The sequence below is a fragment of the Methanoregula sp. genome, assembly GCF_049518935.1.
Lineage (GTDB): Archaea > Halobacteriota > Methanomicrobia > Methanomicrobiales > Methanospirillaceae > Methanoregula.
The window spans coordinates 1-57,671 of record NZ_JBEKRH010000005.1 but is presented as its reverse complement, the minus strand read 5'-3'; the positions used below and the strand labels follow the sequence as shown (position 1 = coordinate 57,671).

Here is a 57,671-nt window from a genome sequence, read left to right as displayed (position 1 = left end):
GGACATCACCCCGGGGAGGCAGGTGGGCAGATCGCTTCCGAAGAGTTCCCGGATCAGCCCCGGGTCTCCCGCCCCGGCAAGATCGCTTGCATTCTCCAGTACATTGGTGAAGAGGGCGAGCGCAAGATCAGCATTGGCAGCGGTCCGCATCTTCTCCAGCTCGTCACGGATTGGCCCGGCCCGTTCCCGGTTCCAGCCAAAGGCCGGGACCATCACTTGTGCAATCAGCACCCTGTTGCCAAAGAGCGCGAACTCTTTTGTATCGCGGGCGAGAAGGGTCGCAAGGGATACCCCGGAGAGGTCCATACCCTGTTCGAGCAGGGCGATGCCGAGTTCCTCAGGATCTTCGCCGGATACCCGGGCCAGGAACTTCACTGCCTGCCGGTCCTGGTGCGTTGTTGTCGACATCCGCAGCGCAAGCGTGTCGGAGAGGATGCCGCAGAGCAGTACCCCGGCAACGGGCGGTGACGGGGTGAGCCCGGACTCCATGAACTTCATCGCAATGATGGTCGAGGTCGCACCAACGGGATCATTGAAGAACCGGATCGGTTTCAATGTCGTGATAGCCCCGAGCCGGTGATGGTCGATGATCTCGACGATCTCTGCCTCCTCAATCCCGGGCACTGCCTGAGAGGCCTCGTTGTGATCAAGGAGAATCACCGATCTGCGTACATCGTCGAGCAGGGTAGTCCGTGTCAGGACGCCGGCAAGTGTCCCATCCCCCGCGACAACACAGGCCGCCCGGAACTGCGAGCCGGAGACGACCTGCCGTGCATGGGCAATCGTATCGGAGAAGGTGAGGATCGGGACATTTGCCTCCATCACTTCCCGTGCGGGAAGGAAGAGGTTGATCATGCGGCCGACCCCGAATGCATCGAGTCCTGTCGCCAGAACGGAGACGCCCCTGCGGGAGGCGGCCGTTGTAAGGCGCTCACCGACCGGCGCTCCTTCAGCGATGATCAGGCAGGCGATACCGGCCGAGACGAGCGCAAGCTGCGCCGGCTCGTTGTCCCCGACAACAGCGATATCCCGGGTAGTCATCTTGGAGAGCGTCACGTGCAGGGCATCGATTGCGATATAGACCCGGCCTTCGAGAACCGGGTGGGCCGGGACGATGACGCTCGCCTGGAGGATCCGGGCAAGTGTCTCAATCGGGACCGAAGAGACCGCAAGCTCGGCGAGATGGATGGTCTGGATATAAGCGTTCGCGAGCGCGTGTTCACCTACTATCCCCACCGGTTTTCCGGCTGCATCCGTGATGACGACATTACGGAGTCCCTCCTTTGCCATCAGGGTTGCAACGTCAACCGTGGGGATATCCTGCGGCAGGGCAAAGACCGGCTTATAATGAATATCGCCGAGCGTTGGTTCTACTGAGGGGATGAAGGCCGGCTCCCTGAGACCGAAACGATCGAGCATGAACCGGGACTCCGGGTTCAGCTCCCCGCACCGGGCAGGGATGTACCTGCCCGGCTCGGACCGGTTCCTGAAATCCGCGTACCCTATCACGCTCGCGATGCTGTCCGTATCGGGCTGGCGGTGGCCGAAGATAGAGATCGGGTTCATGGTTATTCAGGGGCTGGTGCCTGGTAACGTATTTGTTGGCCGTTCCGGTTCATAAGCTCTGGCAGCTGGTGCCCGCAATAACGGCCTGCGATGACAAGGCGGGAATCATGGATCCCTCCTGAATTCCTGATATCACGGTGGTCGCCGGATATCATGCGCAGCCGTACCCGGACTCTCTTACGGGGAATTTATCAACCCGGAAACCGGACGTAACCGTACCGGAAACAATACTGCAGAAGAAGAGAATAAAACAAAAAAATTAGAACCGGGGTTTCCGGTGCTTGGGGAGGCAGTCACGGCAGTACACCGGGCGGCCCTCAGTCGGCTTGAACGGAACTTCACATTCCTTTCCGCAGTCTGAGCAAGTAGTTTTCGTCATTTCGCGGGGCCCGAAATCTCTGGGTCCTCTGTTTCCACCAAAATTATTTGATCCGTACATGGTTATTACTCAAACAGTCTTGTACAAAACTGTGGTCAATTATTTGTCGGCACTGTATAATAAATGCAATGTTTGTACACCCTGTTGATGGGGACTTGCTGAACAAAAAAAAGGAACGCGCCTGATTGCCGGATTATACGCTCAGGTAGTGATTCTTCCGCAGCCAGTCGGCCTGCGGGGGAAGGTACCTGTACAGGATATCGCATTTCTCATCCTGGAAACTCCACGGTACTACGATCAGGATATCGCCTTCACGGATCCATGCGCGTTTCTTGATCTTGCCCTTGATCCTGCCCATCCGCTCCACGCCGTCAAGGCAACGGACCCGGATGTGGTTTGCCCCCATCATCAGTTCGGCGCAGGCAAACTGTTCGCCGTTCCTCTTCTTTGGCAGCCTCACGCGTACGACCGGCGTCCCGTCAGCATTGAATTCAGCCGGGCCGTCCGGTTCACCTGGTTTTTTCACGCCGTCCTTAATGCAGACATCTCCAGAAGAGTATTATAAGGGCACCAATGGAGATGAAGATTTGTATTGATGGGTACTCCCTCCCTGCCCTTACCGCTGATGTTCCCGGCTCAAACGGGCGAAGCTTCTCCAGCCGTGCATTTTTTCCTGTACCAGATAAGCAGCATGGCAAGGAAGAGCGGATAAAGCATGTCCATGTACATGACCGCACCGGCATTGTTGGGGGCGGTATTGCCATGTGCGACCAGTTCCCAGACATGGCCGAGCCCTGCGCTGAAGGAAAAAAGCCCCGAGCCGACCACCATCGCGGTCCAGAACCCGTCCTTATATTTCAGGCAGAGCAGACCGACAATCCCCATAGCAGCATTCCCTTCTCATGTTGGATGCCCCACAACGGGCGCGCTTAAGAATATGGTCGTAAACGACCATGGCATGAAAATTCCGATTACCCGTCAAGCCCCTACCCGCTTCGACTGCGATTTTCACGGAGTACGGAGTGCGTGGGGGTTAAATTCTATCACGAAGGCGGTTAAGCAGGGTCGTTTGACCCAAGACGATGCGGATCTTATCCTCTCGTACGCAACAGAACGTCAGGCAAATCGTCAGATCAGTGTTGGTCGTGTGAACAAGATCATCTACCATCTGGTGGATTGGAGACGGTATATTGGTGAGTTCAGGAAAAACACCTTGGCGGATCTGCACAAGGGAGTGATCGGTCTTCAGGATGCGAAACTGAAAGGGAGACCCTACAAACGGAACACCCTTCATGATAAGATCGAATTTCTTCTCCAGTTCAACACGTGGCTGTCGGAAAATCAGGTCACAGCGATACCTCTTCAGGGTATACAAAAAATCAAGGCTCCCCCGATGGATCGCATCACCAAGACGCCAGACCAAATCTTCACACGGGATGAGGTTCGAGCGATGGTTGCTGCCTGCCAATCCTCCAGAGATCGGGCAATGGTCTCGATCTTATATGAAGCCGGACTTCGTAGCATCGAGATAGGGGAATTGAGCTGGGGTGACATCACACTCGACGAATATGGTGCACGTATTCATGTTTGTAAAAAAACGGATTTCCCCCGCACGATCCGGTTGACGGCATCAAAACCCTATATCGCGGCGTGGAAAAACGATTATCCCTACGACCCCTCGGAAAACGCTCTTGTGTTTTTCACACGTCAGAACACTCCTCTCCAGTACGAGGGGTTAGCTCAGCATCTCAAAGACATTGCAAAACGTGCGGGGATCCAAAAAAAGTTCACCCCCCATCTGATGCGGCACACACGGATAACGCACATGGTCGAGGAGGGGATCGATGAGGCAGTTATCAAGATGTTTATGTGGGGGACGCTTCGCACAACGCAACTTGCAACCTATGCGCAGGTAACCACTGATGCTACGGATCTTCGATACCTCGAACTGATGGGAGTACCGTTGAACAAACGGAAAGCCCCAAAGAAGTACATCCCAGCTCAATGCCCGAAGTGTGGGGAGAGCAACACACCAACGGCTCGGTTCTGCACTATCTGCGGGTGTGCCCTGACGGAGGAAGTTGCAGCCACCCAGAATGATCTTATAAACTATATCGACAGCCACCCAGAGATTCGGCAAATCCTGTCACGAAGATACGCGTAGGGGGGGGTCCCTAATACCCCGCTCTAAAACGCATTTGGTGGGATTTTAACTTTAGTTTGGTTCTCGTGTAATAGTTGGTCTGTAAGAGAGACAATAAACACTATTTTCATCGCATCCATAAGAATTTCCTGATTTTCTCTGGACAATTGTTCCATTATCATCTTGTATTGTCCCCAGAGAGCAAGGTAGTTTTCATTTGTGTAATACGACTTCGCGAGGTCACGGTCTGGGGATCGTTCGAGATAAATATAGAAGCAAGTGATCATTGTTAAAATGCAGACCATTTCCTTCGAGATAGAGCCCGATGAAAAACGTATTCTATACCAATCGTCGCGAATATATCCGCCAATTCGGGCAAAATTCTCTGATAGTTCTTGCGGGGACAGATCAATAAGCGAGGATAATGATCGTTTCACATCGGGTAAATTAAGGGATCTTTGAAGCGTCATGGAAAGACAGAGAAGAACCTGGTTGTTCGGCTTGAAGATGTGGGTAATCAGTAATGGGCACGATTTGACTGCCCATATACAAACCCGTTTGAACTCTGGATTCTGACGATATTGTTCATTATGCGGGAGATTGGCATAGAGATCCTTTACCTCGAATGGTTCCTCCCCCTTGATTGTTATTGAAACGGGAGATCCGATAAACGCCGGGACAATATCTTTTTCGATGAACTGTGACACCCGATGGGTTGAGATAAAGGCATCCATCTCCTTTTTATCAGCATTTTTCCAAATACGTGGGACATCCAACCATAATTCTTTGAACTTTTTTATATCGTTCGTAGGCTTGAAGACGGGGTCATCCTGCGGGGTGGGTTGAATTTGCTGTACGTACCCTTTTTCGACAAAGTATTTCAGATGCTCTTTGATCGGATCTCTCTCGATAATGCCGAATCGAGAGAATAAAACGTCACGAATGCCGTCGACCGTCACACCCTCCGTATTGTTGAAAACGAGGGTCAATATAACGATTTTTGTAATTCCAACGGGATTCTTTTCACCTTGTGCTTTCAGTCTCCGCGCCATGTTTTACCTTCTTTTCCTGAAGGTGATAAACTGGCAGTATGGAATTTTTTCATCCCCGGAATATTGAAAAAAATGATATACGGGGTCTGATTGGGAAAAGAAACACGGGGGATTGGGTTAGGCTCATTCTGGCTTTGCTAGGAGCCCCAAAGTTATATGTTGGTGTTTATCACCATGAGACAACCCAACGAGACATCCTCTGTCGGGCAATCCCGACCGAGGACACTAAGAACGACGGCATGTGAGATCGATCATTTGCCGTCAATATACAAGGACTTAGCATACGTCCTTGTTCGGAATGGAGATATTGAGATCGTTGACGACTCGGCAGTTCATCAAGGAGCTGAGTCGTCTTGACTACTACTTTTCGCGGGATGGGTGCAAGTAAAACCGCACTCTATGCTGAGCTCGCTGCTGCATACACAGCGCGGGAGTACACCTTCAAAGACGCTAAAACCCTGCCTTCTTTCGAATACCGGGCTTATATGCGTCTCTATAACGCTGGACTACTCAGGTTCTCAAAGAGGGGGGGCAAGAGGCTCTGGAGGGTGATCAACTACACCCCATGGAGCCAGGCACAACCATCCAGCGGGGGGACAGTGGCATGAAGTGTAACGAGCAAGTTCCGGTCAGCAATGATGTTAACCGTTCGAGAAAACCGGAAGGATCTGTAATGGATTCTCCCTCGCAAGTTCTGAACGTTGAAAACGGGATAAACGACATCGACTTTGATGCTCTGCGACTCCCCGCATCCGAGCAGATAATGGTGAAGAGAGATCTCAGTATTATTCCGATACGAAAGACGAAAAAGACTGAGTACTTCAGAAAACGTCCCGGCAGCGAGTGGACAATTGATTTGCCCCTTTACGAGGATGAGGATGGAGAGACTTATCTCGTCGGCCCCGTGTGTCTCGGTTTCCTGAATGATCAGGGACTCGTAAAGCGTGCGCGGATACACACCCTGATTGTGCACGGATCTGGTGTGTTATTACTTAGTCCGGTAGGCCTTCCTGACGCAGACGGCAAGCACAATTCGTTCAACCGGAGCAGGGAAGAGGCATATCTCAAAGCCGAAACCGAGTGGGTTCGGATAAGCGCTAACAAGGCTCTCGGGGGTTATGATGTCTGGAAACCAGAAGTCAACCTGCCGGAACCTGACTGGCCCATACCCCCGACCACACTGAAGGAAGCGTTGTCCGTCGCATTTAAGGGCAGGTATATCAATGAACCGGATCACCCGATAATCAATCGGCTCAAGGGGCGGCTATGACCGTCCCGGCTGACTGCCAGTCTATATGGGTGGTGGACTTCGAATACACCAGCAATCCCGGTGAGCGACCAAATCCGGTATGTCTGGTGGCACGGGAGCTGCGGAGCGGGAAGACTGAAAACATATGGCTTGAGGGAGAGAATTCCGGGGATCTAAAATCGCCCCCCTATTCCCCCGGGAAAGATGCAATCTTCATCAGTTTCTACGCGCCTGCGGAGATGTCCTGCCATCTGGCCCTTGGGTGGCAGATGCCGGCCAACTTAGTTGACCTCTTCGCAGAACACCGCGTCCAGACAAACGGGCTTCTCGGTGTTGGGAACTCACTTCTCGCGGCGTGTGAATACCGGGGAGTACCCTCCATTCCAAGCTCGGACCATAAGGAACAGATGCGAAATCTCGTTCTTGCCGGCGGACCATACTCGGAGAGCGACCGCCGAAGCATATTAGATTACTGCGCGGAAGACGTCCGTCTCACTACCGACCTATTCCTGAAGATGCAGCACGCCATTGACTGGCCCCGGGCGCTCTTCCGTGGCATATATCAGGAATCCATCGCGCGGATGGAGTATCGGGGAATCCCTATAGACACTGTAACGTTAAACAGGCTCCGGCAACATTGGCAGGGACTCCAGGCGCGGCTCGTGAAAGAGATCGATGCCGACTATGGTGTTTACGATGGGCTGACCTTCAAGACAGCGGAATTCGAACGGTATCTTTCAGAGAAAGACATACCGTGGCACCGAACAGAGACAGGTCGTCTCAGCTTGTCATACGACGTCTTCAAGGACATGACAACGACCTATCCCTTTCTGCAAGGACTCAAGGATCTCCGCCACATCCTTGGCGCGATGAAATTAAATGACCTGGCTGTGGGGGCAGATGGTAGAAACCGCACTATGTTGTCACCATTCCGGAGCAAGACTGGCAGGAACCAACCCAGCTCAGCCAAATATATATTCGGCCCCGCTGTTTGGCTTCGATCACTCATCCAGCCCGAACCCGGGAAAGCACTCATCTATGCGGATTATGCTCAGCAGGAGTTCGCCATAGCCGGGTATCTTTCAGAGGATTCTGCCATGCAGGCAGCATACGCATCCACGGATCCCTACCTTTCTTTCGCAAAGATGGCAGGAGCAGCTCCTCAAGACGCAACGAAGGAGAGCCACAAAGCCGTGAGAGACCTGTACAAGATTTGCGCGCTCGGGGTACAATTTGGTATGGGAGAACAGTCATTGGCTCGGCAGATGAACCGGCCACCGGCTTATGCCGGGGAACTTCTGCGGCAACATCGCAGGGTGTTTAAAACGTACTGGGACTGGTCTGACAGGGTATTGAACGATGCACTACTGACCCGAAGGATGACAACTTCCTTTGGATGGCAATTCCATATCGCTGGAGATGGTGGAGACGCTTCAAGATCGATCCGAAACTGGCAAATGCAGAGCACTGGCGCGGACATATTGAGGATGGCCAGTGTTCTCCTTGAGCGGAACGGAATAGATGTCGTAGGCCCGGTGCATGACGCAGTACTGTTAGAATGCCCGGTGGAAGATGCTGACAATGTAGCCGAGAAGGCAGTGGCCGTAATGGAAAAAGCATCCTCCTACGTCTTGGGCGAACAGCGAGTAGTACGGGTAGACTATGATATCATCCGGTATCCGTACAGGTACTCCGACCCTCGGGGGATAGAGACATGGAATCGAGTAACCCGGTTATTGGATGAAATTGATGCGGAGGCCGGCACCCAATGACCCGGAAAGACTCAGCGAGTAACATGGGGTACCCTGCACCAACGATGGTGCACGGTGCACCATCCCTTGTAGCGCCGTACCCCACCCGTCCTATATATTATATGATCTTCTTTTTGAAGATCAATTCTCTTAATAAGAGGTGTTGGAATGGCTCGTGAACCCGGTAGGTCTGCTGACAAGCTTGATCTTGCAAATGAGAACAAAATTGACCTGCCTGCATGCCAGAGCATCACCAAGAAAGCGCCGCCTTCGCCCCGCAAGAGACGGTATGACAAGTTCCTGTGTGGCCCGGTACCACTGGTCTGGCTTACGATGGCTGCAAAACTTTCCGGGAAAGCCCTGCATCTCGGAGTTGCCCTGTGGTATCTCGCAGGATTGACAAAATCCTTCACAATCAAGGTTACTCGATCAACCCTTGATCAATTTGGGATCTCACGATGGTCAGTATCACGGAACCTGCACCTGCTGGAACTTGCGGGATTGGTCACGGTTGAACGCAGGGGAGGTAAGGCACCGCTCATAACTATTGTGGAAGAGCCCCGCACGCCGTATCCAGAAGCCCCGCCAAAGAGGCTGTAGATTGATTCTGTTAGCGAAACTCTTCATTTGTGGGTAAATATGTGTAAGTCGCCGGATCGAATTTCCCCGAACCGTCGCACCCTTGTGCCTAACAGGTATAATACAGCAAAAACCCCGTAGTGCAGGATTTCGTCAGACACCTGATCACGCTTGGTCAGCGCGCGATTTCTGGAAAATGCACGGGATAAAACACCATCGTACTTAAGTTCAAAGGTGCAGCGTACCGCGGGGATGTCCTACAGGGAAGTGTCAGTAACAGGGAACAGGATCAAGCATGCACGGACGTGAAAGCGAATAGTGCACAGGCTGCTGCACGGTAATCACAAATCGGGTTAGATCGCTCCCTACCGGGACTCGGCAAGCATTATTCAGCATACCTTATATTCCTAGAAATTGACAGGAAATTCTATGCAAAAGACCGGGCAAAAAAATACAATCGATGAAAAATCACTCTATCCATTAGTAGAAAAATGGCTTAAAACATATCAGCATTGTTTCAAGACGGCGTCTGATACCGGATTACAATTCAGCCGGATCGATGTAGTGGGCGTCCGAGATACCGGTGGGGAACTATCCGAAGAAGTTGAAACGATTTCGGTAGAAGTAAAAAAAGGGACGGGGCAGTTTGCAACCTCTTGTGGTCAAGCTTCCGGTTACAAGGTATATGCAAATAGGGTATATCTGGCTGATATTCGCGACGATAAATTCAGTACTGACGAAATCGCTATTGCAAATCATCTGGGAATTGGTCTTATTCAGATTAAAGGAAACAAATGCACAGAGATCCTTACCAGCCCTTACTATAAACCATTGACAAGTGCACAGCTGCGTTTGCTGGAAAAACTGGATTTACGAGAATGCCGCCTTTGTGGTTGTTTCATTGATAATAGTCGCAAGAATTTCACAAAAGTGGATGCGAGAACTGCTGCGGATCAGGAGAAAGGCTTGATATTTTGGAATTATGCTCTCGGGAAACGAAAACTTGAATCTGGTCTTTACTCATCCGACCGTATTGCGACGTGGGAAAGACGTTATCTCTGTCCGGAGTGTGTTGGATATTTGAATAAATGGGTTGTTTCTATCATAAAAAAAGAACAGGAATAAGGTCTATTTTTTCTTATTCGCCGGGTTTTTCCTCATTTCTCTTTCCATCACCCTGTATTTCTCAGGGTTCGCTGCATATGCCGGGATTCTCATGAGGTGCGCCTCGATTTCTGCATCCGTCGTTTCAGGAGTACCGTCGTCAAGTCCCACGCCATCAGTGATTATAATGATCGAGTCGCACCGCTTGACCAGAGCGCGCAGATTACATATTGTCTTTGCCACATCGGTGTTCTTATTCTTCGCACCTTTCAGTTCCGCGATCACACCGTTAATATCCTCGATGCAACCATTTTCGAACAGTTCTTCGAGCGCCCCTCCCCGTCCCTGTAACGCTTCTTTAAGACCGTATAACCCTCGACTGCTTGCCAGATCACCCACATATCCGTTCACATCGTAAATGTAGTATGTCATATGTCACCCCGACGGATTTTTACTCATGGTTTATAAAGGTACATTGAGTGATAAAGCATTCATATTATCAGATCGTGATTGACAATAATTTCGAAAATCAGAAAAAGAGGAGGTGCCTCCGCAGTATGGGGGAAATGCGGAAACGAATGAGGGTGCCTATCCTCGGTACTTCTTGACACGAGCCCGCTGTGTAACCGATACCAGCTCCTCAGTATCGTCGTCCTCCCAATCCGCATCCGTTAGAGATTCTGAGTCATACGAGTCATCATCCTGATCATCATCGTCCTCATCGTCCCGATCTTCCACGCGGCGCTTCTTCCTTACGATACGACGGCCAGAATTGCCGGTCTCCTTGCGGCGGAGTTCGTTGATTTTTGCAAGGAGTTCATCTACTTGCTCGTCTGTATCGCTCTCTTCGGGATCCCGATCCTCGTCAACAGGGCTGATCGCGACGTTGGAAATTTCGTACAATGGAGCGTGCTCGTCGTCTCCCGGTGTAACCGAAAGCACTATTCTGAGCTCTACTGGCGTTTCATCATCCTCACCAGAGAATCTGATGAGTTTTTTGGTTGAAGTGTTAACAGTCTTCATTGGTATGTCACCGATGTAACTATAGTATCAGTAAGGCTACTTATACTTTGTGGTGATCTTTCAGACGTAAACCTGCAAAAGCGCGCGCCAATATGTTAAAATACAAGTTAAGTGGAAAAAAGAGATCATGCGAGAACGGGGATCCTGTTAGGTACCCCGGTTCTTTCATGGACTCTTACTGTGCTTCTTCCTATGTGCAGATTTTTTTACGGGTGCTGTTGGGGCGGCAGCGTCGCCTTTCCACCCGGATGTGCTCCCGGACTGTTTCTTCAAGGAAATCGAATCCGAAATCTTACTGCAAGAATCGTGTATTCCTTCTTCTGTAACCGCGAAGAGTTCAATGTTCTCTGGTGGAATCCCGAGCATTTGTGCAAAATGTCGTGACCCCCCATCCGAACCCAGCCAGATGAACTCCCAGTTCTCGGTGGATTTTTGTAATACGCAGTCTCTGACGGTCACGAAACCGTATATGCGAGAATGGTTCTCTTGACCGTCGGTCAAGGTGACCACCAATACATCGTCCAGTTGCTGCTGCTCCGTTTCCTTCACTGCAGTTCCAATCGCATCCAGAAGAGCAGTCTGACCATTTGGTAGGTAGTCCGCCTGGGTGATGTTAGTGACCTGTCCAATAGGAACGTTGCTCCAAAGGCGTTGAACAGTGTCCGAGAAAAGATAGAGTGAGAACAGGGTTGTCTCTGCTCCCGGTTCCTTTCGCTGCTTGTCAACGAAGGCGTTGAACGCATCGATTGTACTCTGCTGGATTTCTCCCATCGAACCCGATCTGTCAAGGACGATTACGACGTGAAGTGTTGAGTCCTGCTTTTTATCTGATGTAGTTTCTTTCATGATAGATCCTCCTCCTTCGGAGTAATCGGCGGCTTTTCTTATCCACTGGCGGAACCATTGCGTTGGTGTCATTAACAAGCACGGAAAAAATATCCAGAGCCTTCTCTTTCGTCGCGTCATTTCGACTACTCGTTAGTACACCCGTTAACTGCTGGAGCGTCGAGTACCCGAGCTGGTTGATGACATATATTTCCGACCCGCTGGTCAAGGTTCTACGGGGTTTCGCGACGGTTGTCTTGAACATTGCAAGCGCTTTTGCAGGTTCTACTTCCAACAGTGACGAGAATACGACCGATTTAACGGTCTCGTTTTCGTCCTCGTTTGCATACAGGTTCCGGAACAGTTCGACGACGTTCTCGTTTCCCGCCGCGAACCCCGCGAGAATTCGCACTCCCTGAATGCGGACTTCTTGATACGGGCTCTTAAGCATGCCCATGGCCGGATCGATGACCGGTTGCCCGCGAGCCTGGAGAACTTCGATGAGCCCGTTGGCGAAGGATTCCTGTGGATTTGAGCTCATATATCCAAGAAGTCGCATTCCTCCTGTCGGGGGTCTTGGAATTTCGAAGGAGTTACATTCAGACCCTCGACCTTCGCGATGATCTTTTATCCACTCCATAAATTCTTTGATGATGATCTCATCCGCTTCCCGTTCTAAGTGGTACAGCGCCCGGTGTATTCTGGCAACCGCCTCAGTTAACGCATCGTAGTCGTCACGACGAATCTCGTAACCATCTTCGTCTGTTATATTGAAAGCTTGCCTCTGAAAATCCCATAAGGCTATGACAAGCACCTTCGCGCATTCGGGATCCCGGAGATCCCCGAGTGCGTCGATAACCCCGAATGTCAGCAGGTTTGGGACATGACAACCGTCGTCCACGAGTTCTCTCAGTACTTTCAGGAGCATTGGCGTTGCAGAACGGTCGCCGATAAACCCCAGCGCACGCGTCGCATAGAATATCTGATCATGCTCGATATCCGAGAGATCGCAGGTTTCTGGGATCCTCTCTACCATTACCGACAGATGAGGTACTGAACTCTTCAACTCAAGCCGGCCGGCAGCGATGATCGCTTCTTGAACCACTCCCGGATCAGAATCGTTTAGTGCATTGATCACCGCACCTTCTATCGTATCACTGGAATACCGGATCACACCGAATGCCCGAATCGCATACTTCCGAACGTCCGGGGACTCGTCATCCAGAACCTGAAGCAATGCCGGGATTGCTTGACAGAATCCGAGGTACCCGATGATCTGGGCAGCAGCACTCCGGATTTTTTCATCAGTGGACGATAGTGCGTCCGTCAGTTCCATGAGGGCAAAAGTCCCCAATACGACGAAAATCTTGTAGATTTCTCGTATGAGTTCCAGTTGCTCTGATCGTGGTCTGTTGTTACGATCAATCTCTGAGAATACCCGGATCAGGCTCCGGAAATGACTCAAGTCCTTGCTCCGTGAAACTTCCCGGACACCCCGTAACTTCATGCAATCGGACAGGTCGTGCAAATCCGCCTCAATGAAATCCTCCCGTTGGGGAGGTTGTATTTTCTTCGTTGCCATGCTATCACTTCCCCGAATAAGGTCTGTTGATAATTACTTATTTTACAAACCTTATACTTATGTTCTAAATCATAAGTATAAAATGATGTGGGAAGATGGCCGGCTAGGTGAACTGAGGAAAAATATGGTCTATTTCTTGGAGCGGGAGGACGGATAATCCTCGTACGCTTTCTGGATGAGAAGGCCGAGGGTGGTTCTTCTGATAGTCTTGGATTGAGGATTCTGACGATTCTTTTCCCGGACAATGAATCCACGGTCTTCGAGGATTTTCAACTGCGCGCTCAGGTTGCTATCCACAATCCCCCCCGTTTTAAAGAGTTTATCGAGTTTCTTTTTCAAAGAGTCAGTATTGTCAGCACCCGTCCCCCCCAATGCCTTGAGTATCTCATATCGTTTCGCGGCTATTCGGCAGTACGGGGTTAGAGGTACTGAAACGGGGATATCGTTCCCCGTGGAGGTTATCACCTTACACTTAGTGACGGATCCGATAATTCCGGCAGAGATCGTGAACGCAAATACGGAAGAGTCTGTTATGTTGAGCGTCACAACGCCCCCCCGTTTCTTCTCGTTCGTGATAAGTTCATAGACCGCTAACGCACATCCTGCAACATCCGCGATGTCGACGCCCTTGACAATGACCTCCGTGCAAAACTTCGAGAACTCGTCGCGCAGGTGCTTGAATTCGGGTAACCTGTCCTCCGGGATCACCAGTACTATTTTCTTCAACGGGTCAGTGTTTTGGGAAGTGCGGAATGCTTCGTGTACCCGGGAAACCTCTCCGATGAAAATAACATGGGTGTTGCCTTTGGACGGTCCGGTGCCTTCCATAGTATTAACGATTGTAATCAGATGATAAAAACCATAACTATCTGAAATTGCTCATACCCAGAAAAATGACGGTTCGGGATGTCAACCGTCGAGATGTATCGGAATATTGCTACACCGGACTTGTGTATTCGGCGGAATGGGGCTCTTGCAGAGGTGGGAGAGGAACTTGATAAGAATTGCTCTCTTGCAAGGCGGATTTAATGAATGTTGGTCGGCCAGGTTCATCACATGGATGGATTCAACTAATATGAACCTATACAGCAACGGCAGGTTATCCCGAATGTACCAGCAGCGAGACACTATAATCTCAAAACCACGGGCTTGCCGGTTCTGATAAGGGTGGGGTTAATAACTGATTTTCACATCATAATATCCTTCAAACCGGCAACTTGTCAGAATCTCTGTAAGAGGCGAAAACTTTACACACTCTAGTATTGGAAGATAGATATACGGCCGGCAATGTTTTACGCACATACGACACCAAACCCAGATAAATCCGACTGGCAATTCCTCAGGGTTCATCTGAACAATGTTGCAAAAATCTCTTCGGAGTTTGCAGATGTTTTCAAAGCGAGTGAATTTGCGTATGCGGGCGGCCTTCTTCACGATCTTGGAAAATATTCCCCCGAATTCCAGAAACGCCTTGAAGGTGTCAACATCCCTGTCGACCACGCAACCGCTGGGGCAAGAGAAGCCATAAAAAAATATCATGCATCCTATAGCCGGATGCTGGCGTATGTGATAACCGGTCACCATGGAGGCCTCCTTAATTATGGCAGCCCCGAGAGTGGACTAGAAAAGCGAATGGCGAAATCAGTTTTACCAGATTATTCTTCTTACCGGAATGAAATCACTCTTCCCGATCAAAGTTCATTCCGTCTAGCCCTGAAACCGTTTCCTAAACAAACCGGTTTCTGCTTTTCATTTTTTACTCGGATGGTTTACTCGTGTCTTGTCGACGCAGATTCGCTGGACACCGAAGAGTTCATGAGTCCTGAAAAATCTTCTGTTCGTGGACAGTATGAGTCATTCGAGATCCTCAAGCAAAGATTCGAAGAGCACATGTGTACGAGAATTTCCGGTGCTGAAGATAACAGGATAAACAAATACCGGAGAGAAATCTACGATCAGTGTGTTGAAAAAGCCGTTCTCCCTCCGGGAATGTTTAGCCTGACGGTTCCGACGGGGGGGGGGAAAACCCTTGCATCGATGGGCTTTGCTCTTGAGCATCTGAAGAAAAACGATCTTAAACGGATCTTCTACGTCATTCCCTACACGAGCATTATTGAACAGAACGCGGATGTCTTCAGAAATATTTTCGGAAGCCGTAATGTGTTGGAACACCACAGCAACTTCGACCCGGACAAAGTCGATACCGGTGATATGGATTCCGGAGAAGAAGCTCTCCGGCTTTCAACAGAAAACTGGGAAATGCCCGTCGTCATAACCACCAACGTCCAGTTCTTCGAATCGCTTTTCTCCAATAAACGATCCCGATGCCGGAAGTTGCACAACCTTGCGAAGAGCGTGATCATTCTCGACGAGGCACAAATGCTGCCCACCGGTTACCTGAAACCCTGCCTTGCTGCGCTGTCAGAGCTCGTCCGAAACTACGGTTCTACGGTGGTTATCTGCACAGCTACGCAGCCAAACCTCGACGAGCTTTTTGATGATCTGGTGAAACCAGTCGAGATCATGAAATCACCGGCAGAATTATATGATGCATTCCGACGGGTGAACGTTACGGATCTTGGATCTGTTAGTGATGACGTTCTCTCCGAAAGGTTACGGCAGCACCATCAGGTTTTGTGCATCGTGAATACACGGAATCACGCGAAGAAACTCTTCGACGAACTTGAAAAATCCGGTCACTGTTACCACCTCAGCGCAAGGATGTGCCCGGTTCACCGGAGGGAACAGATCGCTGAAATCAAGCATCTGCTCAAGGAAGGTGGGGGCTGTCGGGTAATTTCAACACAGTTGATCGAAGCTGGCGTGGACATCGATTTTCCGGTTGTATACCGGGCGATGACGGGGATCGATTCAATCGCCCAAGCAGCAGGGAGGTGTAATCGCGAGGGGAAGGTAGCATCCGGAGAGGTTTACATCTTTAAATCAACGGAGTTGTGGGGTAAGGCTACCCACTGGCAGAGCCTTGTCGCAGAAGTCGGGGAGATGGTTCTTGCGAATTCAACTGATGCACTTGCACCGTCAACGGTATCAGATTATTTCAGACAGCTTTATCACTACAAGGGTGATGATGGACTCGATACAAAGAAAATTCTCCAGTCTCTTGAAAAGCGAAGCAGGGAACTCGCATTTCCGTTTGAGGATATCGGGTCATCATTCAGCATTATCGAAGAAGGAACAAAGGATCTGATTATTCCGTACGATGAAAAAGCAGCATCGAATATCCAGGATCTTCGGAACTCTAATTTTCCCTGGAGATTCGTCAGACAACTCCAGGGATACACGGTCAACATATATCCAAATGAATTCAGGGAGCTCGAACGTTTGCATGCCATCGACCTAGTCGGTGACCGGTTTTATATATTAAAATCCCGGGATGATTACTCAGATAAGACAGGATTATTAAATCGAAAAAATAATGGTGCGAACGGATCACTATTGATTGTATAAGGGGGTGGAAACGATAGGATTTGGAATCAGGTTAAAAGTCTGGGGGGATTACGCCTGTTTTACGCGACCGGAGATGAAGGTCGAGCGGGTGAGCTACGATGTCATGACGCCTTCGGCGGCACGAGGGATTCTTGAAGCCATCTACTGGAAACCCGCGATCACATGGGAGATTGATCAGATTCATGTCATGAACCCAATCAAATTTGATAACATCCGCAGGAACGAAGTGAAGGGAAAAATTCCGCTCGCCCAAGTGAAAAACGCGTTTCTAGGGAAGGAAGCAGTTCTATTCACAGATTCCAATGATGAACGGGTCCAACGTGCGTCACTCGTTCTGCGCGACGTCTGTTACTACATCGAAGCGCATTTCAACCTGACAGACAAGGCCGGTACGGAGGACACGGTCGAGAAACATTACAACATCGCGCTCCGGCGGATGCGAAAGGGGCAGTGTTTCCATCACCCGTACTTCGGGTGCCGGGAGTTCCCGGTCCAGTTCGAATTTGTCGATAGTGAAATCCCTAGATCCAATCTGAACGGAAATAAAGATCTCGGGCTTATGCTCTGGGATATCGATTTCCCGAATGATATGAAAGCTGTTTTCTTCAGGGCTTCCATGAATGACGGTGTGATCGATGTGCAGAAGTGCCTCAAAGAAGGTGTCTTCTCGTGATCATCCAGTCCCTCGCCCGGTATTATGATATTCTCGCTGGAGACGATTCAGTACCAATACCCAAATTGGGGTACAGCCCGGCAAAAGTTTCTTTCGCACTGATAATTTCGAGCAAGGGAGAGCTCACTAATATTCTCGATCTCAGGACTGATGGAAAAAAACCGATTCCGAAGATGATGGAAGTTCCCTACCAAAAGTCCCGGGTAGTTGCAGTCACGCCTTACTTCCTGTGCGATAATGAAAAATACGTTTTTGGTATTGAGAAAGTCGACAACAATGAGAAGAAAAAATCGAAAGGTAAGAAGGACTACATCGCGGTTCTTGATACGGAAAAAGACGAGTCCATAGTTGTATCAAAACGCTCGCTTGAATGCTACAGGCAGTTCCGAATCCTTCATCATTCGCTTCTTGATGGGAGCGAAGATCCTGAAATCAAATCATTTCTGAAATTTCTTGACGGGTGGAAACCGGAACTAACTCTTAATCACCTTAAAATCGCCGAGTATAAAGAGCAGATCCTCGCTGGCGGAATGTTTGTATTCGATGTGAACGGGATTTCTCTCCACAAACTTCCCTCAGTTCGACTGGTGTGGGAGAGACATTCCTCGTCAGATGGTTTAGGGCAAAAGAACACTGTTGCACAGTGTCTCGTGAGTGGAAAAACTGAACGGATAAGTCGATTGCATCAAAAAATAATAGGAGTACACGGACCAAGTGCTCAGCCATCGGGAACATCTCTTGTTAGTTTCAACGAGGATTCTTTCGAATCCTATGGCAAGTCACAAGGCTTCAATGCCCCTGTCGGTGAAGTTTCGATGTTCAAATACACGACGGCATTGAACTTCCTTCTTGACCGGAAGAGTAGGAACCGGCTCCAGATCGGGGATTCGACAACGGTTTTCTGGGCAGAGACACGTGAGAATACCTGTGAGGATCTCGCACATTTTCTCATCAACCCCACCGAAGATCAGGAAGAGACCGAAGAAGAGTCTTCTGGGGATTCGAAAGTCCAGGACCATAAGACCCTGCAACTTGTCAGTGATATTCTCCAGAAAGTGAAGGACGGGAAATATCTCCAGGAAAATGATCTAGGCATTGACCCGGAAAAAACAAAATTCTACATTCTCGGCTTGTCTCCCAACAATGCGCGCCTCGCTGTCCGATACTGGCACGAAGACAGTTTCGGGAATTTCATTACCAGGGTGGCCCGCCATCATCTCGATATGGAAATTGTAAGGGATGATTTGGGACCGCGATACATCTCAGTGAACCGCCTGCTGAAAGAGACCATTCCCAAGAGCTCCACAGACAAGGTGTCGTCCCCGCTCCTCGGGGGTCTTCTCATGAGATCGATTCTCGACAACATGCCCTACCCGGTCCAGATGTATAACATGATATTGAACCGGGTGAAAGTCGAGCGATCGATCAACTACGTCCGGGCGGGTTTTATCAAAGCCTACCTGGTGCGCCTCGCCCGATTCAGAACAAAGAATGAACAGGATATGATAACCGTGAGTCTGAACGAAGAAAGCCAGAGTGTACCGTACCGTCTCGGGAGATTGTTTGCGGTACTCGAAAAAACGCAGAGTGATACGAACAAGGACATGAAGAGCACCATCAACAGCAAGTATTTCAGCAGCGCTTCGACAACGCCAGCCGTTGTCTTCCCTGTCCTGCTGAAACTTGCCCAGCACCATATCGCCAAATCGGATTGGGGGTTCAAGTCGAACCAGCAGATTGAGGATGTTCTGGTAGGAGTCGATGAATTCCCGGCATACCTGAACCTTGAGCAGCAGGGGATGTTCATGATCGGCTACTATCACCAGCGCAAAGAGTTCTTCAAAAAGAAAGAGAGCAATCTAGAAAAAAAAGGGGAGTGAATCATGAGCGATGTAATCAAGAACCGGTATGAGTTTGTATTGTTGTTCGATGTCGAGAACGGAAACCCGAATGGCGATCCCGATATGGGGAACATGCCGAGGGTCGATCCCCAGACCGGCTACGGAATAGTAACCGATGTCTGCCTCAAGCGGAAGATCAGGGATTATGTCGATCTGGTCAGAGCGGGGAAAGAAGGTTATGACATTTATGTCAAGGATGGTGTTGTCCTCAACGAGCAACACACAAAAGCGTTCGCCGCTCTTGGCAGGAAGCCGGATTCAAAGAAGCCCAAGGATGACGAACTGACAAAATTCATGTGCAAGCATTTCTTTGACATTCGCGCATTCGGTGCGGTCATGATGTTGGAAGTGAATTGCGGTCAGGTCCGTGGTCCTGTTCAGCTCAATTTCTCCCGAAGTCAGGATCCGATCTTCCAGCAGGAAGTGACGATCACCCGGCAAGCTGTCTCGAACGCTAAGGATGCCGAGAAAGGCCAGACGATGGGCAAAAAGCAGATCGTGCCGTACGGTCTGTACCGTGCAGAGGGTTACGTTTCTGCCAATTTGGCCAAGAAGACGACCGGCTTCTCTGAAGAGGATCTCGCCCTTCTCTGGGAGGCTCTCGTCAACATGTTCGAGCACGATCACTCAGCATCCCGGGGAAAACTCTCTGCCCGGAAGCTGATTGTCTTCAAGCACGATACCGAGCTCGGATGCTGCCAGTCACACATACTCTTCGACAAGGTCAAGGTCGAACGGCTTTCGAAAGACCGGCCCCCGCGTTCGTTCTCGGATTACAAGATTACGATCGCGAAAGATGTACCAAAGGGAGTCGAGATTATCGAAAAGCTATGACCGGGAAACGATATACCGACGATGAACTCCTCTCGTTGTCCGGCATACAGCATTTTCGTTTTTGCAAGCGGCAGTGGGCTCTGATCCACATCGAGCGTCAGTGGGAAGATAATCTCCGGACAACTGAAGGCCACATCATCCATGAGAATGTCGATGACCCGTTCTTCAACGAAAGCCGGGGAGATGTATTCATCTCACGTGCATTCCCACTCGTCTCCTATACATTAGGGCTGAACGGAGTCGCCGACATTATCGAGTGCACAAGGTCTGACGCTGGAATCTTTCTTCCCGGCTTTGATGGGTTATGGACCATGAAGCCGGTGGAATACAAGCGAGGAAAGCCGAAGATCGATGAACGCGATGCAGTCCAGCTTTGCGCTCAGGTTATGTGTCTTGAGGAGATGTTCGGAGTCAGGATCGATGAGGCTGACTTTTACTATAACGAAATCCACCGGAGACTCCACCTCAAAATTACCGATAAACTGCGGAGTCTTGTCTCATCTCTCGCCAATGAGATGCACGAATTATTCCGTGGAGGAACTACACCCGAAGCAACAGGTTCCAACTGCTCCCTCTGTTCCCTTGTCGATGTCTGTCTTCCGAGATTGACGAAGAGAAAAGTCTCTGTCCGCAATTACATTGGAAGACATGTGCAAGATGCCTGCACGAATGACTGCTGAAGACAATATGAACGATCTACCTCCAGGTCGTTTCAGTATTACGAGGATATTCCCAGCATGAGAAAATTGCTCAACACCCTCTACGTGACAACTCCGGAATCCTTCCTACACCGGGACGGGGGAAATGTCATCATCAAGGTCGGCAATGAAGAACGGTTCCGCATTCCCATCCACAACCTTGAGGGCATCGTCTGCTTCGGTTACATGGGAGCGAGTCCCGCCTTGATGAGGCTCTGTTCCGATAATAATGTAGGTCTCTCGTTCCTAACGCCTCACGGGAAATTTCTCGGCAGAGTGAGCGGCCGGGTCCGTGGAAATGTTCTCCTCAGACGCACCCAGTACCGCATGGCAGATGATGCTGAAGCGTCGCTGAATCTCGCGAAATGCTTCATCGCAGGAAAGGTTGTCAACTGCCGGACCGTCCTCGGGAGAGGCATCAGGGACCACGGCGACGTGATAAAATGCGATAGGATCCGGTGTACAGATTCACTTCTCGTAGAGAATCTCCTCAAGATCGAGGGATGCACAAATGCAGATTCGCTTCGGGGCATTGAGGGGAACTGTGCGAAGTTCTATTTCGATGTTCTCGATGAATTGATCCTGAAACAGAAGAACGACTTCTTTGTAGTGGAGCGGAACCGTCGGCCGCCCCGCGATAACATGAACTCTCTGCTATCGTTTCTGTACACCCTTCTCGCACACGATATCGAGTCCGCGCTTGAAACTGTCGGACTTGACCCATACGTAGGATTTTTCCACACAGACCGGCCGGGACGAGCGAGCCTTGCATTGGATATGATGGAAGAGCTCCGGCCGTTCATCGTGGATCGGCTCGCGCTGAACCTTGTAAACCTGCAACAGGTATGTGGCGATGATTTCCTGAAAAAGGAAGGCGGCGGGATCATCATGACGGAGAAGGGACTGAAGGAAGTGCTCGCTGCATGGCAAAAGAGGAAACAGGACGAGATAACCCATCCGTATCTGAACGAGAAGATTCCTGTCGGACTCTTACCATATGCCCAGGCAATGTTGATGGCCCGCTTCCTTCGGGGGGATATGGAGGGGTATCCGCCATTCTTTATGAACTGAGGTGCGGTATGATGGTTCTGGTCACGTACGATGTAAATACAGAAACGCCGGAAGGAAGAAGAAGACTCCGGCAGGTTGCGAAGGAATGCGTGGATTATGGACAGCGAGTGCAGAACTCTGTCTTCGAATGTCTCGTTGATCCCGCCCAGTTTGCAAAGCTTAAACATTCCCTGTGCAGTATTATGAATATCGAGAAGGACAGTATCCGGTTCTATTACCTTGGTAGTAATTGGCAAGAGCGTGTCGAACACTTTGGGAACAAGAAAGGATACGACCCCGAAGGATTATTAGTTGCATAATCGCTGCGAACCGTAAGTGACCATGACTATCCCGAGACCTTCGCAAGAAAAATTGGAATATACTATTTATATTTTATGTCCGATTTAATAAGCGTAGATCATTTTCTCGAAACTCCAGATTGGAAAAAATATTGATCCGGGTTAATATTTGTGTTGATTCTGGATTTAATGAGAGATTAGTCTTTAATTCATTGTGAACATAATCTGATCATTTGCGGTCACACCCCGTGCGGGTGTGTGGATTGAAATCATTGACTGTTGTCTGGGATTGGGTGGCATAATTGTCACACCCCGTGCGGGTGTGTGGATTGAAATAGATTGGATTGGATGATGATATTATTCGGTGGAAGTCACACCCCGTGCGGGTGTGTGGATTGAAATCAGTGGAATAAGAGGGATTTGCCGATACTGTAGCGTCACACCCCGTGCGGGTGTGTGGATTGAAATACCACTATACAAGATACATAGTGATATGGCTATGTCACACCCCGTGCGGGTGTGTGGATTGAAATCTCTATGAGGGGTACGACTTCCATCAGGAGCGGGAATGTCACACCCCGTGCGGGTGTGTGGATTGAAATACGCCGACAATAAGGGTTCAGGTCGTGACGATAGGTCACACCCCGTGCGGGTGTGTGGATTGAAATCACATGACCGATAATGAATCGGTGAAACTCCCGACGTCACACCCCGTGCGGGTGTGTGGATTGAAATGAGGCGTGATCATGTCGGATGTAAGCGACGCAGAGTCACACCCCGTGCGGGTGTGTGGATTGAAATCCAAAGAGTTTGAGATCGCGTCTCTTGAAACATCGTCACACCCCGTGCGGGTGTGTGGATTGAAATCTGAACTCATTAGGCTCGTCTACAGGATGAGGTTGTCACACCCCGTGCGGGTGTGTGGATTGAAATAAAAGCGTTTAGAGATTGGTGTGAGCAATGCAAAGTCACACCCCGTGCGGGTGTGTGGATTGAAATACGATTACCGATCACCAGACTACGACTCTTGTAATGTCACACCCCGTGCGGGTGTGTGGATTGAAATCATAATGCACCCATCTGGTAATCTCCTCCATAGAGGTCACACCCCGTGCGGGTGTGTGGATTGAAATGACGGAAGAGGGGATGGTAAATAATACCACCCCTGTCACACCCCGTGCGGGTGTGTGGATTGAAATCGTGCTGATGGCGATCCATGCCGCAGAGTTGGTAGTCACACCCCGTGCGGGTGTGTGGATTGAAATCAAAAAGAGATTAATGGATAACGGAGGTGTATGAGGTCACACCCCGTGCGGGTGTGTGGATTGAAATTCATATTCCGCGATCGTGCCGGGTGCCCGTTTGGGTCACACCCCGTGCGGGTGTGTGGATTGAAATCTTATCGGAGCCGTGGCGATAAACTACCACTACACGTCACACCCCGTGCGGGTGTGTGGATTGAAATCCCAAAGAAGAAGCCGATCGTGATCGCCTGCGTAAGTCACACCCCGTGCGGGTGTGTGGATTGAAATTGGTCTTCCCGCTGCCGAACTGGGACGAGAACCAGTCACACCCCGTGCGGGTGTGTGGATTGAAATTGGTCTTCCCGCTGCCGAACTGGGACGAGAACCAGTCACACCCCGTGCGGGTGTGTGGATTGAAATTGCTTCGCCGTCATCGCTCACACCAGCCCCAGAAGTCACACCCCGTGCGGGTGTGTGGATTGAAATCAACAAATAACGTTAATGCCACAGGTGCAGGGACGTCACACCCCGTGCGGGTGTGTGGATTGAAATCGGGATACAAATTGCAGTGGGACGCCAACTTTTGAGTCACACCCCGTGCGGGTGTGTGGATTGAAATATCAATGAGCTGACCGGGCTGCACGGGAAGGGGATGTCACACCCCGTGCGGGTGTGTGGATTGAAATAGGACTATATTGGGAGGCGCACATAATGCCTATGTCACACCCCGTGCGGGTGTGTGGATTGAAATTTATACACATTATATGTTATCTGGTAAGTGGTGTTGTCACACCCCGTGCGGGTGTGTGGATTGAAATTTGAATATGAAAATAGGTGGTCCCCTGGTAGAAGTCACACCCCGTGCGGGTGTGTGGATTGAAATACATTGTATATATACGCTACTCCGTCGCATCGGCAGTCACACCCCGTGCGGGTGTGTGGATTGAAATCCGATATCGCGCAGGATGATGAGCAGCGCCATCCGGGTCACACCCCGTGCGGGTGTGTGGATTGAAATCAGCTCGGAGTTACTCTCTGAAAGATCATAGTAAGTCGCACCCCTTGGAGTACGTGGATTAAAATATGAAAGTTGTGGACGGTCGCAGCGTAATCTAGCGTCGCACCTGATCAGCCATAACTTCCAACAACCCGATTATCGAACAATAAGTAATAATCTATCCCGAAGAAGGGACGTAGTCGGGAACGTAGTCAACTCTGCAAAAACCCCGTTCTCGGAATTTCAAAAATGGTGTCCAAATTCCGACGCTGAACATGCACGAAATCAGTAATTCGATCTCCTGCATCAGATGATCCCGTTCTTGATCATGTAGTGGTCTCGGATCATAGCATCCTTGATCTGGGACTCCAGCTGCGTGAAATCCGTGTAGATATCGCCAATCGCCGAGCTGCGACTGACGTGCCCCATTACTGCATCGGTGATATAATCCGGAATACCGGACAGCCGGAACTGGGTCTGCACTGTGCGTCTACCGGTCTTGGCAGTAACACGGACTCCGCCAACGGTATATTCCTTGATCCTCGTAGTGAGCCACGCATTGGGATGGAGAAATGAGGGAATTGCAGCGCACCACCGCTTAAGGTGGGATGTGATTGCGGGATGCCATGCAAGGAATCTATAATCTCCCGTCTTCGCCGTATACAACTGCATGGTGCGATTCTTCCAATTTATCTCTGATGGGTGTTCCACACCCGAGGTACGTAACCAGTACCCAAGTTCAACGGGACGGGCGCCAAAGTACCAGTGAAGTATCACGCCACTGTAAACCAATTCGTTGCGCGGGGTCTTTGGCATCCTCCCCAACACTGCGAGAAATTCCCGCAAGTCATCGACAGTGAGTGCAACTTTCTCACGTTTGGTGCGTTTCGATCGACTCTTCAATCCTCGCAACTGGTTCTCCCGTTGTGTTTCGATCAATACTCGTGGATCTCCGATAGGGAGCGTCACGTTTCGGAACTTCATGTATCCACGAACTGCCCCGAGGAAGAGGTTCGCAGTCGAGTTGTTCTTCACACCTGACATGTACTCCTGTGCATCTATCACAGTGAATGTGTCAAGCGTCTTCTGGCGATTACTCAGCCAGAAGGAGAATCCACGCAGGCTGGATTTGTATATTCGTGCTGCCGGTATTTTTCCTACGCTCGTGAGGTACTGGGTGAACCGATTGATTTCCGTGTCCATGATGTCCACACTCAATACCGTGATGCGAGGAATTCGCGGGTCAACCGGTAGAATGATCGTTTCCATGGTGCAGTTCCCTTGAGATCGTTAGGCGGTATCTCGTGATCGGGAATCTTCTCGATGATTCTTTTCTGCCTCATAGAGAATACCAGCTTACGGAAGGCGGCGTAATTACTCCGGGGCTTACCGAGATTGTCCCGGTAATCGTTCCAGCCTCGAAGGAGTGCATTCACGAATAACCCCGCAGCTCCTGCCGATTCAAGGACATCGATCACAAACTCCGTCCGGGTGGACGGATGCTTCCGGTTCAGTGTGATAACAATATCAGAATTTTCTTGTTCTTCAACGATACGCGTCTTCAATATGGGAGTTTTCCTAAGGGAACGTGAACCCCGTGTAACCGTCGTTGGCATGGTCTGCTAGAGGGTGTTTACATATATAAAGCCTGCACTACGTCCAACGTCATGTAGTCTCGTTCAACCGAGTACGCAGACGCGTGGGGTGTCGAATCAGAAACCGGAGACCTGCCATAGGGTCTTCCATTACTATTATGATTCAGACAAAACCTTAGGATAATTGATGGCAGATAAGAAGTACGAATCCTTGAAGATCGAGAACATCGTCGCATCCGGTGTCATCGCAGAATCCATTGATCTGGTTGAGTTTTCAAATAAGGTCGAGAACTGCGAACTCAATAAGAAACGGTTCCCGGGTGCAGTTTATCGTATCGCGGATCCCAAGGTTGCGTGCCTTATCTTTTCTTCGGGTAAGATTGTGCTCACCGGCGCCCGAAGCGAAACGGCGGTTGCAGATGGACTTGCGGCAATTGTCAAATCGTTGAAAACGGCAGGCATTGAACCTCTCAAAGAGCCAAAAGTTGCAGTCACCAATATGGTCTGCTCATACAACCTCGGTAGAACCATCAATCTCACCAAGTTAACGGTCACGCTTGATGTCGAAAACATCGAGTACGAACCCGAACAGTTCCCCGGGCTTGTATACCGGGTCAAAGATCCCAAGATCGTCATTCTTCTATTCTCTTCTGGAAAGATCATTCTCACGGGCGGCAAGAATATGGTAGACGTTAAAAAGGGAGTTGACGTCATCGAAAAGAAACTTGAAAATATCGCGTAAATGATACTGAGAACGGGGTTCCTGACCCCCCCCCGACCACCCAGCAGCCCCGATCAAACGAGTGGGTTCGGCATAAACACCGTGTTTTTGGTTTGCTTACACGGGGTACTGGGATCTTACAGAGATGCGATCCGAATCTGTTTTACTAATGCGCTATATACAAGTGCTGGTGGAGAGATTCGTTTCTTAAAACCACGTTTTCTGCGTTTCGTAAGTTCAATATTTCGGGATTTTTGAATTCGCATGCCATTGCAGAAGGAGGTCCTTTTGCCTGAATGAGTAATTCGTAGAACGGGGTTCTTGTGGTTGCCGTGCCTTCGTCGCCCGAACCGGAGCCCCGTTCTCTCTTTGCGTTACGTATCCCTACTTGGACAAGTCGTTTGTCTCCCCGCAGACTCCGGGGAGAAGATAACGGACTCCATGACAATGTTGGATATGTTGATCCACGTGGATCTATTCACAGTCCGGGCACATCCAGGCACAGGGAAGAAATTTATCCTCAAATCGCTTGTAGTGGCGTGCATATTTACATTCATCAGCGCCGATATACACCAACAGAAACGCAATGGTGGGGCAGGAGTTGTGTGAAACTGTTGGAGGATAGATTCGCGATACAGATTCAGTAACTTCTTTCCTGATATCGGCAACCACCATCAAAGTTGTCGCATCCACGATATAATTCGCCTGTTTTCTGTGCAACTCTCCAAACCAATCTCGACCCGCATTTTGGGCATATTCCTGCATAATCTCCCCTTCGTGGTGTGGGAGTCACATTTTTATTTTCAGTTTGTTTAATCTTTTTATCCATGGTGTTATCGTGATCTGGATTTAGGATATCGGTTCTTATAGCAACATTATCCTGAATCGTAACGTTACTACTGCACTTACTAAATATCAAACCCATTTTATGCGCGACAATCTGAGATTTCTGAATGAGTTCCCCGGGAAGTTCAACCCCCATATCCATTCTCATTTTGATTTCTTTAGCTAAATCTTGGACTTCATCTTTAACATCACCTCTAGCATATTGTACGAGATTGACAAGATACTTGTATGCCGATTCCAAATCGCCGGTTACAAGACTCACCATAAAAAGATCACCGCAATAATATGCAGTTCGCCCAAGATCATTGGCAGTTTCACTCATCTTCAACGATTTAGTATAGGTTATCCTCAAATATAGGCCAAGATCTTTCTGAAGCTCAATAACCGATTGGTATCGTTTATCTGGGTTTTTTTCTAAGCATTTCATAATTATAGATTCAACATCGTCTGAAGAAGGGTTTATAGCAGAAGGCAGTATTGGATTCTTTGTTGCGATACCTGCCATGACCTCGACCATAGAATCACCGGTAAACGGTAGTAATCCCGTAACGAGTTCATAGAAGATGACGCCAAGCTGCCAGATATCAGTCCGTTCATCTTTTGGTTTGTTTCCAAGTTGTTCTGGTGCTGCGTAAAGGGGTGTGAACAATGATGCTGTGGTTGATGTTGACTCCGAAATTTCGCGGGAAAGCCCCCAGTCCGAGATCTTCGGCACCCCATCTTTCAAGAGGATGTTTTGGGGTTTCAGATCTCGGTGGATAATCTTGTTTGAATGTGTGAATTTTAAACCTTCACAGATATTGAATAGAAGCCATGCCGCTTCTTCATTCTCAATCGGTTTTTTTCTATCTGCGAGTGAACTGTCACAGAGCTCCATTTCAAAATATGGACTTGGCATAATGTTGAAATTGGACACTTTAACGATATTGGGGTGAGATAACCGTGTCCAATTCTGCAATTCTGCGATAAATGATTTTCCAGTTGATTCATCGAGTGAAATAGGGATTTTTACCGCAACAAATTTCCCATCTTTCCTCTTTGCCTTAAACACCCAGGCAAACCCTCCTTTGCCGATAATTTCTGATTCGGTATACCTGTCTGATAGATCTGGCGGGAGCTGTTTTGGTGTGATATATTGGGGGGGGGCACGATTTTGGGAATATTTTTCCAAAATGCCCCTGTCATTAAAATCAATGATATGCATTTTCACTAACCTTCGCAAGATGCCATTCAGGTTTCTTTGATGAACCGATGCAATGATAGGGATACTGATTCCGGAATTAAATTCAGATAATAATTGTCTTTTCTCACGGTCATCCCACACGAGTCCAAACCGGGCCGGTCTTGGATTACAATTATCATCATTATATCCGATGAGTCCGGTATCGATTAATTTATGAACGACCGCATCGGGACTTCTTTTCAATAGATCTGCAATATTTTGGATGGGTTTTCCATCATCCCAAAATTGTCTCAATAATTGTACATCTTCATCTGTCCAAAGCAAACCTGCGTCTATTGGGGGGGGCGATGGGGGAATTTGAGAATCAATCCGTTTTGTTTCTTTCTGCATAAATTCAGGAGATTTTGGCTGTTTATTCTTGATATCATATCGTGTAATGGTTCCACAATGTTTTCCATTCCTCGTTACAGCAAGACCGTTAATTTTTTTATTACAAAGAAAATTGTTTGCATCTTCAACATCTGCATTCTCATCTATACTGAAAACTCCTTTTGACATGATCGAAGAAGCCGGGGAAGATTTACTTTGAGTTTTCACTCTAAACTTGAGATCATCTCTCGTGATGATCCCGACATAATGGTCAGGATGACCGACATATATGCTCCAAAAACGATTATTACTAAATATTTCCTCGACATGGGCAATTGTCGCATTTTCTGATATTACAATCGGATTTTGTGTCATCAAATCTTTGACTTTCAGGCTCCGATTGTTATTCGAGGATGGTTTTTTTGAGAGAAAATCAAACAAACCCATGAACTGGATTTGCAGTTTTGAGCCGAAATAGATTCTCTTTTGAATTAACGAAAATAATACTCAAAATTCCGGCTCGATAATCCATCACTATCTGCCCGAAGTTCAGGTACATCCAAGCAGAGAATGAATCAACCATCAACCCGCTTGTAGAGCCGCTGCATCTTGTGTGCGCGATCAGAGTGCTTGCAGAGTTGTTGCGGTTTGATACCACTTTGGAGGATGTTTTTAATGATTTCGTTTGATCTGGAGTCACGTATCCGAACCTGAGAATAGTATGCCCAATAAATAACCTCAAAAAGCATCAAGATTGCTGGGCGCATTCTTTTTGTATTCATTCTCAAACTCATCGGTACTATCGTTATCCCCAAAATATTCTTATTAAAAAAGCTAGGGAATGCCTTTTTGTTGCCGAAATTATTAAAATTCACAGGATACGAATATAATTTTAGGGCTTTTATCCAATTATCAGGCGTTTTAATTTTTATTTCGAGGGATATGATAGCGAATAACTAAATTGGCACCATATCCTTTTGGGCGTACAGTTACTATTTTATCTTGGGAATCAAGAAAGCTCCGCATGACAAAGAAACAAATAGGCATTCGATAATTTGGGCCGGGGTAACCACCTACTTTTTCATGTAAACCCCCGGCACGAACATCAATAGACGTTATTCCCTTTTGTTGTGAATCTTTGAAAATTTGAATCAGAGCACTCCGAAAAGTGTCAGCGTCAGGTACCATATTTTCGCAATATGTTGATTGGGAGACTATCTCATAAAAAATAATCTTGAGCTGATATGGCTATATTCATATATTATTTAAAGAAAGATACTCGATGAGAGATCGAAATTGAAAAAATACCATTTATCCCATTGTTTGATGGTTTTCATATTTGGGATATTTGTAATCGCACCGATGTTCTTGCCTGAAGCCAGCGCAGCAGATTCCGGGATTATAAGAATCCAGCAGGGGCAGAAAGTTTCAGTCGGTAATATCATAGATATTTCAGGTGTTGTACCCCCATACCCTCAGTTGGCGTATTGGGATGGTTATAATGAATATGATTCCGCTCCAACGTACATCCTCACCCTTTCAAACTACCGTAGCGCATGGTATTCCTTTAATGTGGACCCAGCGATATTCGCGACCCGTTTGGGATCATGGTACAAATACGATCAAAATATTGGATATGAATCTAAAGGGAACAACCTCGCATTCGTAGTTGTCAGGGAGAACGTTGCACCGGTAACAACGATTCCCACTACCAATGATATCTCCGAGACATTCACCCCGCTACCGACATCTTCGATGTCAACCCCAATGCCAACACATATTCTCACACCCACACCCACACCCACCCCAACCCAATGGAATTTTGAAAAGAGTGATTATGCACTATGGAGCAGTATTCTGATTGTTGGATTGTGTTTTGGTTTTTTTGAATTATACCGGTTCAGGTCTTCAGGTAAAAAATAAGGTGTCTCTCGTCGAACTGGCATTGTGATACGTTAAATTCAATAGTCATCAAATATAATAACGAAATCTATGGATCCGATCGACGACCCCGTAATTCCAAATTTTGTTGATCAGGTCACGGTAAAATACTTAAAAATGGGTTACGATTTTGTCAAGGTAGGAAAACTTAACGAGGCCCAAATGTGCTTTGAAAACGCGACAAATTCAAATAAAAAAAATATTGACGCCTATTTGAATCTGGGTATTACGACCTCTATTCTTAAAAAGGGTGATGGGCTTCAATCGTTCAAAGACTCATTCAGTTGTGGTATTGGTAAAACGAATTATGTTAAGGAAAGATTTGACATTTTATTTGAATTTTATAAAAAATACAATAAAAATATCTCTCATGTAAAACACGATTTTGAAATTGCAAAGTCCCATATTGACGAGACCAAAATGTGGTCGGTTATCAGAAGTTTCATTAAAGATAATTTTCCCGTCCCTCCGCCGGATAAGCCACAACATGGGGGATATGACTCCTTTTTTCCGGATGAGTTGGTGCTGGAATACCCGAATCATAAATTTATTAACGAAGGTGGAACTGCCCGTGTTTATAAATGTGAAAGAAAAAAAGATGGTCTTATCGTTGCAGTGAAGATTCCAAAAGAATTTGATCGGAAAAAATCAAAAAAATTTATCGATGAGATCGCGACCTGGAGAGATCTGGATCATAAAAACATCGTTAAGATTTTTGATTATTCAGCAAACCCGCCATACATTGTGATGGAATTCTTTCTCCAATCTTTAGGTCATATCGAAACACCCATGCCGACAAATGAAGCGTTAAAGATGATTGTAAAGATCACTGATGCCCTATCATACGCCCACAAAAAGGGGAGACTTCATAATGATATTAAACCTGCCAATATCTTGTTGTCAAAAGACAATGAACCCAAATTAGCTGACTGGGGGTTAGGGCGACATTCGGGAGTATCGCCATCAAATTTCGCTTCACAGACATCTTATACACCATTATATGCAGCACCCGAACAGTTGAAGTATGAAACAACTGATGTCCAAACTGATATTTGGCAGGTTGGTGTAGTTCTATATGAATTAATTACGGGAAAACATCCCTTTGATGAGAGAGATCCGAACCGCACTTACAAAAAGATCATTTCTGATGACCCTATCGAACTCCCGTCTACAATAAATCCAAATCTGAAACGGGTTGATATTATTCTTTTAAATTGTTTGCAAAAAGAGAGAAACAACCGGTATAATTCAGCGGATGATCTCATTCAGGACATCGACAGGATTTTGCTGGAAGATTTTACTACGCAGACAATCACACCCGCCCCACCCTATGTTAAACTAAAGGCTCACCTTGAACTCATAAGGATCTATTGCCGGAAAAACAGATATGATGATGTTATTGTCAATCTGACAGAAATTCAAAATTTTTCTCAAGATGAGCAAATCCGGTCAATGCTTGATACTGAGATCGAAGCAATAAAATTTTACAAATCCCATCAGATTCCTTTGGAGGAACGATTACCGGAAATCGAGAAAATTTTCAAAAAACATCTCAAAAAACACATCATTGAACCCTCGTGAGCGATCATCATCTGATATTTTCACACTAAATCGGAATACCGTGAGGATTCTGGATTGTGGGTGGTGGATTTGCCGTGATTCCTGTCTGATTTATAGATTGAGGTATTGTCTGAGTGTCAGTAGGAAGTGTCGTCTGGTTTACTGTTTGATTTAATGGGTGTGGTAGTACCTGATTTTCCATCTGGTTTGTTGGTGGGGGTATTGTCTGATTTACGATCTGATTTGTCGCCTTTTCACCACTCAACCCGGGAAGACCAATAAAAAAAATGTAAACGATAATCCCGATTATTGCAATTAATGAAACCAGCAGAAGAATCAATAATTTTTTATTGATGCCGTCAACAAAAATGGTGTCGATCAATGTGGCTTGGGGTAATGGAATGAGAGCCCGTTTGTACTGATCCTGTAACTGGTTCAATTTTTTCTTATTGAATTGTTTCTTTTGATATTGTTGTAAAACTGCTTGGTATATCGAATGCCCTTTCCGCTCCTGTTCAAAATTGGATTCAAACATACACTCTATAAAATCAAGAACCTCGGTTTGTTCAAAGTTGTGTAACTGTATGGTATTGTTTAAAATTTGAAGTCTTTGTTCATTGAATGACGGATTTGTTATCACCGATTCCAACAATTGAAGGTCACATGTCTTGATGCTGGTATTAAGCAGATCTTTTAAGAAATATTCTTCAAATACTCCGTGAGAGATCAAGTATTTTCGGATGACATTTTTTAAATCCTTATTTCCATTGATATAGCCGGTTTTTAAAATTTCTATATCGTCAGAGTCTGGAGGGTTAACCGATTTAATAATATAATCAACGATGAGGATAATGAATTTTTTATCAATTCCATATAGTGTTTTGTTGTATACGAAAATTTTTCGTGCGATTTCGTAGAGTAACGTAGAGTCATCCTGATATAAATCCAGAATATCCTGAGTTTCTTTTGGATTTTGTTTGATGATCTCATCCAGTATATCAGAATCAATTAGGTAACTTTTCAGGATCCGCGAAAATTTGTTTTTATCTTGAAAATCAGTATTTTTTATTCTATTACGTTGTTCTTCAAAGATTTCTGAAATAGCCCGAAAGAGAGTCTGGTCTTTTTCAAAAACTGGCTGGATCTTCTCCTCACCATTATTAAGAATTTCAAGATCCATTCCCATAATATTCGGGGAAATGAGGACGTCTTCATCATAGGGATACTGGGCAATTGTAATTTTATAGTTGGGAATATTTTTTTGATTGCACGACTCAACAATCTTCATTAACATCCCGAATGACAGGGACAGATCCTCGATTTTGATCTTTACCGGGACATGGATCAGTATTTTTCCAATAATGGCTGAAAGTGTGGATATTCTACTGCTTCGCTCCCGTACAGGTAAATCACCTTCATTCAGAAGACCGAGTACCCGGTATTTAATCTCCTGAAGATTTTCAACATGGGTCCTAGCATCATCATAGAAACGGTTAATAAAATCGCCTTTCATTGAAAATTCAGATGCTGCATATTTTTTAATAAAAATCGCACGTTCTTCCCGGCCACCGATTATCTGAACCATTAATCTGGTACCGAGTAAGATGATCCTCTCCGAGACCTCAAAATAAAACACAATTCTTTTTTTATCTAACTGGTGCGCCAGTTCATTGTATCCGGCCAGATCTCCGGTTAATTGCTCCCCGTTCGTCGAATATACGGAGAAATCAGAGCTCGAATTTGGCAACTTCACCAAACCTCCAGGGGAAAATCTGCGTGATTACATTTTGCTGATCGCTCTTACTCATGGGATTTACACTTATCGTGAAGAAGAAAATGGGGATCGAACCTGCCTTATGCTCAATCGCCTGGAATGTGGTTAAGGTATGTAAATAATTAAAAATGTCTCCTTCAATCTCTTCAGCATGGGGGGAGTTTTCACCGATGGATTCTATCGGCCTGATCTTATCTGTCTTCGTAACAACCAACGCGTATTGTTTTTCTTCCCCTATAAAATCCATAATATTTGCATAATACGTGAACAGACGGGTCAGTTCATCCCGCGAAGCACCATCATCTTTTGCCACAATATCCCCATCAATCAACAGGATGATCTTTCCCGAGTCAGTAAGCCGTTTATAGATAAACGATAGGACCACGTCTTCAATTATGTTGGGAATGATCTCTCGGTGGCTCTCCTTGATCGATTTAAGAAATTTTATGTATCCGATATTTTCCGATAGGATTTTTTGATCGATATTCAAACTCGTACTTAATTTTTCTATAATGGCCGTATAGTTGACCGGATCAATCTTCGAGGTTAGATCATGAACCCATTCACCGGCGTAATCCACCAATGTGAGCTCAACGGATTTGAGCCCCCATTGTTTTCCTATCAGGGTATAGATACCCACCATATCAGTAGTGTTTGCACGGAGGGGCTCATTTTTTTCTATCTGACCAAGATAATACCCATAGCTGAAAAATTTCTCTTCCTTCTGGTCACCACAGAAGATAACTTCCTTGGAATGCCCCTCATGAAAGCCTACGAATTGTTTGAACATCCCGAGCATGAAGTAGGTTTTTCCGGATCTCCTGGGGCCGAACACGAAGACTTTGGATCCGTTAACACCTTTGAGGGTATCCACGCCGATGAGATATATGCCGGAGATTATGATGAGGTTCACGATATATGAGATAAAGCCAAACCGGTCCTTTACATAACTGTTGACAAAACCGTCAGAGAGTATAATGATCAAAAAATTGTAGAGTATAATAAACGCCAGCATCGCAATGAAAATTTTTATTAAATATCTCACATATCGTGAAAAAATCTCATGATGATGATTGATAAAAAAATACGCGGTGAATATGCTTCCACCCAGGAGACCATAGAGGAGGAAATCAATGTACAAGACATTATGTAATATCGTGTATGATGCAATCAGAGGTATCAGAAAGACAAATAAAAATATCCCCCAGATCTTTGTACTCTCGTCATAAGAGAGCCCGATGGAACAGATCAGTAGGAAACCCAATATGATCGAAACGACCGGGTAAAAAATCACACCCGGCAGGGTGGTATTCAGACCCCCATTAATCGTCTGAGCGCTTATCAGAGAGAAAAAAATTGAGAGAATCAGGCTGCATAAGATTGACAATTTAATAAAAAATTTTTGCGTATGTTCATTTACTCTCACATAAATCACCAATTTATAAAGGTACTTTAGAATATCCGATATATGTTTTACAGGGTAGATTATTCTTTTGGATTCTTATAAAAATTTGTAGCCTGTTCGATAAACCGGTTAATATCCGGAGAATTTCCATGAACGACAATAAGATCATTCTCTTCAAATTTTTCATCCCCAGTGGGATTGGTAATAACGGCATTTTTACGCCTAATTGCAAGAATAGTAACTCGGTAATTCTGACGGATAGCGGATTCAGAGATTGTTTTCCCGATAAATCGTGATGGATAAGACAGCCTGACCGATGCAATATTTAATTCCGGGTTGTTTATCTTCATCTCTTTATACGACAGGTCAGGAATGGGAAAATCCCTGAGCATCACATAGGCATTTTTCCGGATCTCTCCGACGAAATTATCAATTTCCGTTTTCGGAATTAGGTATTTAGATAAAATTCGTGTGAACAATTCTATTGATGTTTCGAATTGTTCAGAGACAACTTCATCGGAACCTGCTTTGTAAAGATCATTTACATCCTGAAGGTACCGCGTTCTGGCAATAATATAGATACCTGGGTTCATGAACCGGGCTTTTTTTACAATACGGCTGATTGCTACCGGGTCAGAAATAACAATCAGAATAATCCGGGCAGATTGAATATTTGCATGTTTAAGCACGTCTTCTTCGGTTGCATCGCCGAAAAATATTGGCTCTCCGTTCTCTCTCTCCGTTTTCACCGTTTCGGCATTCATCTCAATAATGGTATACGGAATTGCGGACAATTTTGCAGTTCTGGCAACATTTTGGCCATTCAATCCATAACCTACAATGATAATGTGATCAGAAATCGGGGACGATAGATCCGTTTTTCCCTCAACTTTCGTCAAGGAGAAATGCCGCTTTAAGGCTTTTTTTTCTGAGAGTGAATCAAAAATACGGGGTGCAGAACTTATCATAAACGGCGTGCATGCCATGGTGATTAAAGATACACTCAAGAACAACTGGTAGGTCTCATTTGAAATAAGATTATACTGAAGTCCGGTTTGTGAAAGGACAAAAGAAAATTCACCGATTTGGGCGATCGCAAACCCGATCAGAAAAACAGTTCTGACTGGTAATCCTAGAATCAGGGCGGAGAAACTCCCCGTAAAAAATTTTATTAAGATTACACCCAGCACGAGGACAATAATGACGAGTATATTGAGCATAAAAAATTGAATATTCAGAAGCATGCCAATGGATATGAAGAAAAAACTGGTGAACACATCCCTGAATGGAATAATATCTGAAAGTGCTTCCAGGTTGAATTCTGATTCAGAGATGATCAATCCGGCAAAAAATGCCCCGAGTGCCAATGAAAGGCCTGCATTCGACGTTAAATAGGCGATTGCAACACATATTCCCAGAATACAGAATAAAAATAACTCTTTACTCCGGAATTTTGCTGCTTCATAAAGAATTCTGGGTACAATCCATCGCGCAGAAATATAGACAACGACGATGATTAGGCACCCTTGTAACAGGAGAATCGGGAGGGAACTCCCAATTCCACTATTACTTCCTGATAACACAGGAATCAATAACATCATCGGAATCGTTACAAGATCCTGGAAAATCATGATGGCTAGAATATTTTTCCCATAGGGGCTGTCGATTTCACCCCGTTGCTGAAGCAGTTTTATGACAATTGCAGTACTGGAGAGCGAAATAAGAAAACCAATAAAAACCGCCTCTCCGATACTGCGTCCCAAAAAAGTCAGGAAAAGGAAAGCGACAATAATGGTTGTTAAAACCTGTACCAGGCCACCGAGGATTACAGCTTTTTTTACCTTGATCAGACTTTTAAAAGAGAATTCCAGACCTATGGTGAAGAGTAATAATGCCACGCCGATTTCGGCAAAAGTGTCAACCTGATTCATATCAGTGATAAATGCCAGGCCAAAAGGTCCTGCCAGAACACCAGTAAATAGAAAACCAACAATAGTAGGAATACGAAGATACGAACACACGAAAAGGACGATGATCGATAAGCCAAATATGATCAGAAGACTGATCAAAAAATGAGTGTCCATACGAATATCCTTCAATGAACCTATTTCATTAAGAGATTATTGTTTAATTACTATAAGTTACTCTTCTGGATTTCCCGATTCGGATTTATGTTTATAGTACTATTACCGGTCCCATCGGAGGTATATCCTTAATTACTAATTTTTTTTCCTTTGCATAGTGAGAAAATATTTCTTCAACAAGTCCCGAATCCAGGTATTCATTGGTTTTTGAAAATTCAATACAGTGCTTTAATGAAACCGACTGGCTGACAAGAAGTTTTTGATCCATCTCAGGATAGAGAATCTTCTTTAATTTCAGGAGTGTTTCTCCTTTTGTTTCTAAGTCACATATTTTCGATAATTCGATAGATTTTTTATCAAACTCATTAAAAAATTTTTTATTTTTATGTAAATCCAAAAAACATAACGTCACATTGGAGGAGATAAAACTACTCATAATTTTTTTATCTGAATTGGAATCCTCAATATTTTCGAATCCGGTTGGTGAAGCAATACAAAACAAAATGTGATGGAAATTTTTACAAGACTCTTTAATACCAAGGTCCAGATATGCGGGAATTTCCTTGAGTTCAAGGGGTTTACTGTCGAATCCATTTTTTAGATAGTCCTCAATATGTGATACAAACACCGCGTAAAAAATTAAGGATTTTTTCCTCAACGTTATGCTTTTTTCAGTGAATACTGCCTTAATATACTGATTCTTTGGAACAGTATCAGTTCGTTTGAACTTTTTGTCATTCATTGAATTCGACGTTGCTGAGCAATTACTGAATGTATCTCCTTTTATAATCTCATCAACCGTAAAACACTGGCCTGAAAATCTGATGCAGTCTTTATTGGATTTTAGCTTGTGTTCAATTCTGTTAATAAAATCAAATTCCCTTTGTTGGGCAGAAGACGTTGATACGATAAAGTGACCCGGCTCGGATCCAAATGCCTCATAAAACTTTTCATTATAATGGTCTCCCTGTTTTTTCAAATAATGCCGGATCGCAGGTCTTATCTCATCATGGATTACTAGTTGATTGATCGATCGCCGTAATCCGGCATATCCGGTATAAAATGATTCCACCGACCGATCTCCAGAAAGTAATTTCTGGTGAAGTTCAAGGGGGGTGAAATTCTCAAGTATGTAAAATTTTTTCAGCAGATCACATACTTCAAGTTCAGTATCAGAAAAAGAGAATGTGGCTGGCTGCAATATCTGCTTGTCTTTTTTCGCATATGAGTATAATATTAGTAATGCCATTTGGAACTGGGCATGCATTTCCTGTTCGACATGTGCCTTATAGTAACCACATTGACCATCAGTAAATTTTTCGTAATCGTTTTGAATTTTTTTAAATAATTTATCAATACGTTCACGAGATTCAGAATGGAAAAAGAACGCGGGATTGAGTACCTGTGTAGCGGACTTCAATACCTGATTAAGGCATTCCCAGTTTTCCTGTTCGGTCATAAAAATCGTCAATATGATATACAACTGTTATGGGTGGATGGTTTTGAATATTTTGCCTTCTTTGACAACAGATATCTTTCCGCCACTTTGCGATACAATGATTCCTATTGACCTGGTTTCCTGGGTAATAGCTGCGATTGAAGAATGGCGGGTCCCATGTCCCTGAGGGATATTTACTTTGCTGGTATCAATCGTAATATACCGGGCTGCTGCTTCAACAATTCCCTCTCCCCGGACAATAAATGCACCATCAAGTTGTGCAAGTTCTTTGATACACTCATTCATCTCGGGATTTGTTATCGTTCGATCTTCCACTTTATGGCCAAAAAAAGGGTTGAGAATCAGTTGCTTGGAATATCCAAGAACGGCATCAGCATCTCCGATGAGAAACGCAGTACCCACATGCTTTCCCTCTCTGCCTTCCCGGGCAATTTCCAGAGCAATATGAAAAACCGAATCCAGCACGGATAGCTGGATATCTGAATTCGCAGGAATAAGGGATTGCCAGAATTGTTCATTGATTTCAGCAGAATCCGGCTGAATCTTCTTTTCTTTTTCTTCCGTTACGGGATGAAAAGAGGGAGGGTTATTACCCATCTGCTCTTTCAGTGACGCCTCAATTTTTTTCCATTCTTTCACTTTTATAGGGAAGTGTTGTGGGCTACTTGGGTAACGATCTGCCAGTTTTTTAAAGATGAAAAGACATTTTTGTGCATTTACCATTGCAGTATCGAGGTCTCCTTTTGAGAGCGCAGCCTTGTAATCCGCTGAAAACCCTTCAGCGGCCTGGATAAGAGTTGATGTGATATCGATTTTCATGGAGGTCTCGGATGTTTTACTGGATTTGATAAAGAGAAGTTATATTCCAAACTCATCATTCCATTTTTTAAATCTCTCAATATCATCCTGCGCCATAGGAGATTTTACCCGTTCAAACGCATTTTGGAAATATTCCATTATGATGGGTCCAACAGATAATGTCTGTTTTTTCAACTCTTCAAAGGGAAGTTCTGATTTCTTATAGAGATCAGGATTATGGACTCTGATCATACTCCGGAGAGCTTCCTGGCAGAGGAACTGAATATCCCTCCCGGAGTAATTTTTCTTTATACACATTTCAGAGATTTTGCCCAGATTTAATGAAGCAATGTCCAGTCCTTTCAACTGGATTTTTATGATCTCTTCAACGGATTTGGCATCCGGCAGGGGGATGTAAATCCGCAAGGGGAACCGTGACAGAATCGCTTCATCAAGGTCCCAAGGAGAATTCGTTGCAGCAAGTGTCAAAAGTAATTCGTCACTTTTTTTATCCTGAAACCCGTCGAGTTCTGAAAGTAAGGTCGATAACACTTTTCGTGATGCATCACCGGCTTCCTCATCTCTGGACAAGGTGATGGAATCAAATTCATCAATAAAAATGATCGAGGGCTGCTTTTTTCGTGCCGTTTCATACAGCGACGTGATTAATTTTGAGGACTCCCCGAAATATTTTGAGAGCACGTTACTTACTTTAACATTGAAAAATGTGGCGTTGAGACTCCCCGCAGCAGCCGCTGCAAGAAGGGTTTTCCCCGTACCCGGAGGACCAAAAAGAAGAATTCCTTTATCCGATTTGATCGATACCGGTTTCTTTAACCCTGCAATGACGATAGTCTCCATGATTCTTACTTTTACGGAATCGAGACCCCCGATATCTTTCCAAGTGACGTTGGATTTTGCGATGAGACTCTCTGCATATCCTGCAAGATCCTTCTGGTCGTCCCGGATTTGCTCAAAACTACTTGGGGGAGACGTCGATGAAACTGTTTTTGCACCGGAATCTGCATAATTTTTAAAACTTTTTGCCGCTTCAATATATTCGGCTTTTTTGTTTGGATCGGATTTTGCGAGCTGGATAAGGATATTACAACAAACCAGAGCCATTTTTTTCGCTTCTTCAGGTTCGCCCCTTGTTTTTGCATCATCAAATTGCTTATGCGCTTTCTCTAATTCACGTTTTAATGGTATTGTCAGGTCAATATTTATTGACATCCGCATCCCCTCCCGATAACTTCACATGACTGTTGGAATATTGATTAAAATCCCGGGTAGGGAACGATTAGTTCTCAAACTCGGGGCTCTTTTTTTTGGGAGCAACCTGTTCTGTATCAGGCGCAATTTTATACGTGTCACTTATTTTTGTTGCTTTTATTGCCTGCAGAACCTCAGCAACTCCATCATCCATTTCCACGGTGTCGGAATCGGAAATTCCCGATAATATTTTGTCTGTCTGTTTTTTGCCTTCTTCAAATTCGGAGATCTGGTTTAAGAATTCCTGCAGTTCCAGTTCGGACCCTTTTGTAAGCGGAGCAAGAGAACGTTTCTCTTTTCTCTCCTCTATTTTATTATCAAATTCTTCGACCGTGTGAAGACGTGATTCTTTACTAGATATTTTTTTCAGAGTGGCATTCTTTCGTATTGAAAGGGTATTGATTCGCTGGGCAAGTACCTGCTCATCAGCGGGGGATTTTGTCTCCTTCGCTTTGTTCCAGGTCTCATCAATTACTTTTTCCAGTGCCAGAACGTTTCTGTGAAGAGACTCGATCTCACTTTCTAATCTGATTTTTTCGTCTTTGACAGCGACAGGATCGATCAAATCGAGTGGATTTTTTGTGAAAAAATATTTGATTCTTCGAAGAATCATTTGATTATGCCTCTTTTTCCTCAAGCTTCTGATCAAAAGAAATTGCTTTTTGGGCCTCCTCTATGGGGAGTACTCCCTTCTGGACACTAGTAATCGCATCAACAATCTGCTGGACCGAATCATCTTCTTCATCGGTTTTATAGTCATCCAATCCGCTTTCGAGAGTGTCATTCACCAGATCGACAATACCTTCAAAATTCTTACCGACAAGGTTGATTTTCCCCATTGTCTCAATAAGTGATTCTGAATCCATATGCGAAAGTTTTGTCCACAAATTGCTCTGTTTGAGTTCTTTCTCATATTTTTTCAATAAAATGAGGTTCGTGATCGCGACACTCATCTTGGTATATCGCATAAAAAAGTTGTATTGCTGTTCAACTTCCAGACTCAATCGTTTGATCTCATGAGCATGGACTTTTATCATTAAAGGGCTGGAACCGACAGCCGTGTTAAACAATTTTGATTTTTCTCTTTCAAGGGTTTTAATTTTTTTAATGAGGGTATTAGTCCGTGTTTTTAACCGGATATTCTCTAATTCCAAATCTTTTATTTTCATGCTGTCAAAAGTTGTTCTTCCGAGTAATGAGTCAACAATCGTCATGTATTTCGTCCCACTCGTTTTTTATAATAGATTTCTATATCCATTTTCAAGTTTAAACATTTTTGGCTTTGTAAAAAATGTTCGATAAAGAAACAGAATAATTGAATAATAATAATTAACTGGACTGAACTTATCCAGCCCCGTTGAAACGATATCAGGACTTTTATCTTTTACGTGAACGTCTGAAAACACGTATACAAATGTGCTTTTGCTTTGCTGACGGAAAATACATAGTCAACTGTGAATAAAGTGAATTATTATTTAGGATGTTATGTGAAACTCATCAGTCGTGGTTGACCTTAAATGTTCAAAATCTTGCCATTAATTAATTTATTTCGTAAAAATTAGGAAATTGAATATTTTAGAGAATAAGTATGACCGCATTCTCCATCTAATGTAGCTTGAAAACTTTGAGATGCACCTGGCATTAAGCTTCCAAGTGAGATACTCTTACTATCTCTGATAGCACCACTTGAATCTATCAGATTTAAAGTTGCAACAGCATTATTGGATTGTGCATTACCAGCATTATATGCTGTACCACTTGCAAGCCAATAACATCCCAAACCTACAGACCATTTTTCTTCGGTCTGGCCCATATTTACATGTAATTCTGCATGTGGGAGTACTTGTGGACTGTAACTAGTTTGTTGACCTGATGACGTGCATCCGGCAAATGCAATCATAAGAACAATCAATCCGGAAATAAGGAATAAAAAACTAAATTTTCCAATTTTCATAATATACCTCACGCTGTTTAAAAATGATTATTTCGTGTATCGATAAATGTTCGCAAATTGTTTTCTATTTAACAAAAATTTCAACCGTAACTGATCTTAAATGTAGTGTGCCAGAGTTTCTGTCCTAATGTAGTGACAGCATTTATGTCCGCTTTCAAGAGCACCGAACAGGTGATTGCGGTGAAAGCGACAATGGAGATCAGGATCAAAGCAGTCGTGTTCTATGAAGAAGGAATACGAAGTGCACGAGAGATCGGAGAGACGTATAATCTATCCAAAAGGACAGTGAGACGATGGGCAAAGACCCGTAGTCAGGATCAGAAGAAGGGATTACGGCCAAAAAAGATCGGGCCGAAACGGTCTCCGTATGCAATATCTTTGGCATTGAAACGACGAATTATCCGACTTAAGGAGAACTATCCTTCATGGGGTGCCCGTCGGATCATACACCAGTTCGATCTCCCCTGTTCATGGCGAACCGTTCATCGAATCCTCAAACGACACGGACTTCTCATTCGTGTTAAAGTTAAACCACAACCCGCCGGTAAACGATTCTAACGTCGTCACGTTGACAGCATGTGGCAGGGCGATACATTACAGTTTCGTATTCGGGGCGTCGGCAAGGTCTATGTATAAGTGGTAGCAGCGAGATTCGATTCTCAAAACAACGTCTTCTGGGTATTCGGTAGTCCATTATGTCGTGTTTTTGATTTTGAAGAATTTCTAATACGGGTGCCTATTGGATCACTCGTATCCTCGTAATAGATGAGATAATCTGCCGTTTGTGCCAGATACGCAAAGTGCCGATCCATTTTCGGGGAGTACAAGACAAATATCGAATCCCGAGACACATCTTTCATCGAGGGCGGGACAACCCGCTTCACATCCCCCGCGTCTTCGTAGAGGGTTGGATCGTGTTCAACGATGACTATGCTATGATATTCTTCCTGTAAAATCGTCAGCAATTGATGTACTGTAAACGCACGCTGTACCTCGAAGTTTTCCGAAGTCCGGTTAATTCCATTCAACAGTCGTGAAAAATTCCCGCTAATGAAGATGGTCGTGTACCTCTCTATGGCCGGGTTATCGTTGAGACCTGCTAGAAAGAGTTCCACAGGTGCCACTATTGCATAAAAACGCCCGGGCGATAGGATGATACGATCATTTATGCGGAGATCCATGCGTCAGAAAGTCGTGTTGTTGAGATATGAGTGCTGGGAGAATGGAGCGTGAAAGTGTGGGTTCAGTGAGGGCTTGGTTATATTGCATCTCAACCTGTTAACCACGAAGAAATATATGGTGTAATCTGGGATGGTATTTATAAAGGTTTAAAATAATCAGGTATCTATGAATGAAATGAGAATTTCGATCAAGATTTCCCTTTTTCTATTATGTATGGCTTTTCTTGTCCAAGTCGTATCAGCAACCATCTATTCTGTTCCCGATAGATCAGGATACTCGGTTTATTCCGTATCCGATAGCTTCCTCCCCATCACTATTCTGGTGGGGATTGTGATTTTATTTTTTATTTTTATAAAGTATTTAAGTATACAGTTAGCTCACGAACATGAGAAAAAAACTGTAACGGTTATACCATCGACATATGAGAGTGATCATTCGTTTACTCCCCAAGATAATACGCCAGAAATAGAGGAAATCCCGTTCTGGGATAGGCCATTTCTATCGGCTAAGGAAAGGGAAGCAAAGAAAAAACAATATTCGGGTATGAAAACATCCTCACTCGCATTCCCAAATAGCACACCTCAGTTTTCAAGTTCAACAGCCGCGTATCAACATTATGTGTCAGAAATAGAGAAAATCTCGACGTTACGTGACAAGGGTCTTATGACATATGAGGAATTCGAGGCAAAGAAAAATCAAATATTAGGTATCGAGAACTCGTCTTCCGTATCTGCATCTCCAAGTCAGAAGGAACATGAACAATCTACAAACCCAGCTAAAACGAGCCCCGATGATGGCGAAATCACCAAAGTGCTGAAAATGCGATATGCAAAAGGCGAGATCACTTTCGAAGAATATCGGGAAATATACGATAACCTGAAAAAGTAGTGTTTAACGCAATTCTAATTTTTATGGATTACGCCAGTGAAAGCCCCGCACTCGCATGATATCCTCGGATCTTACCAATTCTCGATACTTTTCGCGGTATTTCTTTCTCTGCGTGTTTACCGAACCAGCATAGTGGTTCATGTATATCCTCGTATACTTTCTCGGAGTCCATGATACGGATAAGGGTCGAGAATACGACGAAGAAAGTCATGAAAATTGTCGATATAAGTACCGGTCTGATGGAGTGTAAAGTCTGTGGGCAGCGAACGATGCCATGTGTAAGACCTGACTCCGGCGGAAAGTATTACCAGGGATCGTAGCAATGCCCTAACGGGTGTAAACTCGATTAAACTTGTCTCCGATGTCCGAAGTCATAGTACTGGTTTATGAATATCATTATTGACTTGGTGTCCAACACAAAGGAGGTGATAAGATGTGTTCGCATGAAACGGGAGAATTTTCAATAGAAGAAGGGTTGGAACAAGACTTCCCCGGGATTGAATTGGTGAGAGCGTGCTATGGTCGGAGTTGTCCAAACGATTCACGCTGTCTTCTGGAGAACGAATTCTTCGTGATGTTCAAATTCAAGACGGATTATCCTTCGGAAGAAGCATGGAAGTCGTTCCGCAACCTTGTGGCGACTGTCATAGCGTGCAACTTGGACCAGGACACCGCGGAGGATTCATGGGTCAGGATCGAAGTTACAATGGTAATCCTTTCGGCTCCATTCTTTAGGATCCATGGGCATAATATTCTTCCACACGAAGTATTCGGTTGGGCTGAAACAGATGATTCAACTTGCCCTGTTGCTGGTTCAGAACCAGCATAATCTTTTTTTTAGATCAGACCGATGATGGCGCGCGTTCTGGTGAACCAGAGTACTGGTTTATGAATATCCTCATAAATTCTGTATCCTAACGGGGGTGATAGAACAAGGAGCGGGCAACAACACAGGGAACACGGAAAATTTTTGTTTGTCATTACACAATACTGCTTATTCATCGGCACAGTGATTTCCTATTTTGCATTGTGCCAATGATTCAATACATTTTTTCCAATTTCATGGTCTGAACCAGCATAACTCTTATCTTCTGAAAATAGCCAGTATTACAAGAACCACGGAGGTTCATTGTTATGGAAAATGGTTGGAATCAGAGGGATTCCAACATGACTGTGGAATGTCCCATAGCGGCATCCCACATCCCGACCTCGAGCTGGAACGGGCTGCCGGTCGGCCACCCGATCGACTGTGCCACCATGTCGGAAAAGAGAAGGTGTCCGATCCCGCCCCAAAGCAGGGAGAGGCCGAATCCTGCGGCAAGCTGCCACATCAGGAATGTCTCAAGAGCTTTTGTCCCGGTATATTTTTTTACGGCGATATTGATGGCTGCTATTATCGATGCGAGGATCGGAAAGAACAGTGGCCAGAGTATCTCCATGAGACCCATACCTCTCCCTTGACAGTCCCAGCTCAAAAAGATGCATGAAATGATTCCTGTGGCGGGGGATTGCAGAGAGATTCATGTTCAATCCGGAGAATTCCTGCAGGAATTTCCTGGTGCAACCGGGGTATTTCTGTCCTGCAACGTTCCGGGTGTCCTGTACAGTCATATCCCTCCCGGATATCCGGCACTGACTACAATAACAAGAATTTTCAGCTCATGTGAGGTGATTTTTTCCGTGAGGGGGCCTCATGGGATTATTCGATGATACCGGACGGTTGCGATCCCTGTTACTTCCAGGACACCGAATCCTCTGTCAGGATCCGCCCTGCGGGATAGTTTTTGATCACCTACTTAATTCATTACATGCAATAGTGTGGTGGTGATCCCATGTCGAAACGGGCTGTCGATATGACCTTCCAGGCAATCTATACGCTGACTGATTTACGGGTTCTCCTGCGGCAGACTGCGCCCGGGCATGAATTCGATGATGGCCAGAAGGTGCAGGTACAGCGCCTGCTCGATAATCTGGAACGGCAGGTCTCCTCCCTTAAGCAGGAGATGCTGAAATGAGATGCGGGAACGGAATTGAGGCGCGTCAGGTTGACGAACTGTTCATCAATATCGATCCGATCCAGGCCGGGGGCCGGCTCACTGCAGACGCGATGAAAGCGGTGATCGCGTACGGGGACGGGTATTCGGTCTGTGACAACTGCCGGAAGCCCAACCGGCTCGATTATATCAGCAAGCCCCCGATTGCGGAATTCCATAAGGACGTTGCGGGCTGGCTTAACATGGATGCCGTCCGTACGGTGCCCGGGGCCCGCCGCGGGTTCCAGGCCGTTGCCCAGACCTATGTTAAAAAAGGTGAGCCGGTACTCCTCACTTCGCTCTCGCATTATACCGAGTTCCTCGCGGTGGAAGAAGCCGGGGGTGTTGCCCGGGAGATCCCTGCAAACGAGCACAAGCTCGTAACACCTGATGCAGCAGCAGCGAAGATCGAAGAAGTAAAACGCGAATTCGGCAGGGCCCCGGTCCTCGCCTTCATCGATCATATCGATTACCAGTACGGCAATATGCATGACATCGCCGCTATTGCGAAGGTGACGCGCCAGTATGACGTCCCGATCGTATATAATGGCGCTTATACCGTGGGTATCCTGCCCGTTGACGGGAAGGCCCTTGGTGTGGATTTCGTTGTTGGGTCCGGCCATAAGAGCATGGCCGCCCCGGCACCCTCCGGTATCCTTGCAGCAACCGCAGAGCGTGCAGCCGAAGTGTTCCGGACAACGTCCATTATCGGGGATGTGACAAAAAGGAAGTTCGGGATCAAGGAACCGGAGATGATGGGCTGCACGCTGATGGGTGCAACGCTTATTGGTATGATGGCCTCGTTCCCCCATGTGAAAGAGCGGGTGAAGCATTTCGACCGGGAACTTGCAAACCACCGCGTGGTCACCGAGGCTCTTGAGTCTGTTGCCGGCACAAGGATTCTCTCGGAATTCCCGCGGAAACATACGATGACCCGTGTTGATACCACTGCATCTTTCGATACGATTGCCGAAACTCATAAGAAGCGCGGGTATTACTTCTCGTCAGCACTGGAGGAAAAAGGGATTACCGGCGTAATTCCCGGGGCGACAAAGGTCTGGAAGTTCAATACGTATGGCATGACCGGCAAGCAGGCAGCGCATCTCGCGGCTGCTTTCGTGGATATTGCCCGGGAAAACGGGATTGCGGTGAATGAATAAATCATTGCATTTCTTAAGCGTTTTTTTTGAGATGCACCGGGACAGATTCTGTCCCGCTGACCCGAACGTGAAAATCGTAAAAAAAATGAATATTTGTGAGTCTCCTCCGCCTCAGGGCCTCTCCGAGGAGGCAATCGTCGCTTCAGCGAGGATTGACTGGAGAAGAATACGCAAGGATTCTTCGATTTGCTGAATCTCATGAGAGATGAGGCACGGCGGGGCAATGAGGATTGATTAATTTGTTTTTTTGTCACTGATCCGCCGCGGGGGCGCCCCGTCGGGAGCGGCGGAGTTCATCATAATGGATGATATGATAGTTTCAACCTGCTCATTCCATTCTGATTAGTACTATTTTCATAAGAAAATCCGTTTGTACTACGGTATTTTGGAAAGCTTCTGACAGGTAATCGCTCCAGGGTTCTTTGGCCATCGTCAAAGGCATGGCAGTCAGAGAGAAAATTCCTCAGAATATTATTTTCTGCACCAGCAACGGTCCCCCCCGGGCGCAACCGATGCGGAACAGTAATCCGTGAATTTCCAACCCCTTCCTGCCTCGAAGTTCATGCGAACTTCTCGACCTCCGTCGTAGGTCCCCGGAGAGGCCCCGGGGCGGGGAAGCCTCGTTAGTGGTTGATTATTCCATCATTTTTATCATTAGCATGTGAACGTACAGATTCATCCCCGTTCATCAACAGAAAAAAGATAAAAAAAATTATCTGCAACTCTCTCCGTGCTGGGAGAGATCGAGCCCGACATACTCCTCCTCTTCAGTGACCCTGAGACCCAGCGTCTTGTCGACGAGGACTGCGAGTACATAGGTCACCACAAAGGCATAGATCGTGACGGCTACAGCACCAATCACATTCGCGGTAAACTGGTGGACATTTCCTTCGAGGAGCCCGGAATAACTGCAGACTGCTGTTGTTGCAAAGATCCCGGTACAGATGGTGCCGAGGAACCCGCCAATCCCATGGACTGCCCAGGCGTCAAGGCTCTCATCCCAATCGCTTTTGATCCGCCAGACCATTACCTTGTAGCAGACCGCCCCGGCAACTGCACCAATCAGGATTGCGGTCATCGGTGTTACATATCCGGCAGCAGGAGTAATTGTACCAAGACCTGCAACGGCACCCGTGACCATGCCGAGGGAACTTGGCTTTCCTTTGATCCAGCTGATCGCCATCCAGGAAAGTGCCCCTGCGGCAGCAGCCGTATTGGTGACTACGATTGCATTCACGGCCATACCGTTCGCTGCAAGAGCACTACCGCCGTTAAACCCGAACCATCCGAACCAGAGAAGGCCGGCGCCGAGGAGGGTCATGGGAATATTGTGCGGCTCCATGGTGTACTGGCCGTATCCGGCGCGTTTCCCGATGACCAGCGCGAGTGCAAGGGCTGCAAATCCCGCGCTGATATGTACGACCATTCCCCCGGCGAAATCGATGGCGCCGATCGAGGCGAGCCATCCGCCGCCCCAGACCCAGTGCGCAATCGGATCATATACGAGCGTTGTCCAGAGCAGGGAGAAGATGATGAACGAACTCAGTTTCACTCTCTCAGCAAGCCCGGATGTGACAATCGCAACAGTCACCGCGGCAAATGTCAGCTGGAAGATCATGAAAAGGAGCGGCGGATATCCCGCATCTCCTGCTGTCATGCTCACGCCATTCAGTCCCACGAACTGGAGGTTCCCCAGAATGCCGCCCATATCGTTTCCGAACGCGAGTGAGTATCCCAGCAGTACCCATTGGATGCTGACGAGGGCAAAGGCAATGAAGGAAAGGGAGATCATGGAAATAAAATTCTTTTTCCGTACCAGACCCCCGTAGAAAAATCCTACGCCCGGGGTCATCAGCATCACCAGTGCCGTTGCGGTGATGAGCCATGCGATCGTGGAACCACTATCTGCTACCATGTTGTCTCTTCCTCTGTGATTGTTGGATCTTTGCTTATGGCTGCGTACGGATCTCCCGTCACCACACGGGAAAATACACAGCGGTTTTTTTTGTAAAACCGATTGATCGGTACGATACCGTACTACATAAATTAGAAGGAAACCGTATTCCACTCTATTTAAATATAATTAATTCCGGGAATTACTATCTATGATTCCGCGGCCCTTGCTTCCGCGGTCCTTGTATGCGATATATTAATATCTGGCGTAATCAACACCAGCAGGTAGACAGAGCAGATATCACAGACGAGACGGATGAGCGTGCAGAAAGAATCCATTACACCGGTGGGCTGGTACCATGCTGGATAAACTTGATCTGACAAAAACTGTTGATGAAGCGAGTTTCGATGAAACCCTCACCGGTTATAAGGAGCGCCTGAGTGTGCTCCAGCGGGTGTTGCGGGACCAGAAAACTCCAACGATCATTCTCATTGAAGGCTGGAATGCCTCCGGGATCACCATGTCGACCCAGGCGATCATCCAGTCACTGGATCCTCGCGGATTCACGCTGCATGCGATCGACAAACCCACGGATGAGGAAAAATCACGCCCGTTTCTCTGGAGGTTCTGGACCCGTACTCCTCCGCGGGGACGCATTGCCCTTTTTGCACGGAGCTGGTACAGCAGGGCGATCTCTGAAGAGATGCAACGGTCTGCATGGCAGAAATCCCTTGAAGGAAAGATCCATGCCGTCAACACGTTCGAGCGGCAGCTGACAGATGACGGTACGGTAATCATCAAGATCTTCCTGCATATCGCCAGGGAAGAACAAAAGCTCCGGCTCGAGGAACGGGAACGCAATCCCCTCACCGCATGGCTGGTAACCCCCGCAATCTGGCATCTCCATAATCAGTACGATACATCGATGCCGGTAATCGACAAATTCCTTGAGAAGACCAATACCGTATATGCCCCGTGGAATGTGATCGAGGCGACGGACCGGCAGTATGCGATCCTGAAAGTTTATGCAACGCTGGTAAAAGCCCTTGAAAAACGTGTTGAAAGCGGAAAAGAAGGAAAATCCAAACATGGGAAGGAGAAGGAGCCGGTAAGGCCCCGGAAGAATCAGGTTAAGAGAAGCTCTGCACCGGAGGATGCCTGCAGCAAGGAAGACTGCCAGCAGCAGCTCAATACCCTCCAGATCGAGATGCTCGAACTGCACTATCTCCTCTTCAAGCGGAAGATACCCCTTGTAATCATGTACGAAGGCTGGGATGCCGCTGGTAAAGGAGGCAACATCACCCGGATTGCACGCTACATGAATCCGCTGGGCTACGATGTCATTCCCATTGCTGCTCCCGACCAGAGCGAGAAAGAACATCATTATCTCTGGAGATTCATCAAATACTACCCGAGAGCAGGTCACATCGCGATTTATGACCGCAGCTGGTACGGTCGGGTGCTTGTCGAACGGGTGGAAGGATTCTGTTCTGCCACGGAATGGCAACGGGCCTACCAGGAGATCAATGAGATGGAGGAGGAATATGTCCGGTCAAGCGGCGGCGGGATCGTGAAATTCTGGCTTGAGATCAGCAAGGAGGAGCAGCTCAAACGGTTCCAGCAGCGTGCAAGCGATCCTTCCAAGATCCATAAAATCACTGAGGAAGACTGGAGAAACCGGGAGAAGTGGGATCTGTACGATGACGCGATCGATGAGATGCTCGCCCGGACCAGCACACCCATCGCTCCCTGGACGGTTGTCGAATCCGATGACAAATGGTACGCCCGGGTCAAGGCACTGACCACGGTCGTTGACTGCGCACGAAAGCTTCTTTGATCCCTTAGTGCAAAACGGAGTGCCGCCCCCTCCATCAATGATAGACCGGGGGTGTCCTACGGGTCATCACTCCCTGATCCTGCCATCGCGTGCCGTTATCACGAGGGGATTCCCGCATGCATTTTTTATGAGGGTATCCATATCCAGTTTCTGCTCGCATTCCTGTATCTCCACAAGGGACGCAGCAGTAGATGGCATCTTCGGAACCGCACGGCAGGCAAGATCGCCCGGGTGGGTGTCAAAGGTCCCGATCCTGCGGGCGAGGGTGATGGTTTCTTCTTTGTCGTACGTGATGAGCGGGCGGAGGACCGGCACCGTGACCGCTTCGGAAATGACCGAGAGGTTCGCAAGGGTCTGGGATGCGACCTGGCCAAGGTTCTCCCCGGTAACCAGTGCCTGTTGTCCGTCTGCCTGCATGATCCCGGCCGCCACCCGGTGCATAAAGCGCTTGCAGATCACGCACCGGTATCGTGGTTGTATGCGAAGGCGCTGCATCTCGTCAAACAGTGCTTCGTTCTGCACGACAATCATCCGGACATCCTCCCCCGGGCACCAGCAGGAGAGTTTCCGGTGGTTTTCGGTTGCTGCGGCAAGGACATCTGTTCCTGCCCACCGGCCGGCGTCAAGGTGCAGGTGGGTGACTTCGCACCCGCGTTTCATGGCAAGCCAGGATGCGACCGGGGAATCTATGCCTGATGAGAGGAGGACAAGGACGTGCCCCTGCGTGCCCAGTGGCAGGCCGCCGGGAGCGGGAATCCGGGAATCATACACGAGACCGCCAAAATCCCTCACTTCGACAAATATCTCATAATCCGGTGTTTTCAGATCAACACGGAGGCCCGGAATGCGATCGTATACCGCTGAACCGACCTGTTCTCCGAGTACCTGGCTGGTGAGCCCGATCTTCTGCTGCCGTTTTGCCCTGACGGCAAAGCTCTTTCCCGGGCTGAGGTGAGCGGATGCAAGATCAGCCGCTGCTGCTGAAAGTGCCTCGACCTCCTTCCCCGTAATGACGCAAATACTGACATCGATGACGCCAAACACCCGTGCCACGATATCCGCGATACGGGCTGGCTCCTCCCCGAAAATCAGGATGCGCCCGCGGGGGGTTTCAAAGCAGGCAGAAAGGCCGTTTGCAGTAAGGGCATGACGGATGTTGCGCAGGAGCATCCCGATGAAGTGATGCCTGACCGGCTCACTTTTCAGGAATAATTCCCCGTATCTTACCATAACGGGATTTGCGGAAATATCAGTTCCGGCACTCGGAGATTCAGTCATCGTCTTACCATGTATTGGATGCCGGGAAACATAACTATTGGCGGGAGATGGATGGTTCCTGGCGCACAGCCCTGAACCATTTTTATGCTTTTTTAAGAAAGTTGTCATGATTGCGACACTCGGAAACCCGTTTACAAAACCCTGACAACAAAACCCTTTAATTGCGGGAGGGAATAGTGTACTGAAATGGCGAAGAAGGCAAGCAAAAAAGAAGAAGAGCCGCTCAAGTTGTTCTATATTTTTTACAATCAGGAGCGGTGGGACAACTGGCTCAAAACCCTGAGTGAAGCCAGTTTCGATGTCGATCCCAAGAGCGAGGAGCTGCCGGAAGGGTTCAGGATCCTCGATGGTTTCTCGGTCGATATCACCTTGTCAGTCCTCAAAGTGATCAAGCTCTTCCAGAACAAGCGCTACTCACACGAGGAAGCCCTCGACAAGCTCTCGCAGATTGAAGCGATCGTCATGACTGCCTCCCCGGAAGGCGATCTCGGGGAACTTGTCGGGATCCTCCAGCTCCCGAAACTCGCGCTTTTCGCCGGGTGCCGGAAATATCTCGAGGGCGGGTTTGACAAGGAGATCAAGACCCTGATCAAGACCGGCAGGGACAAGATCGAGAAGGACATGGAACTTGCCCTGGAAGCCGCTGCAAATATTGCGGCTGCTGTCATGGACGGCGCAGCCTGCTGCGGGAAATACGTGAAAGATGATCTGGAAAACCCGACGCTCTTTGACGAATGGCTTATCGAGTGCGAGCGCATCAACGAAGCAATGGCCTCCCTCAAGAACTTTGATGAGTCCGCAGGAGACGATGATTGATCGCTGACCGGGCACGGTTCCGTCACGCAAAAAAACTGGAACGGCTTGCCGGTTATCGCCTTCCCGAACTGGCGTTTTCGGGAAATATGCTCGAGACGCTCTGCTCCCGCCTGAACTATGATGCGCTCGATTTCGGTGTGCGGGACCAGATCCTCGCTTTTTTCAATGATTTCCTTCGCTGCGACTGCCGCGACTGCCCGCTCTGCGGCTGCCCTGAGAAGAAATTTGCAAGGAAAGTGATCGAGCTGCGTGAGAACGGGCTCGATCACCGTCAGATCGCTTCGTACCTGCAGGATGAATATGGCATCGAGCTCTTTCCCGCGGATATTCTGTCGTTCCTGGAAGAATCAGTTCATGTCCTCGAGGCGATCTCTGATGTTGCGCGGCTCCAGGCCCGGCAGGATCTTGAGAAAACAACGGATGATCACATCCGCCTCATAGAACGATAATCACTTTTTAACTTGTAATCCCTTGTGATCTGCGTTCAGGAACAGCGGGTATCTTTTTCCGGCAGAATAATTAATTGAGTTGGTGGAAGGTTTATTCACCAGCAAGACAAAATGAGGATACGTCGTACCCGGAAAACTGCCCTGAACGTGATGGGCGCCGGAAAATCCCCGGGTGATAATGGCCACTCCCGTTACCCCTCTGCACTGACCCGAGGTTGAGATCAATGATCTGGCAATACTCCCCGTATTATATCCCGTTTATTGCCTGCGGGTGTATCACCCTTATTCTTGCAGTCACGGGCTGGCGGAACCGGTCCTTTGTCTGTGCAAAACCGTTTACTCTCCTTATGCTTGCGGCCGCCATATGGTCGTTTGGTTCTGCCCTCGAAGTGTCCGCGGCCGACCCCCTCACCCAGATGTTTGCCGTCACTCTTGAGTACCCGGGAATCGTTGCCGTTCCTGTTGCCTGGCTTCTCTTTGCCTTTGAATATACCGGCAGGGAGCACTGGATCACCAGGAATAATCTTGCCCTCCTTTTCGCGGTACCGTGTATGAGTATTCTCCTTGTTGCCACCAACGGTGTCCACCACCTTTTTTACACAGCAGTAACTCAGGATGTCGTCGGGGGAGTATCCTATGCAAATATCATCTATGGCCCGTTTTTCTGGTTTTGCTCCATCTACTCCTACCTGATCATCTATCTCAGCGTCATGTTCATCGTCCAGCGGTTTGTGTTCACGTCCGGCCTGTACCGCGGCCAGATGATTGCGATCCTTATCGCGATTTTCACACCGTTTTTTGTTAATCTTGCCTATGCGATCCGCCAGATCGGCTTCATCGTCATCGACCCCACACCGTTCGCATTCATCATATCCGGCTTTGCGATCATTGTCGGGATGATGCGCTACCAGTTGCTGGATGTGACCCCCATGGCCCAGGATCAGGTCATAGCAAACATGAGCGACGGTGTTGTTGTCCTGGATACGCAGGACCGGATCACGTCGCTTAATGCACCCGCCGAGCGTTTCCTTGGCATATCCCTCAGGCAATCCGTGGGCATGTCAGTAAAGACGCTCCTCCCGTGTTCCGGGTCCTCTGCCGATCTGTCTGATGGTTCCGGCCGTTTTTCCGAGCAGATGCATGAGATGGATCGTATGATCGACGGGAAGAAGCAGTATTTCGAACTGCGGTGCATCCCGATCCTTTCGCACGATAATGGGATGAAGGGAAAACTGATCATGATCCGGGATATCACAAACCAGAAACTCGCGGAGATCGCTCTTGCACAGGCCCGGAAAAAACTGAACCTGCTCTCAAGCATCACCCGGCATGATATTCTCAACCAGGTGACCGTGCTCCTGCTGAATATTGATACAGCCAAGGATGTGGTGAACGAGCCGGTGGTGCGGGAGCTGATGGAGATCCAGGAGAGTGCAGTAAAGAATATCCAGCACCAGATCGAGTTTGCCCGCGATTACGAGAATCTCGGGGTAAAAGCACCCCAGTGGATGAATATCAACCAGATCTTCTCCCACCTGCTTCCGGTTATGGGGACCTACGGGATCACATTTGTTCCCCCGGATGCGGAAATAGAGATCTACGCCGACCCGCTGCTTGAGCGTGTCTTTTACAATCTCATGGACAATTCCATCCGGCATGGGGAACACGTCACCACGATCGGCATCCGCTGGGAAAAAATCTCCGACGGGCTCGTCATCACGTATTTCGATAACGGAGTTGGTGTTCCCGACGGGAGCAAAGAGCATATTTTTGAGCGGGGCGTAGGTAAGCATACCGGCCTGGGCCTCTTCCTGGCGAGGGAGATCCTCGAAATTACCGGGCTGACCCTACGGGAGACCGGTGTGTTCGGGTCCGGGGCCCTGTTTGAGATCCATGTTCCCGAAGAACAGCAGCGCGTCAGGCACGGATGAGCTGAGAACGTTTTATTGCCCGTGTGCTCATCGTGCAGCCTCGGCAAGGAGCGCCATTTTTGCATAGCACCGGGGACACCCGATCCTGACCGGTTTTCTGGTCCTGCTGAGTGATGACAGGCGGCTTACCCTGTATGTCCATGCATGACCACACCGGTGGCAGGTCACGCTGCAGCTTGTGTACTGGCATTCCATGATCCGTGAACGGAGCAGCGTGCAGCGTATTAAGAAAAGACAGGCGAAGGGTGAAAGTGGTGATCAGGTATACCGTTTTCCAGATCCCCTCCCTGGTGCCGGAGAGTATCCGTCCGGCATGGAATGTATGTTCTGACCGCCGTGTAACCATACGTGTGGCCCCCCCATCAGCATCGATCCGTTCCAAGGCAAAACAGATATCGGTTACCAGTTCTTCCAGTAATTTAATCTCCCGGTCAGTCCCATGCCAGTATGAATCGGATCTACGCTCCTGGAGAGGTTGCAGATATATTCTTCCTCATACCCGCAGGCCGCGACCGAATGGACTTTGTATGTCACCAGGGGACAGCCACGGTGTCGTGGAGGCGAAGTGACCATGATACGGACAGAACGAAAATATATCGAGATCCTGCGGATTCTTAAGGACCACCAGGACCCCGTGGGAGCAAAGAGGCTCTCGGAACTCATGGCGGAACGTGGTTTTATCCTGAGCGACCGGGCGGTGCAATATTACCTCAGTTATCTTGATACCCTGGGCTTCACCGAAAAAGTCGGGAACCTGGGCCGTATTCTGACCGCTGCGGGACGTGAGGAGACCGATAATGCCCTTGTCGATGACCGGATCGGATT

Annotated in this window: 51 protein-coding genes and 1 CRISPR repeat array (1 of these 52 running past the window's edge); of the genes, 24 read left to right on the top strand and 27 right to left on the bottom strand. The window is 47.2% G+C overall.

The genetic code is table 11. The annotated features are described in order from the left end of the window. The 4 genes from ABSE13_RS05415 to ABSE13_RS05400 all read right to left on the bottom strand — a co-directional run. Positions 1-1,566: the 5' portion of a putative manganese-dependent inorganic diphosphatase gene (locus ABSE13_RS05415; RefSeq protein WP_424027482.1), read on the bottom strand. 60 nt of this gene lie to the left of the window's left edge; the window shows 1,566 of its 1,626 coding nt (coding positions 1-1,566); it begins with the start codon at positions 1,564-1,566; its stop codon lies off the left edge, out of view. Positions 1,567-1,825: 259 nt separating this feature from the next. Beyond that, on the bottom strand, positions 1,826-2,005 hold the full coding sequence (locus ABSE13_RS05410; RefSeq protein WP_015285958.1) for a CxxC-x17-CxxC domain-containing protein: 180 nt from the start codon (positions 2,003-2,005) through the stop codon (positions 1,826-1,828). A 133-nt stretch (positions 2,006-2,138) separates the two neighbouring features. Beyond that, a complete protein-coding gene (gene eif1A / locus ABSE13_RS05405; protein ID WP_424027481.1) occupies positions 2,139-2,471 on the bottom strand; it encodes a translation initiation factor eIF-1A in 333 nt (110 codons plus the stop codon). Positions 2,472-2,581: 110 nt separating this feature from the next. Next, positions 2,582-2,830, bottom strand: a complete 249-nt coding sequence (locus ABSE13_RS05400; protein WP_424027480.1) for a DUF6790 family protein — start codon at positions 2,828-2,830, stop codon at positions 2,582-2,584. A 52-nt stretch (positions 2,831-2,882) separates the two neighbouring features. On the opposite strand from ABSE13_RS05400, the gene ABSE13_RS05395 reads away from it, so the two are divergent. Continuing rightward, the gene (locus ABSE13_RS05395; protein WP_424027479.1) at positions 2,883-4,109 is read left to right on the top strand and encodes a site-specific integrase; all 1,227 of its coding nucleotides are present in this window, start codon (positions 2,883-2,885) and stop codon (positions 4,107-4,109) included. 23 nt (positions 4,110-4,132) lie between these two features. Here the strand turns inward: ABSE13_RS05395 and ABSE13_RS05390 are convergent, their stop codons facing one another. Further along, complete coding sequence (locus ABSE13_RS05390; RefSeq protein WP_424027478.1) at positions 4,133-5,140, bottom strand: hypothetical protein; 1,008 nt, start codon at positions 5,138-5,140, stop codon at positions 4,133-4,135. Positions 5,141-5,705: 565 nt separating this feature from the next. On the opposite strand from ABSE13_RS05390, the gene ABSE13_RS05385 reads away from it, so the two are divergent. From ABSE13_RS05385 to ABSE13_RS05370, 4 genes are all read left to right on the top strand, one after another. Further along, positions 5,706-6,410, top strand: coding sequence for a hypothetical protein (locus ABSE13_RS05385; protein ID WP_424027477.1), 705 nt, complete (start codon positions 5,706-5,708; stop codon positions 6,408-6,410). Next, entirely contained in the window at positions 6,407-8,161 is a 1,755-nt protein-coding gene (locus tag ABSE13_RS05380) for a DNA polymerase (RefSeq protein WP_424027476.1), read from the top strand. Before ABSE13_RS05385 ends, ABSE13_RS05380 begins: the two co-directional genes overlap by 4 nt. 147 nt (positions 8,162-8,308) lie before the next feature. After that, complete coding sequence (locus tag ABSE13_RS05375; protein ID WP_424027475.1) at positions 8,309-8,740, top strand: hypothetical protein; 432 nt, start codon at positions 8,309-8,311, stop codon at positions 8,738-8,740. A gap of 408 nt (positions 8,741-9,148) precedes the next feature. Further along, positions 9,149-9,844: a hypothetical protein gene (locus ABSE13_RS05370; RefSeq protein ID WP_424027474.1), complete on the top strand. Its 696-nt coding sequence runs from the start codon at positions 9,149-9,151 to the stop codon at positions 9,842-9,844. 3 nt (positions 9,845-9,847) lie between these two features. Here ABSE13_RS05370 and ABSE13_RS05365 read toward each other — a convergent pair whose 3' ends face one another. The 5 genes from ABSE13_RS05365 to ABSE13_RS05345 all read right to left on the bottom strand — a co-directional run bounded on the left by ABSE13_RS05365 (position 9,848) and on the right by ABSE13_RS05345 (position 14,081). After that, positions 9,848-10,255: a hypothetical protein gene (locus tag ABSE13_RS05365; protein ID WP_424027473.1), complete on the bottom strand. Its 408-nt coding sequence runs from the start codon at positions 10,253-10,255 to the stop codon at positions 9,848-9,850. A gap of 156 nt (positions 10,256-10,411) precedes the next feature. Then, the gene (locus ABSE13_RS05360; RefSeq protein WP_424027472.1) at positions 10,412-10,846 is read right to left on the bottom strand and encodes a hypothetical protein; all 435 of its coding nucleotides are present in this window, start codon (positions 10,844-10,846) and stop codon (positions 10,412-10,414) included. Between the two features lie 165 nt (positions 10,847-11,011). Beyond that, a complete protein-coding gene (locus ABSE13_RS05355) occupies positions 11,012-11,692 on the bottom strand; it encodes a VWA domain-containing protein (protein ID WP_424027471.1) in 681 nt (226 codons plus the stop codon). Further along, positions 11,670-13,253, bottom strand: coding sequence for a HEAT repeat domain-containing protein (locus tag ABSE13_RS05350; RefSeq protein ID WP_424027470.1), 1,584 nt, complete (start codon positions 13,251-13,253; stop codon positions 11,670-11,672). The genes ABSE13_RS05355 and ABSE13_RS05350 overlap by 23 nt, the downstream gene beginning before the upstream one ends. Positions 13,254-13,382: 129 nt before the next feature. Next, positions 13,383-14,081 (bottom strand): hypothetical protein, encoded by a 699-nt coding sequence (locus ABSE13_RS05345; protein WP_424027469.1) that lies wholly within the window; start codon positions 14,079-14,081, stop codon positions 13,383-13,385. Between the two features lie 459 nt (positions 14,082-14,540). Between ABSE13_RS05345 and cas3 the strand changes: the two genes are divergently transcribed. Genes cas3 through cas2 form a run of 7 tightly spaced genes read left to right on the top strand, consistent with a single transcriptional unit; the run spans position 14,541 to position 22,197 of the window. Beyond that, positions 14,541-16,721: a CRISPR-associated helicase Cas3' gene (gene cas3, locus ABSE13_RS05340; RefSeq protein ID WP_424027468.1), complete on the top strand. Its 2,181-nt coding sequence runs from the start codon at positions 14,541-14,543 to the stop codon at positions 16,719-16,721. A 4-nt stretch (positions 16,722-16,725) separates the two neighbouring features. After that, positions 16,726-17,394, top strand: coding sequence for a type I-C CRISPR-associated protein Cas5c (gene cas5c, locus ABSE13_RS05335; RefSeq protein WP_490356172.1), 669 nt, complete (start codon positions 16,726-16,728; stop codon positions 17,392-17,394). Then, complete coding sequence (gene cas8c / locus ABSE13_RS05330) at positions 17,367-19,274, top strand: type I-C CRISPR-associated protein Cas8c/Csd1 (protein ID WP_424027467.1); 1,908 nt, start codon at positions 17,367-17,369, stop codon at positions 19,272-19,274. The genes cas5c and cas8c overlap by 28 nt, the downstream gene beginning before the upstream one ends. 3 nt (positions 19,275-19,277) lie before the next feature. Then, complete coding sequence (gene cas7c, locus ABSE13_RS05325; protein WP_424027466.1) at positions 19,278-20,129, top strand: type I-C CRISPR-associated protein Cas7/Csd2; 852 nt, start codon at positions 19,278-19,280, stop codon at positions 20,127-20,129. Further along, a complete protein-coding gene (cas4, locus tag ABSE13_RS05320) occupies positions 20,126-20,809 on the top strand; it encodes a CRISPR-associated protein Cas4 (protein WP_424027465.1) in 684 nt (227 codons plus the stop codon). Before cas7c ends, cas4 begins: the two co-directional genes overlap by 4 nt. Positions 20,810-20,866: 57 nt before the next feature. Next, the gene (gene cas1c / locus ABSE13_RS05315; protein ID WP_424027464.1) at positions 20,867-21,898 is read left to right on the top strand and encodes a type I-C CRISPR-associated endonuclease Cas1c; all 1,032 of its coding nucleotides are present in this window, start codon (positions 20,867-20,869) and stop codon (positions 21,896-21,898) included. Positions 21,899-21,906: 8 nt separating this feature from the next. Further along, a complete protein-coding gene (gene cas2 / locus ABSE13_RS05310; RefSeq protein ID WP_424027463.1) occupies positions 21,907-22,197 on the top strand; it encodes a CRISPR-associated endonuclease Cas2 in 291 nt (96 codons plus the stop codon). Positions 22,198-22,414: 217 nt separating this feature from the next. Further along, a CRISPR array of direct repeats spans positions 22,415-24,438; the repeat unit is 32 nt; unit sequence GTCACACCCCGTGCGGGTGTGTGGATTGAAAT. 285 nt (positions 24,439-24,723) lie between these two features. On the opposite strand, the gene ABSE13_RS05305 is transcribed toward cas2, so the two are convergent. Then, on the bottom strand, positions 24,724-25,620 hold the full coding sequence (locus tag ABSE13_RS05305) for a hypothetical protein (RefSeq protein WP_424027462.1): 897 nt from the start codon (positions 25,618-25,620) through the stop codon (positions 24,724-24,726). 11 nt (positions 25,621-25,631) lie between these two features. Then, on the bottom strand, positions 25,632-26,033 hold the full coding sequence (locus ABSE13_RS05300; RefSeq protein WP_424027461.1) for a hypothetical protein: 402 nt from the start codon (positions 26,031-26,033) through the stop codon (positions 25,632-25,634). 166 nt (positions 26,034-26,199) lie between these two features. On the opposite strand from ABSE13_RS05300, the gene ABSE13_RS05295 reads away from it, so the two are divergent. Continuing rightward, on the top strand, positions 26,200-26,754 hold the full coding sequence (locus tag ABSE13_RS05295) for a TATA-box-binding protein (RefSeq protein ID WP_424027460.1): 555 nt from the start codon (positions 26,200-26,202) through the stop codon (positions 26,752-26,754). 619 nt (positions 26,755-27,373) lie between these two features. Here the strand turns inward: ABSE13_RS05295 and ABSE13_RS05290 are convergent. Continuing rightward, positions 27,374-29,578, bottom strand: a complete 2,205-nt coding sequence (locus tag ABSE13_RS05290; RefSeq protein WP_424027459.1) for a protein kinase domain-containing protein — start codon at positions 29,576-29,578, stop codon at positions 27,374-27,376. An 879-nt stretch (positions 29,579-30,457) separates the two neighbouring features. Between ABSE13_RS05290 and ABSE13_RS05285 the strand changes: the two genes are divergently transcribed. Together ABSE13_RS05285 and ABSE13_RS05280 are read left to right on the top strand one after the other, a co-directional pair. Then, positions 30,458-31,054 carry a DUF3821 domain-containing protein gene (locus tag ABSE13_RS05285; RefSeq protein ID WP_424027540.1) on the top strand — a complete coding sequence of 199 codons (597 nt, stop codon included), beginning with the start codon at positions 30,458-30,460 and terminating at the stop codon, positions 31,052-31,054. A 69-nt stretch (positions 31,055-31,123) separates the two neighbouring features. Next, positions 31,124-32,653: a serine/threonine-protein kinase gene (locus ABSE13_RS05280; protein ID WP_424027458.1), complete on the top strand. Its 1,530-nt coding sequence runs from the start codon at positions 31,124-31,126 to the stop codon at positions 32,651-32,653. 25 nt (positions 32,654-32,678) lie between these two features. Here the strand turns inward: ABSE13_RS05280 and ABSE13_RS05275 are convergent, their stop codons facing one another. From ABSE13_RS05275 to ABSE13_RS05230, 10 genes are all read right to left on the bottom strand, one after another. Beyond that, entirely contained in the window at positions 32,679-34,385 is a 1,707-nt protein-coding gene (locus ABSE13_RS05275) for a hypothetical protein (protein WP_424027457.1), read from the bottom strand. Next, positions 34,360-35,421 carry a hypothetical protein gene (locus tag ABSE13_RS05270; protein WP_424027456.1) on the bottom strand — a complete coding sequence of 354 codons (1,062 nt, stop codon included), beginning with the start codon at positions 35,419-35,421 and terminating at the stop codon, positions 34,360-34,362. Before ABSE13_RS05270 ends, ABSE13_RS05275 begins: the two co-directional genes overlap by 26 nt. Positions 35,422-35,891: 470 nt before the next feature. Beyond that, complete coding sequence (locus tag ABSE13_RS05265) at positions 35,892-37,895, bottom strand: monovalent cation:proton antiporter family protein (RefSeq protein WP_424027455.1); 2,004 nt, start codon at positions 37,893-37,895, stop codon at positions 35,892-35,894. A 91-nt stretch (positions 37,896-37,986) separates the two neighbouring features. Further along, positions 37,987-39,354 (bottom strand): hypothetical protein, encoded by a 1,368-nt coding sequence (locus ABSE13_RS05260; RefSeq protein ID WP_424027454.1) that lies wholly within the window; start codon positions 39,352-39,354, stop codon positions 37,987-37,989. Between the two features lie 27 nt (positions 39,355-39,381). Beyond that, positions 39,382-40,173 (bottom strand): DNA integrity scanning protein DisA nucleotide-binding domain protein, encoded by a 792-nt coding sequence (locus ABSE13_RS05255; RefSeq protein WP_424027453.1) that lies wholly within the window; start codon positions 40,171-40,173, stop codon positions 39,382-39,384. Between the two features lie 39 nt (positions 40,174-40,212). Then, the gene (locus ABSE13_RS05250; RefSeq protein WP_424027452.1) at positions 40,213-41,385 is read right to left on the bottom strand and encodes an ATP-binding protein; all 1,173 of its coding nucleotides are present in this window, start codon (positions 41,383-41,385) and stop codon (positions 40,213-40,215) included. Positions 41,386-41,452: 67 nt separating this feature from the next. Further along, entirely contained in the window at positions 41,453-41,989 is a 537-nt protein-coding gene (locus tag ABSE13_RS05245; RefSeq protein WP_424027451.1) for a hypothetical protein, read from the bottom strand. Positions 41,990-42,041: 52 nt separating this feature from the next. After that, a complete protein-coding gene (locus ABSE13_RS05240; RefSeq protein ID WP_424027450.1) occupies positions 42,042-42,638 on the bottom strand; it encodes a hypothetical protein in 597 nt (198 codons plus the stop codon). Positions 42,639-42,982: 344 nt separating this feature from the next. Next, entirely contained in the window at positions 42,983-43,378 is a 396-nt protein-coding gene (locus ABSE13_RS05235) for an FxLYD domain-containing protein (RefSeq protein WP_424027449.1), read from the bottom strand. A 659-nt stretch (positions 43,379-44,037) separates the two neighbouring features. Then, positions 44,038-44,559, bottom strand: coding sequence for a hypothetical protein (locus ABSE13_RS05230; RefSeq protein ID WP_424027448.1), 522 nt, complete (start codon positions 44,557-44,559; stop codon positions 44,038-44,040). Between the two features lie 214 nt (positions 44,560-44,773). Here ABSE13_RS05230 and ABSE13_RS05225 point away from each other — a divergent pair, with 214 nt between their 5' ends. Further along, the gene (locus ABSE13_RS05225; RefSeq protein WP_424027447.1) at positions 44,774-45,448 is read left to right on the top strand and encodes an SHOCT domain-containing protein; all 675 of its coding nucleotides are present in this window, start codon (positions 44,774-44,776) and stop codon (positions 45,446-45,448) included. A gap of 433 nt (positions 45,449-45,881) precedes the next feature. Beyond that, positions 45,882-46,277 (top strand): hypothetical protein, encoded by a 396-nt coding sequence (locus ABSE13_RS05220; RefSeq protein WP_424027446.1) that lies wholly within the window; start codon positions 45,882-45,884, stop codon positions 46,275-46,277. Positions 46,278-46,599: 322 nt separating this feature from the next. On the opposite strand, the gene ABSE13_RS05215 is transcribed toward ABSE13_RS05220, so the two are convergent. After that, on the bottom strand, positions 46,600-46,887 hold the full coding sequence (locus ABSE13_RS05215) for a DUF6790 family protein (RefSeq protein WP_424027445.1): 288 nt from the start codon (positions 46,885-46,887) through the stop codon (positions 46,600-46,602). Between the two features lie 393 nt (positions 46,888-47,280). Between ABSE13_RS05215 and ABSE13_RS05210 the strand changes: the two genes are divergently transcribed. Continuing rightward, the gene (locus ABSE13_RS05210; protein WP_424027444.1) at positions 47,281-47,463 is read left to right on the top strand and encodes a hypothetical protein; all 183 of its coding nucleotides are present in this window, start codon (positions 47,281-47,283) and stop codon (positions 47,461-47,463) included. Then, the gene (pscS, locus tag ABSE13_RS05205) at positions 47,460-48,641 is read left to right on the top strand and encodes an O-phospho-L-seryl-tRNA:Cys-tRNA synthase (protein ID WP_424027443.1); all 1,182 of its coding nucleotides are present in this window, start codon (positions 47,460-47,462) and stop codon (positions 48,639-48,641) included. Before ABSE13_RS05210 ends, pscS begins: the two co-directional genes overlap by 4 nt. Positions 48,642-49,353: 712 nt before the next feature. Here the strand turns inward: pscS and ABSE13_RS05200 are convergent. Next, positions 49,354-50,556: an ammonium transporter gene (locus tag ABSE13_RS05200; protein WP_424027442.1), complete on the bottom strand. Its 1,203-nt coding sequence runs from the start codon at positions 50,554-50,556 to the stop codon at positions 49,354-49,356. A gap of 337 nt (positions 50,557-50,893) precedes the next feature. Here ABSE13_RS05200 and pap point away from each other — a divergent pair, with 337 nt between their 5' ends. Then, positions 50,894-52,372 (top strand): polyphosphate:AMP phosphotransferase, encoded by a 1,479-nt coding sequence (pap, locus tag ABSE13_RS05195; RefSeq protein WP_424027441.1) that lies wholly within the window; start codon positions 50,894-50,896, stop codon positions 52,370-52,372. 66 nt (positions 52,373-52,438) lie between these two features. On the opposite strand, the gene thiI is transcribed toward pap, so the two are convergent. Then, a complete protein-coding gene (gene thiI, locus ABSE13_RS05190) occupies positions 52,439-53,650 on the bottom strand; it encodes a tRNA uracil 4-sulfurtransferase ThiI (RefSeq protein ID WP_424027440.1) in 1,212 nt (403 codons plus the stop codon). A 186-nt stretch (positions 53,651-53,836) separates the two neighbouring features. Here thiI and ABSE13_RS05185 point away from each other — a divergent pair, with 186 nt between their 5' ends. The 3 genes from ABSE13_RS05185 to ABSE13_RS05175 all read left to right on the top strand — a co-directional run bounded on the left by ABSE13_RS05185 (position 53,837) and on the right by ABSE13_RS05175 (position 56,846). Next, positions 53,837-54,466 carry a DUF2150 family protein gene (locus ABSE13_RS05185; protein WP_424027439.1) on the top strand — a complete coding sequence of 210 codons (630 nt, stop codon included), beginning with the start codon at positions 53,837-53,839 and terminating at the stop codon, positions 54,464-54,466. Then, positions 54,463-54,915, top strand: a complete 453-nt coding sequence (locus tag ABSE13_RS05180; protein ID WP_424027438.1) for a DUF5814 domain-containing protein — start codon at positions 54,463-54,465, stop codon at positions 54,913-54,915. Before ABSE13_RS05185 ends, ABSE13_RS05180 begins: the two co-directional genes overlap by 4 nt. Before the next feature lie 224 nt (positions 54,916-55,139). Beyond that, a complete protein-coding gene (locus ABSE13_RS05175; protein ID WP_424027437.1) occupies positions 55,140-56,846 on the top strand; it encodes a histidine kinase N-terminal 7TM domain-containing protein in 1,707 nt (568 codons plus the stop codon). A 27-nt stretch (positions 56,847-56,873) separates the two neighbouring features. Here ABSE13_RS05175 and ABSE13_RS05170 read toward each other — a convergent pair whose 3' ends face one another. Continuing rightward, positions 56,874-57,041: a hypothetical protein gene (locus tag ABSE13_RS05170; protein WP_424027436.1), complete on the bottom strand. Its 168-nt coding sequence runs from the start codon at positions 57,039-57,041 to the stop codon at positions 56,874-56,876. Between the two features lie 376 nt (positions 57,042-57,417). Between ABSE13_RS05170 and ABSE13_RS05165 the strand changes: the two genes are divergently transcribed. Continuing rightward, positions 57,418-57,671: winged-helix domain-containing protein (locus ABSE13_RS05165; protein ID WP_424027435.1), on the top strand; the 254-nt coding region annotated here is incomplete at its 3' end.

Bases quoted from the DNA above. Each gene is read 5' to 3' on its own strand.
- ABSE13_RS05170 (WP_424027436.1), bottom strand. From the start codon at position 57,041: ATGGAATGCCAGTACACAAGCTGCAGCGTGACCTGCCACCGGTGTGGT.
- ABSE13_RS05235 (WP_424027449.1), bottom strand. From the start codon at position 43,378: ATGAAAATTGGAAAATTTAGTTTTTTATTCCTTATTTCCGGATTGATT.
- ABSE13_RS05305 (WP_424027462.1), bottom strand. From the start codon at position 25,620: ATGGACACGGAAATCAATCGGTTCACCCAGTACCTCACGAGCGTAGGA.
- ABSE13_RS05200 (WP_424027442.1), bottom strand. From the start codon at position 50,556: ATGGTAGCAGATAGTGGTTCCACGATCGCATGGCTCATCACCGCAACG.
- ABSE13_RS05220 (WP_424027446.1), top strand. From the start codon at position 45,882: ATGTGTTCGCATGAAACGGGAGAATTTTCAATAGAAGAAGGGTTGGAA.
- ABSE13_RS05355 (WP_424027471.1), bottom strand. From the start codon at position 11,692: ATGAAAGAAACTACATCAGATAAAAAGCAGGACTCAACACTTCACGTC.
- ABSE13_RS05185 (WP_424027439.1), top strand. From the start codon at position 53,837: ATGGCGAAGAAGGCAAGCAAAAAAGAAGAAGAGCCGCTCAAGTTGTTC.
- thiI (WP_424027440.1), bottom strand. From the start codon at position 53,650: ATGACTGAATCTCCGAGTGCCGGAACTGATATTTCCGCAAATCCCGTT.
- cas7c (WP_424027466.1), top strand. From the start codon at position 19,278: ATGAGCGATGTAATCAAGAACCGGTATGAGTTTGTATTGTTGTTCGAT.
- cas4 (WP_424027465.1), top strand. From the start codon at position 20,126: ATGACCGGGAAACGATATACCGACGATGAACTCCTCTCGTTGTCCGGC.
- ABSE13_RS05175 (WP_424027437.1), top strand. From the start codon at position 55,140: ATGATCTGGCAATACTCCCCGTATTATATCCCGTTTATTGCCTGCGGG.
- pscS (WP_424027443.1), top strand. From the start codon at position 47,460: ATGAGATGCGGGAACGGAATTGAGGCGCGTCAGGTTGACGAACTGTTC.
- pap (WP_424027441.1), top strand. From the start codon at position 50,894: ATGCTGGATAAACTTGATCTGACAAAAACTGTTGATGAAGCGAGTTTC.
- ABSE13_RS05385 (WP_424027477.1), top strand. From the start codon at position 5,706: ATGGAGCCAGGCACAACCATCCAGCGGGGGGACAGTGGCATGAAGTGT.
- ABSE13_RS05345 (WP_424027469.1), bottom strand. From the start codon at position 14,081: ATGGAAGGCACCGGACCGTCCAAAGGCAACACCCATGTTATTTTCATC.
- ABSE13_RS05260 (WP_424027454.1), bottom strand. From the start codon at position 39,354: ATGACCGAACAGGAAAACTGGGAATGCCTTAATCAGGTATTGAAGTCC.
- ABSE13_RS05380 (WP_424027476.1), top strand. From the start codon at position 6,407: ATGACCGTCCCGGCTGACTGCCAGTCTATATGGGTGGTGGACTTCGAA.
- ABSE13_RS05270 (WP_424027456.1), bottom strand. From the start codon at position 35,421: ATGCTGGCGTTTATTATACTCTACAATTTTTTGATCATTATACTCTCT.
- ABSE13_RS05290 (WP_424027459.1), bottom strand. From the start codon at position 29,578: ATGGGTTTGTTTGATTTTCTCTCAAAAAAACCATCCTCGAATAACAAT.
- ABSE13_RS05285 (WP_424027540.1), top strand. From the start codon at position 30,458: ATGGTTTTCATATTTGGGATATTTGTAATCGCACCGATGTTCTTGCCT.
- ABSE13_RS05230 (WP_424027448.1), bottom strand. From the start codon at position 44,559: ATGGATCTCCGCATAAATGATCGTATCATCCTATCGCCCGGGCGTTTT.
- ABSE13_RS05410 (WP_015285958.1), bottom strand. From the start codon at position 2,005: ATGTACGGATCAAATAATTTTGGTGGAAACAGAGGACCCAGAGATTTC.
- ABSE13_RS05265 (WP_424027455.1), bottom strand. From the start codon at position 37,895: ATGGACACTCATTTTTTGATCAGTCTTCTGATCATATTTGGCTTATCG.
- ABSE13_RS05280 (WP_424027458.1), top strand. From the start codon at position 31,124: ATGGATCCGATCGACGACCCCGTAATTCCAAATTTTGTTGATCAGGTC.
- ABSE13_RS05390 (WP_424027478.1), bottom strand. From the start codon at position 5,140: ATGGCGCGGAGACTGAAAGCACAAGGTGAAAAGAATCCCGTTGGAATT.
- ABSE13_RS05375 (WP_424027475.1), top strand. From the start codon at position 8,309: ATGGCTCGTGAACCCGGTAGGTCTGCTGACAAGCTTGATCTTGCAAAT.
- ABSE13_RS05215 (WP_424027445.1), bottom strand. From the start codon at position 46,887: ATGGAGATACTCTGGCCACTGTTCTTTCCGATCCTCGCATCGATAATA.
- ABSE13_RS05210 (WP_424027444.1), top strand. From the start codon at position 47,281: ATGTCGAAACGGGCTGTCGATATGACCTTCCAGGCAATCTATACGCTG.
- cas1c (WP_424027464.1), top strand. From the start codon at position 20,867: ATGAGAAAATTGCTCAACACCCTCTACGTGACAACTCCGGAATCCTTC.
- ABSE13_RS05225 (WP_424027447.1), top strand. From the start codon at position 44,774: ATGGCTTTTCTTGTCCAAGTCGTATCAGCAACCATCTATTCTGTTCCC.
- ABSE13_RS05400 (WP_424027480.1), bottom strand. From the start codon at position 2,830: ATGGGGATTGTCGGTCTGCTCTGCCTGAAATATAAGGACGGGTTCTGG.
- ABSE13_RS05395 (WP_424027479.1), top strand. From the start codon at position 2,883: ATGGTCGTAAACGACCATGGCATGAAAATTCCGATTACCCGTCAAGCC.
- cas3 (WP_424027468.1), top strand. From the start codon at position 14,541: ATGTTTTACGCACATACGACACCAAACCCAGATAAATCCGACTGGCAA.
- ABSE13_RS05250 (WP_424027452.1), bottom strand. From the start codon at position 41,385: ATGTCAATAAATATTGACCTGACAATACCATTAAAACGTGAATTAGAG.
- ABSE13_RS05295 (WP_424027460.1), top strand. From the start codon at position 26,200: ATGGCAGATAAGAAGTACGAATCCTTGAAGATCGAGAACATCGTCGCA.
- ABSE13_RS05300 (WP_424027461.1), bottom strand. From the start codon at position 26,033: ATGCCAACGACGGTTACACGGGGTTCACGTTCCCTTAGGAAAACTCCC.
- ABSE13_RS05350 (WP_424027470.1), bottom strand. From the start codon at position 13,253: ATGGCAACGAAGAAAATACAACCTCCCCAACGGGAGGATTTCATTGAG.
- ABSE13_RS05255 (WP_424027453.1), bottom strand. From the start codon at position 40,173: ATGAAAATCGATATCACATCAACTCTTATCCAGGCCGCTGAAGGGTTT.
- ABSE13_RS05365 (WP_424027473.1), bottom strand. From the start codon at position 10,255: ATGACATACTACATTTACGATGTGAACGGATATGTGGGTGATCTGGCA.
- ABSE13_RS05370 (WP_424027474.1), top strand. From the start codon at position 9,149: ATGCAAAAGACCGGGCAAAAAAATACAATCGATGAAAAATCACTCTAT.
- ABSE13_RS05240 (WP_424027450.1), bottom strand. From the start codon at position 42,638: ATGACGATTGTTGACTCATTACTCGGAAGAACAACTTTTGACAGCATG.
- cas2 (WP_424027463.1), top strand. From the start codon at position 21,907: ATGATGGTTCTGGTCACGTACGATGTAAATACAGAAACGCCGGAAGGA.
- ABSE13_RS05360 (WP_424027472.1), bottom strand. From the start codon at position 10,846: ATGAAGACTGTTAACACTTCAACCAAAAAACTCATCAGATTCTCTGGT.